Raw genomic sequence first — 57,671 nt, forward strand, 5'->3', positions numbered from 1 at the left:
ATAACTGTTGGCGATATTTTTGTTCCTCAGCAATAAATTGACTTAATTTATTACTACTAGGAGCTTCTTTTTGTAAGCGAGTTCTAATATTGTGACATGACTCTTCAATTAGACGAATACTTTTACGAAGTTTAAATGCTTGATTTTTATCTTCCTCAGTATTTGTATTATTAAAAAGCTGAAAGATATTTTTCCTAGGCTTTTTTTCCTTGTTCTCACTGAAATTATTTTGGATTAGGCAAAGTGTTTCAATAATATTTCTTTGCATATCCTCATCAATTTTATTCTTATTTTTTTCGAAATAGCTTAACGTTTCTCGAAATTGATTCGCTTCCGGAGTATCTTTAAAAGCCAAAGAATATGCTAGCTCTCGAGTGTTTTGATTTTGTAAGTTAAGCGATAACAAATAATTCATCGCTGTTAAGCTAGCGTTAAGCGTCTTTTCATCCTTTAAAGTAGATAATGTAAGATGAAAAGATTTTAAAAATTCGTCGCTTTCATTACAGAAAATTTCGTAAAATGAATCTAAACGATCCAATTGATGCAAATCAAGAGCAAGTTGATACAATAAATTTTTTCGACTGTCTTCTGTAACAGTTTGTTTAATTTGAACCAGTTGCCTCCCTAAAGGGGAATCTGCTAGCTTCATTGAATCAATATACTTGTCTGTAAATGAGAGCTGTGGATTAATAATGACTTCAAATAATGACCTATTTAGAAATTCCTTTTCCCCTTCTGATAAAAAATCTTTCTGATCGAGGTCTACCTTAGCGCTCCTCTCTACTATATTTTCTACATTTTTCAACCCTTGAACACGTTTATAAAATCCTGCTAATTCCAATTTAATACTATCCTCATCTAAACTTTCAAGGTATTGAAAAAGATTCTTCTCTGCACTTTCTTGCTCAGATGCAATTTTATTACCTAATTCATTAATTAATTCGGTATTTTCATGTTCATGACCAACTTTCTTCTGAGCCTGTTGAAGTATTTCTAATAATCTATTTAAGCGTGTATCAAGGTAGCGTTTAACAGAAATTTGCCTTTGTAATTGCACGCAAGCATCTGTATTTATAAAACCCTGCTCTTTAAAAAGGGGACTTAATAATTCTACCATCACAGCTGAATTTAATGCCGTTTTTAATTCTTCTTGAATTGGTCCCATTTTTTCGGAAGATTTAAATATATCTTCACTTACGTCCTGCTTTCCTAAATTTAGTAAAATAGTGACCTCGCGATTTTCCCTTAGGTCTGTAGTTTTTCTAATAATAGCAACTTCCCAATAATTAGGATTATTTGTTAATGTTTCTAGTGAGAATCCACAGTAATTACCCTCGTCATCACAATAGGCAAAAGAAACATTTACTAAAAATCCTCCCTTCTCTACAGAAGTTAGGCACCTATATGGCTCATCGCCTAAATTTGAAAGTCCCCATTTCTCTAATAAATTCTTATTAGCTAATTGTGATAAAAGCTGTCCAAAATGCATACTTATACTTCCGCCCGACATATCGCCTTGAACATAATTCACTTGATCTTTAGCTTTATCTCGCCATGCGCCTTCAAAATCTGTACGCTTTTTTTTAGCAGAAATAACAAAATTCGCCTGTGGTAGGTCTCTTCCAATGGCCGTTTTAGGATCATTATCCTCAGGTTTAAAAAGCTCTTCAGTCACCGTAGGTGATATAGCCTTCATAGCTTCTGGATACGTCCCATGAAATTTTTTACCACCCATATCAATTAGCCTGTCATTACTATTCTTATATTGTAGCGGTAAATATCAAATAAATATGAGCAGAGAGTATATTTTATGAACTTTTTTATCTTATAGAAGAAAAATGGATTAAAATAAAACGAGGTTGTATGATCTTTTTCTGATCAAATTATAGTAGCTACGATCCCTTTAACTCGCTAATTAATGCAAATCCAGACTGGGGCGCTCCTAAAGAAATAATCGGTAAAGATGTGCTTTTAAATTAAATAAAGGTAGTAACTGCCTTGAATTTTTAATTTAAAGCAGTTACTACGGACTGGCTAATTATACTCGTTACTACTAACTAGCTTATCAACTTGTGGAAGTGGTAGAGTTTTTCTTGTTTGTACTGTAGGCGCTCCATAAACTGGATGCTTATGTTGCCCAGGAGGTAAATTTGTTTCTCTTTTTGATTTTTTAGGGTTTGCATTTTCACTTAAAGCTTTTTGCATAGTTGTATTATTTGTTGGTTCACTATCTTTTTGTCCTTCTTCTACTGATGGAGCTGGGACTGTCGATGTGTTACTGCTCATTGATTTCTTTTTTTGATAGGCCTTATATTTATGAACTGCATTTGATATTGATGTAGCTAAATCAAACTCATTCCACCTAACACTCAATTTATATTTCATTTTTTGCACAGGGGGACCAGCAACAGAGCTTGCTGTACCTAAGAGGGCAGCAGCTCCAACACCAGCAGGCTCAATAACTAAACCACTTGCAGTAAATGCCTTTTGAAACATGGGTGCCATAAACTTACCTAAAGCTGAACCTACTTTAGTGGCAACTGGTCCAATGAAATGGCCCAGTGCATTCCAAGCATGACTAATAGCCAAAGGTAGTTTAGGAATAATTGTTGCACCAATGAATTTAATAGCTAATGGAAAGAAAAATGCATAAGCTGTTGCTGTAAGTGCTATACTCAAAAGGATCAAGCCAAGCTTCAAGGCCCCGACTTTTTTTGAAGTTGGGTCCGCTCCAAATGCCTTAGCCAACCTTTCACTTAATGATAGAGCATATCTTATATTCTTAGCAGGAGAGGTTATTGCCTGACCGACAAAAAATACAGTTTCACTGAGAACCTGGCCAGCACCAAAAAGGATAGCTAAAGCAAGATAACCTCCGCCTTTATCTGATTTATATTTTTGGTAAGCTCTCCCCCTAGCCTCGTTGAATACATCAGTGAACATACGCGGTAGAAATTCAGTGAAAATCTTAACGACATTAACGGCTGTAGTAAGCACAGCAGTCGCAACATTCCATACTAGAGTAATAGGTATAATAAGCTTAAGAATATTCAAAGCCAACCTGATCTTTTTTTCTAAATCATCACTGTTTTCACCAGAAATTTGCCAACCAATTAAATTTCTAAATATATTGGCCCAGGTTGAGAACTTTTTATAGCCACCTTCGTGGCGATCATAATTTGGTAAACCAAAAAAAGATGAAATATTATTAACTGCTTGATGGTCGTAATAATTAGACATTCCATTTCGAGCCTTAAGGTGGGCCGGACTAAATTTCCCCTCGCTCTTCTTGTTTATTTTAACACCATTGTATTCATGAGCTTGGATATCAAGGCCATCTGCAGGATATACTTTGAGCCAAGCATCCCTAATAACATGCCTCATGGGTTTAGGTTTATGCTCTTTAACTTTTTTTAACTGTTCTATTCCTAAATTTTCATCAGGCTCTTGGAATGGCTCTCGCATAATAATATTTCAACCTTTAAATAAGGATCTCATTAATAAAAATATAAACAAATAGTTTTAAAAATTAACTTTTATATCTAATTATATCATAAAGTACATTATATAAACATTAAGAAAAAATTTTATATAAATAAATTGCTATGAGTAGCGGCGTGCCGAGTATTATTATTCAAAAGTCAATTAGAGCTTTATTACATATTAAATTTTTTATCATCTTCGATTACAGGATCTGCAGATGATTCATTCCCTTTTCTTCCTACTTTTTCTTTTTCTGAATTAAGTTGGGCGATATTTGAAGGCACCTCTCCAATTTGAGTAATATTGAGACCCTTAACCATTATATTAGGCGAATGTCGGCCCATTGTGCCTAAATCCTCTTTTTCGTCCCCACTGCCAGAGCTAGACCTACTTTGCCGCCTGCTTGAAAAATCTTTATACTTTTCATAAGCTAATTTAACACCTGCTCCTATTAAGGGAATGGAAGCACCTATTAAGGCGCCAACCACGGCACCAATTTTGGTTCCTAGAACCGGAAAAACAAGCGTACCTAAAAGTGCGCCTAAACCCGCACCTATACCTGCGCTTCCTAAGGTAGTTAAACCAGTTCCTGTTTTAAAATTTTGTCTAATTAAGTTGCCTATACCAGTTACAGCAAAACCCAAAGATACGCCAACTCCAGCACCAATGAGTGTACCAACACCCGTTCCTATGCCTGGGAAGATAAAGGTTCCTATAATGGCACCTGCCGCAGCGCCTAAGCCAGCATTACCTAAAATGGTTACAGCAGCACTTGTTTTAGGGTTATTTTTCCACAATTCATAAAGTCCAACACCAGATAAACCAACAGCTCCACCTGCACAACCTCCTAGAGCAGCGCCAATCAACACACCAAGTTTAGTTCCTATAACTGGAAAAACGAGCGTGCCTAACAGTGCACCTATGCCAGCGCCTATGATTGCACCTATACCTATTGAGCCTAATGTAGCGCTTAATTCTTTTAACTTTGTTTTCCAAAAGGGGGTAATAGCTGCTTTTTCATTATTTACTAACTCACTTGGACTGCGGACTTGTTTTTGCAACAAATCTAATATCTGTAAGTCTAAAGCATTATTTGATCTAATTATATTACGAAGAAGATCAGCTAGTTTTTGACATTGTAACTCTTGCAATAATAAGGCATTAACATCCTCATTTAAGTCTTTTTGTAATTGAAGTGAACTATCTAACTCCGAATTTCTAACTAAAAAATCTTCAGGAATTTTATCTTTGCCTACGTTGATCCAAATACTTACTTCTCTATGCTCAGCGTCAGTAGTAGCATCCCTAATAATGGAGATTATCCAATAATCAGGGTCTGACTTAGAACTTATAAGGGAAAATCCACATGGCTTACCACTATCACTAAAATAGGCAAAAGAGACAGAAACCTGGTTCTCTCCTTTTAAATGACTGAAAAAATCTCCCTTCTCCTTTATACTTGTAGGTACAATTTGGCCAGTCATCACGCCTGTTTTATACATTAACTCACAAAAAACGCCAGCATTCATACGACCTTGAATATAATCTTCCGTAACAACATCGTCTTTTTTCCATGCTTCTGCTAAATCCTTATAAGTTCTTTGACCTGAGAAATCTAAAAAACCAGCGCGGGGAATATCGACTTCAATAGTTACTTTTCCTTTATCAGGATCTTCAGCAGCAAACATTTCTTGCGGAATTATATTTTGTACAGCCTCTACCGCCCTTTTATAGTAACCTCTAAATATCGTAAACATAGTTTTAACACAGATAATAATGTTTATATTTAATTCTATCAAATAAATATTAACACAATATGATTTATAATAAATCAAATTATTCAGTTAATAAAATACTGAGATATAGGGGATATCTAAACGATAATTAAAATTAAATTGTAAAAGCAGAAATGAGATTAAAAATTTTAAACTAAGCGCTTCAATATACCTGGAATTAAATAAGGACCTTGGTAAATCAGACCGGTATACACTTGTAATAAATTAGCTCCTGCAGCTAATTTTTCCTGAGCTGAGGCTGTATCAGAGATGCCGCCAGCCCCAATTAAAGTTACCTCGGAACCAACAACTTCTTTTAATAATTTAATACAAGCTGTTGAACGTTTTAATAAAGGCTTACCGCTTAAGCCACCCTGTTCTTGACTTAAAGAGGTGCTTTCTATGCCTGCTCGCGAGCAGGTAGTGTTCGTGGCAATAATGCCATCTATTTTATTTTCAATAACAGTGTTAGCAATTTGTTTTAATATTTCATCCTCTTCATCAGGAGATATTTTAATAACTAGTGGAACATAACGCTGATGCGTATCGGCAAGCTCTTTTTGCTTCTCAGCTAATTGTTTTAATAAGTCAGATAAATATTCATGTTGCTGTAATTGCCGTAAATCAGGCGTATTTGGTGATGAAATATTAATTGTTACGTAAGAAGCATATCGATATACCTTTTGTAGGCAAGTTAAATAATCATTAACAGCATCATTTAAAGAAGTATCTTTATTTTTACCAATATTAATCCCTAAAATGCCATGATATTGGCTTTGCTGGATATTTGTTATTAAAGCGTCCACCCCTTCATTATTAAAACCCATGCGATTAATAATGGCTTCATGAGTTGGCAATCTAAATAAGCGTGGTTTAGGATTACCTACTTGTGGCCTAGGTGTGACTGTACCTACTTCAATAAATGAAAAACCTAATTTACTTAATGCATCTAGATGCGCCCCATTTTTATCTAAACCGGCCGCAAGCCCAATGGGATGGTTAAATGTTAAACCCATCGCTGTAATAGGTTTTGTACTTGGTATGTGTTGAAATAAGCCTGCCGGTAAATAATGAAGTGCTTTTAAAGTCAAAAGATGCGCTTTTTCAGCTTCGAGCTTAAAAAGAAATGGACGAATCAGCGAATACATAAAAAAGCTCGCTATTAAAGTTAGCCACAATTTAACTGAAATTATTAAAAAATCAAGAGTAGCAACTGCCTTGATTCCGCGAACAAGTCGCGGAACGTAGGTTCATAGAGGTGTTGAGCGTGGGCAAATAGAGAATAATAAACGTTTACTTAGCGCATGTTAGGCATAAAGAAGTAGAAATTATCTTTGCCTACGGCCCGCGGCTTGTCCGCGTGATCTACATGTAGCTGGCCTTGGATTTCGTGGGAAAGCGAAGAGCACTGGCTATAATCACTAAGTGGGCTTGAGCTAAGCAAAGCCTAACCATTGCATAAGGCATGTAGCCTATTTATTATTTGTTGGGCTGCACATCGTTTAACCAGCCTACTGTCTTGGCGCCTTAATTGAGAAGTAGTATCAAAATGCTAATTCAATTCGCATTGTTGAGCCCAAACACGGAGCATTGCATTACCTTTTGGTTGTAAATTATAATCAACACTCCGTACTTCAAGACCATAATTTTCCTGTTGTAATTGTAGCATGACAGGCCCTAACTGAGGTGATGTTTCATTAAAGCGGTTAACCAAAGGAAAGATTCGTACTTCTTTGGCGACCCGAGCAAGCTCCTTGATTACCGCAATATGGAAGTCCACATCCTGCTCTTCGATGTTAGCAAATAAGTAATGAGAGCTTAATGCTAGGTCAAATGAGAAATCAGAAAAAGGAAGGATAATATCCTTTAAAGGTAAGTAACGCTTTTCTTTTTTACCTTGCACATAGTCATTAAAAAAGGCTTGCATGCCCAAACGTCTTTTTTGTATGAATCCTTGCAAACTCCCATAAGCAATAAAATTAAATTTATCTTGATTATGAGTAAGTTTTTCCAGCATATCAGAAAAAACAAGTGTTGTTTTGGTGATTAAAGTTGCTTTGTCTAAAACAAATAAAGGATCACAACTAATGCAGTGTTTCTTATCTTCTGAAATTTCTGTATTAAAGGCACTAGGGCCACTACCATATTCAAGTATTTTACCCGCTAAATCCTTGTCTGATAAAGCAAACATTTCCTGATATTCATCAACATGATGGCCCCATAAAACTAAATTGCTCATGTATTATTCTCCATCACTTATCCGAAGGCTGTTAGCTCTAAACCCTACGTGGCGCGGCTGGTCCGCACCCTTCAAAAGTTCATAGATTCCGCAAACAAGTCGCAGAATGTAATAACTAAATTTTAAATATTTTTATGGCAACATATATTAATTAAAGCATGTTTATTTAAATATGGATCTGTATAAATAATTTGCCTTTATAGGTTAGCGCTCATTAACGGCATAAATCAGAGCAAACCCTTTACTTTAAAAAGGTTTAAACTTAAGGCTAGGCAACTTAAATCTAATTGAGTATAGTCTAGCCTTTATTTGCATAAATAGCGTGGGTTCGGTATACATAGTAATCGTTCTTATCACCAAATATACGCTATCTTATTAAGATAAGGTGTAAACTAATTAGAATAAATTTTATAGCTCTGTTTACTAAGTTTTAGATAAGGTGCTAGTGATTAAGGCGAAGGCGTACATTAAAATAAATGAATGAAGTCGACTGAACTAGCAATGCATTATAAAAATTAGTGTACGAAGCTATAGCAAATTCAGTATAACACTAACTCTATTTTTATACGCACTTTCATACTAAGTAACAGGAAGATACCATGCATATTGGTTTAAATTATCAGTTAGGTGAGACACTTGATCTTTTAAGAGAAAGCGTTTATCAATTTGCTAGCCAAGAGATTGCTCCCTTAGCCGCTAAAATTGATGCTGATAATGCCTTTCCTAATCATTTATGGCGCAAGTTTGGTGAGATGGGATTATTAGGGGTTACCGTAAGCGAAGAATACGGTGGTGCTAATATGGGTTATTTAGCCCATGTTATAGCTATGGAAGAAATTTCGCGTGCGTCTGCCTCCGTTGGATTAAGCTATGGCGCGCATTCAAATTTATGTGTTAACCAAATTTATCTTAATGGTAATAATGAGCAAAAAAACCGATATTTGCCTAAACTTATTAGTGGAGAGTATGTAGGCGCTTTAGCTATGAGTGAATCAAACTCAGGCTCTGATGTTGTTAGTATGCAATTACACGCCGAAACTGCTGATAATAAATTTATCCTAAATGGCACTAAAATGTGGATCACAAATGGTCCAGATGCTGATGTGTTAGTAGTTTATGCAAAAACAGATAAACAAGCTGCGAGTAAAGGTATTACCGCATTTATTATTGAAAAAGGTTTTAAAGGCTTTAGTACCGCACAAAAGCTAGATAAATTAGGGATGCGAGGGTCAAATACTTGTGAGCTAGTTTTTGAGGATTGCGAAGTACCTGCTGAAAACGTATTAGGTGAGGTTAATCAAGGCGTACAAGTATTAATGAGTGGGCTAGATTATGAGCGAACAATTCTTGCAGCCGGCCCCATAGGTATTATGCAAGCTTGTTTAGATAATGTTCTTCCCTACATTCATGAACGTAAGCAATTTAATCAACCTATAGGTGAGTTTCAATTTATTCAAGGAAAACTTGCTGATATGTATACTGAGTTAAATGCTTCAAGAGCTTATTTATATGCAGTAGCTCGGGCTTGTGATTCTGGACTAGTCAGTAGAAAGGATGCAGCAAGTGTCATTTTATATACTGCTGAGAAAGCAACCCAAATGGCACTCCAAGCTATTCAGATATTAGGTGGAAATGGCTATATTAATGAGTACCCTACTGGACGTTTACTACGCGATGCTAAACTTTATGAAATTGGTGCAGGCACCTCAGAAATTAGACGCATGCTAATTGGGCGTGAACTTTTTAAAGAAACACTATAAGGAATACCACAATGGAACAGAACGATGTAGTTATTGTTGCAGCAAAACGCACCCCGATGGGGAATATGTTAGGTGCCTTATCGAATTTATCAGCGCCAGATTTAGGCGCTGAGGCTCACCGTGCTGCGATTGATTTTGCACAGATTTCACCTAATGATATTGATGAAGTCATTTCAGGTTGTGTACTACAAGCCGGCATTGGACAAGCACCGGCAAGACAAGCAGCAATCAAAGCAGGCGTACCTGAAGCAATTGGTGCAACCACTATTAATAAAATGTGTGGTTCAGGAATGAAAGCTGTCATGTTAGCACATGATTTAATTAAATGTGGTTCTGCAAACACTATCCTTGCTGGCGGTATGGAAAGTATGAGTAACGCCCCTTACCTATTAAGTAAGGCGCGCGCTGGTTACCGTTTAGGTCACGGCGAGATTAAAGATCATATGTTCCTTGATGGCTTAGAAGACGCTTATGATCGAGGCAGATTAATGGGTTATTTTGCTGAAGCTACCGCTAAGCATTATCAATTTAGCCGCAACGCGCAAGATGATTTCGCTATACGCTCAATGGAACGTGCCATACAGTCTAATAACGATCGTAGTTTCGCTGAAGAAATCGTGCCCATTACGATTACTAGCAAAAAAGGCGATATAACGATTGAAAAAGATGAAAGCCCTGATCCTAATAAGCTTGCTAAAATTGCGCAGCTAAAACCTGCTTTTCAAGCCGATGGAACAGTGACAGCGGCTAATTCAAGCTCCATTTCAGATGGCGCAGCAAGTTTAATTGTTATGTCTTATGCGCAAGCGAATAAATTAGGTTTAAAACCACTTGCGCGGATTGTTGCGCATGCAAGTCATGCTCAAGCCCCACAATGGTTTACAACAGCGCCTGTTGAAGCCATTCGTAAGGTTATGAATCGAGCAGGCTGGAAACAAAACGATGTGGATTTGTATGAAATCAATGAAGCCTTTGCAGTGGTTGCCATGGCAGCTATGCAAGAATTAGAGCTTAGTGCGGATATGGTTAATATTCATGGCGGCGCTTGTGCATTAGGTCACCCTATTGGCGCTTCAGGCGCGCGTATATTAGTTACTTTAATTCATGCGCTAAAACAAAAAGCTAAAAAGCGTGGGGTAGCTGCATTGTGTATAGGTGGTGGTGAAGCGACTGCAATGGCTATAGAAGTAATTGATTAATTAACTGATTCCGCGTAAGCGGAATCTTAAGTCTAACTAGTCCCTATTCATAAATTAAATAGGTGGGTATTTAAACTAAGTTTGGATAAATAGATTCTGCGTTCTTTAGGATCTGCTGAAAATTACTATATAAGCCCTACGTGGCGCGGGGTTTGTCCGCGCCATTCTAGAGTCCTAGATTTCGGGGACAACCCACAATGTAGATTTTTAAGCATTTTATGATGAATTGTAGACTCTAATCTCTTTCAATTAAATAATAATAATTATGAGAATGTAATGGTTAGACAAAGTTTAATTTATTTAGTATTAAGTATCCTCGGTATCTTCTTTACTAGCTATATTCATGCATTTATTGTTTACACTGATATTATGTATACTCATTTATATGGCAAATTCTCTCTATTTTTTCAGCCAAGCCCTTTAAATATTATTATTAGTAAAGTTATTTTTTTAGTATTAATTCCTGTTGTTATTGTAGGAATAATTGCTTTGCTCTATAAATTAATAACAGGAAAAAAAATGCCTTATTTTATTGAGCTAACTTGGTTATTTTGGTTAGTCCTTATGCTTTGTAATATTTTTATTCATTGAGAACATTTATGCCTAAGCTTATCAGTCAAATTAATCCTGCAAGCAATGAATTTAAACAAAATGCAGCTGTCATGGATGATTTAGTAACGACAATGCAGACTATTATTAACGACATTGCCCAAGGTGGTGATGAAAAAGCCAGACAACGTCACTTAAAGCATGGAAAACTTTTACCTCGAGAACGTCTACAGCGTTTATTAGATCCAGGCAGTCCCTTTCTTGAATTATCGCAATTGGCTGCTTATCAAGTCTATGAAGATAATATTCCAGCTGCTGGCTTAATTACCGGTATTGGTCAAGTCATGAATACAGAGTGCATGATAGTCATTAATGATGCAACGGTTAAAGGCGGCACTTACTACCCGCTGACTGTAAAAAAACACCTACGCGCTCAAGAAATTGCCAGAGCCAACCATCTACCCTGTATTTATTTAGTCGATTCAGGTGGCGCTTATTTACCTATGCAAGATGAAGTTTTCCCAGACAAAGATCATTTTGGCCGGATTTTCTTTAATCAAGCTAATTTATCAGCAAATAATATTCCACAAATAGCTGTTGTCATGGGCTCCTGTACAGCGGGCGGTGCTTACGTACCTGCTATGGCTGATGAGTCAATTATGGTTCGCGAGCAGGCAACAATATTCTTAGGTGGCCCACCGCTGGTTAAAGCAGCGACAGGTGAGGTAATCAGTGCAGAAGAATTAGGTGGCGCTGACATTCATTGTCGTCAATCCGGTGTTGCTGATCATTATGCCCAAGATGAAGCACATGCGCTGCATTTAGCACGTACTACTATTAAGCATTTAAATCGTCAGAAACCCAATTGGTTAACCCGTATAGCAAGTCGTGAACCCCTTTATGATGTAAAAGAACTAAATGGTATTATTCCAGCTGACCCACGCAAACCCTTTGACATACGCGAGGTTATTGCTCGCCTGGTAGATGGTTCAGAATTTGATGAGTTTAAAGCTTTGTTTGGAACCACTTTAGTTTGTGGTTTTGCTCATTTATTTGGTTATCCAATTGGTATTATTGCTAATAATGGTATTCTTTTTGGAGAAAGCGCTTTAAAGGGAGCTCACTTTATTGAATTATGCGTACAACGTCAAATTCCGCTTCTTTTTCTCCAAAATATAACCGGGTTTATGGTTGGCAGTAAGTATGAGGCCTCAGGTATTGCTAAACATGGTGCTAAAATGGTAACTGCTGTTGCTAACGCTAATGTACCAAAATTTACTGTTATTATAGGTGGAAGCTATGGTGCAGGAAATTATGCCATGTGCGGACGTGCTTATGATCCACGTTTCTTATGGTCTTGGCCTAATGCACGTATTTCTGTTATGGGCGGCGAACAAGCTGCTAATGTTTTAGCACAAATTAACCGAGATAAATATAAGAAAGCAGATACTCTTTGGCCTGCCGAAGAGGAAGAGGCTTTTAAAGAAAAATTACGTAATCAATATGAAAAGCAAGGGAACCCCTACCATGCGAGTGCAAGGTTGTGGGATGATGGAGTAATTACACCAGAAGATACGCGTAGAATTTTGGGTTTAAGTTTATCAGCTACTTTAAATGCACCTATTAAACCTACACGCTTTGGTGTTTTTAGAATGTAAGGAACTAAACATGAGTGAATTACTAACAGAACTACAAGATAAGGTTTTTATTCTTACTTTAAATCGCATCAATAAGCATAATGCTTTTGACGATAAACTCTTAAGTCAATTCCAAGAAAAATTAAATGAAGCCATAGCAAATCCGCAAGTGAGAGTTATTCTTTTAAAAGCAAATGGACCTCACTTTTCAGCTGGCGCTGATTTAAGCTGGATGCAACGTATGGCGCAATTTAATGAAGAGGAAAATTTAGTTGATGCGCTTATTCTAGCGCAAGTCATGAAAACTCTTTATCAGTGTCCAAAACCAACTATTGCTGCTGTTCAAGGCGGCGCTTTTGGCGGTGGTGCAGGTTTGGTTGCAGCCTGTGATATTGCAATTGCCTCTACGGAAGCTAAATTTTGTTTCCCTGAAGTTAAACTAGGTTTGATTCCAGCTGTTATAAGCCCTTATGTTGTTAAAGCAATCGGCGAGCGTGCTGCCAAGTGGTTATTTATGAGTGCACAACCGTTTGACGCTGAGCAAGCAAAACAACTTAATTTGATTCAATTTTGTGTTAAAAGTAGTGCACTTGCTAATTTTGCTCTGACCTATGCAAGACAGATTGCTGAACTTGCTCCACAAGCAGTAGCAGATTGTAAAACATTAATTAACAAAGTATGCGATAAACCCGTCACTGATGAACTTGTACATGAAACAGCTGTCTTAATTGCTAAAAAAAGAGTCTCAACCGAAGGCCAAAAAGGCTTACAGGCTTTTCTTAAAAAAGAGCAGCCACAATGGAGCTAATTAGTAATTAATATATACAGGTAGCAACAGGGAAATTTATTTAATTTAATTAAAATACTTAGGATTTTCATGTTTAAAAAAATTCTAATAGCAAATCGCGGTGAGATTGCTTGCCGTATTATTAAAACAGCAAAACAAATGGGAATTAAAACGGTTGCTGTTTATTCAACAATCGATCGAAATAGTCCTCATGTTGCGCAAGCTGACGAAGCTTACTGTATCGGTGCAGCTATTGCTAAAGATAGTTATTTAAATATTGATGCTATTATTAAAGCGTGCCTTGCAAGTAAAGCTGAAGCAATTCATCCAGGCTATGGTTTTTTATCTGAAAATTCTTCATTTGCTAAAGCCTGTGCAAATGCCAATATTGTGTTTATTGGCCCTAGCATTGAAGCCATAGATGCAATGGGTTCTAAACAACTGGCAAAACAATTACTTGAAAAAACAGATGTCCCTCTTACACCAGGTTATCATGGTCATGAACAAAATGATGAAATCTTGTTAAGTGAGGCAAAAAAAATTGGTTTTCCGGTTTTACTTAAAGCAGCAAACGGTGGTGGTGGGAAAGGGATGCGCGCTGTATACGAAGAAAATGAATTTGCGCATGCATTAGCCGGAGCCAGACGCGAATCACAAGCAAGCTTTGCCGATGATACAATTATTATTGAAAAATTAATTGTTAATCCTCGCCATATTGAAATCCAAATCATAGCTGATAATCATGGACAAGTTATTCATCTTTTTGAAAGAGACTGCTCCATTCAACGTCGCCATCAAAAAATTATTGAAGAAGCGCCAGCTTTAAATTTAAATCAAGAGCTGCGTCAAAAATTAGCTTTTGCAGCCTGTCAAGTTGCAAAGTCGATCCGGTATCGTGGCGCTGGTACTGTTGAATTTCTCGTTGACAGCGATGAGCACTTCTATTTTATGGAAATGAATACGAGACTTCAGGTTGAACATCCAGTAACTGAAATGATTACTGGTATTGATTTAGTTGCCTGGCAACTTAAAGTTGCTGCTAACGAGCCTCTACCCTGCCAGCAAGAAGATATTATGGCAAAAGGTCATGCTATTGAATGTCGTATCTATGCAGAAGATCCTTATGAGAATTTTATTCCATCTATTGGACAATTGCATTTTTTAAAAGAGCCTGCGGGTGAAGGCATACGTATTGATAGCGGTGTTAATAGCCAATCAACTATTAGTCAATTCTATGACCCTATGATTGCTAAATTAATTGTTTGGGGTGAGGATCGCAATCAAGCATTATTACGTACTCAATACGCCTTAGACCATTTTGCAATTGGTGGTGTTAAGTCTAATATGCCATTTTTGCAGGCTATTTGCCAACATCCTAAATTTATTGCTGGCGATATCAATACCAATTTTTTAACTAAAGAGGCAATTAACCTTAATAAGCCGGATCATTATTTAGCAATCTTAATAGCGGCCTGCTTTGATTATGCAATGCTAGTTAATCAGAAACAAGATGCATTATGGCAGCAAACTTTTGCTTGGCAAATGTATTTAACTAGCTATTGGCTTTGGCATTATTTATTAGCAGGACAGCAAATTGAGTTACTTATAAGGCCAATTAACCAAGAATCATTTTTAATTGAATTAAGTAATGAAAAACCTATTAAGCTTGTCTTTAAATTAATTGATAACCAACTTTATATGGAATATGACGAAAAGAGACAATGGGCTTGGGTAGAAAGCGCTGATAACGATTTAATTGTATATTTAAAAGAGGGGCCTGTTTCTTTCACACGTTTTAGTTGGCAACAAACAAGTAATCAAAGTGAACAAGCAAATCACTTAACAGCACCGATGCCAGCAACAGTAGTTGCTATTTTAAAGAAACAAGGCGATATAATTAAGAAAGGCGAGCAATTAATAGTACTTGAAGCAATGAAAATGGAACATACCATCCAAGCACCCAAAGACGGGATTGTCTCTGAGTTATTTTATGAAGTGGGTTCACAAGTTAGTGAAGGAGCGGAATTACTGACTATTGGCGATAGTAATTAGGGAATAAATATGAACTACCCTCAACAAGTCACAATCGTTGAAGTAGGTCCACGCGATGGATTACAAAATGAACCATCGTTTGTTACAACAGAAACTAAAATTGCTTTGATAAATCAATTAAGTCAAACTGGCCTAAAGTATATTGAAGCTACTAGTTTTGTCTCAGCAAAGGCTATTCCACAATTTGTTGATAGTGATGTTGTTTTTAACTCAATTAATAAACCTAATGGGGTTCAATTTTCGGTACTTGTTCCTAATGAACGGGGAATGCTCAAAGCGCTTAGTTTAGGTGTGAAAGAAATAGCTGTTTTTACAGCTGCTAGTGAAACCTTTAATCTGCGTAATATTAATTGCACAATTACTGAGAGTATTGAGCGCTTTAAGCCAGTATTTGAACTCGCTAAAGCAAACGATATATATGTTCGAGCCTATATTTCTTGTGCCTTAGGTTGCCCTTATGAAGGAGAAATTAAACCAGCTCAAGTTGCTGAGGTAGCGTTACAATTACTTAAACTTGGTGCCAATGAAATCTGCCTTGGTGACACAATTGGTGTTGGTACACCTAAACAGACGAAAGCCGTCATTGCAACGTTGCTTGATTTTTTACCCAGCAGTCAATTAGCCATGCATTTTCATGATACTTATGGACAAGCTATCGCTAATATTACTGCTTCTTTAGAGCGTGGTATTTATCACTTTGATTGCTCTGTAGCTGGCCTAGGTGGATGTCCTTATGCGCGTGGTGCCACAGGTAATGTGGCCACAGAAGATGTACTTTACTTAATGCATGGCCTAGGAATTGAAACGGGTATAGATATTTATAAAGTTGTTGCTGCTGGTGATATGATTTGTAAAGCACTAAATCGAAAAAATCAGTCTAAGGTAGCTAATGCACTTTTAGCAAATCAATTTTAAAATAGACTCTTTTCACGACGTCCACATTCTGACTTGCCTATGGAAACCAACAGAATTCGGTTGAAAAATGGTCTTCTGTCTATGCGGGAAGGCCTAAAGAGATGGAATGAGTAGAGAAGAGCGTTTGTTATTCGCGCAGCTTTATTACATGGATAATGATGTCTTTCCCGTGTAGGCGGGAATCCATGGAGAAATTAGCTTCCGTGCTAATTGAGGAATAGATCCCCGCCTACGCGGGGATGACAAAGAATTTGGGATGACAAAGAAAGAGATGGGATGGCTAGGAAAGAGTGTTTGTCATTCCCACGGTTTTATTACATGGATAATGATGTCTTTCCCGCGTAGGCGGGAATCCATGGGGAAATTAGCTTCCATGCTAATTGAGGAATAGATCCCCGCCTACACGGGGATGACAAAACATTTGGGATGACAAAGAATTTAGGATGGCGAAGAATTTATAGAGATGACACAGACATACTTTAGTTATAATTAGATCTCGAACTTATTTACGTGACAACACGTGCCATACAAGCGGAACCTATTTTACAAGATACAGTGAAGGGTTAAAAAGTGATTTTTATTCGGCACCAAAGAATGAATAATTTCCCAAAAACAGTTTTTAAAATTAACTTACATGAGAAGTAAACGCCCATGAGTAATCAATTAACTATCGGTTTAGTACAAGAGCGCTGGTACCCTAACCCCGACACTCATCGAGAAAAATTAGCGGCAGGGATTAAGGCTGCTGCAAAACAAGGGGCACAAGTTATTTGTTTACAAGAATTAACGCTTTCCCCCTATTTTTGTACTCAACCTAATATTGACTGTGAACCCTTTATGGAAGATATTTACACAGGACCAACAGCTCAATTTGTTAGCAATATGGCAAAATCAACAAATGTAGCGATTACCGCCTCACTTTTTGAAAAAGGTGGATTTAATACGGCCATCGCTTTTAATCAACAAGGGCAAATTACTGCCATTACACGTAAGCAGCATATTCCTTCTGGCGAAAAATATCATGAAGATTATTATTTTAAGCCAGGCGATTCCAATTATCCTGTTCATCAACTCGCAGGGCATAACTTTGGGTTACCTACTTGTTATGATCAGTGGTTTCCTGAGTTATCTCGTATTTATGGTTTAAAAAATACGGAAATTTTAGTTTACCCTACAGCGATTGGTGCTGAACCCACAGCACCTGGATTTGACAGTCAACCTATGTGGCAAAAAGTTATAGTAGCACAAGGTATTATGGCCAATTGTTTTATGGTAGCTGTTAATCGAATAGGCGAAGAAGATGGGCTAGAATTTTACGGTAGTAGCTTTATTAGCAATCCTTTAGGCGAAATTTTAGTGAAAGCACCAAGACATGAGCCAGCTGTATTAGTTGCTGAATTAGATTTTAATGTACGAGCACTCTGGAATCGGTTATTTCCTTTTGCAAGTCAGCGCCAACCTCAAACCTATCAAGAATTATTAAAAGTCAAGGATAGCTAATGACGACTTCAATTGAATCTAATGCTTATAACATTGCTCATTGGGGGGATGGTTATTTTTCAGTTAACTCACAAGGTAATATTGAAATTCATAAAAATCCAAACATTCCTGGCATTGAATTACAAACTATTGTTAAAGCAGCTAATTATGCCGGCTTGCAATTACCGCTTCTTATTCGTTTTACCGATATTCTTCATGATCGAGTTTTTAAAATTTATGATGCCTTTAAGCAAGTGATAACAGATAATAAATATCAAGGCAGTTATCAATTAGTTTATCCAATCAAAGTTAATCAAGAACAATGTGTTGTCAGAGAGTTATTAAAAGCGCCTGCTCATACCATTGGTCTTGAAGCCGGTAGCAAACCAGAGCTTATGGCAGTTATTGGTATGTTAGGTAAACAGATCTCTACAATTATTTGTAATGGTTACAAAGATAGCTCTTATGTACGTACCGCTTTGATTGCACAACAGATGGGTCATCAAGTATTTATTGTTATTGAGAAGCGCTCAGAATTAGATACTATTCTTAAGGAGTCAGCGCGTTTAAATGTAAGACCTAATTTAGGTGTACGTATTCGCTTAGTTACTAAAAGCGCTGGCAAATGGGAAAACACAGGTGGAGCCAAGTCAAAATTTGGCTTGAACGCAGAACAAATATTGGATTTAGTCTTAAGCCTTAAAGAAGGAAACGCTCTTGATTGTTTAAAATTAATGCATTGTCATTTGGGTTCACAAGTAGCCAACATTCATGACATCCGTTTTTGTATGCAAGAAGTAGCTCGCTACTATGTCGAACTAAGGCGTCTGCAAGCACCAATTCAAACGATCGATGTTGGAGGCGGACTTGGAATTGATTATGAAGGAACACGAACCAGTACTGATTGCTCAATGAATTATAGCTTAAATGAATATGCAACGAATATTATTCTAGCAATTCGGCATGTTTGTGAAGAAGCAAACATACCTGAGCCTAACCTAATTTCCGAATCAGGCCGGGCTTTGACAGCACATCATGCTGTATTAGTCACTAACATTACAGATTCAGAAGTAATTAAGAACACACATAAGATACCTAAGATTGACTCAGACGATTCACATGTTATTCGTGATATTTGGGATACTTATCAATCTATTTATGATCATACACCAAGAGAAATCTATCATTATGCTCTTCACTCCTTAGAAGAAGCGCATTCTATGTTTAAGCATGGCGTTATTACACTAGAAGAGAAAGCGAAAGTTGAGCAACTTTTTACAGCGATTTGTTGTGAAGTGCAACGCAAACTTGATGATAAAACACCGGGCGATTCTGAATTAATGGATATCATTAATGAACGATTAGCTGCCAAAATTTTCTGTAATCTCTCTTTTTTCCAATCTTTACCAGATGCTTGGGCCATTGATCAAATTTTTCCCGTTACCCCTATTTCGCAATTAAATATTGAGGAAAAAATACCAAGTATCCTACAAGATTTAACCTGTGACTCTGATGGCACTATTAAACATTATCCAGGCCAATCAAGAGTTGAAACAACGCTTATGCTTCCTCCTTTTAATCCAGATAAGCCCTATGCAATTGCATTTTTTCTAGTAGGTGCCTATCAAGAGATCCTGGGTAATTTACATAATTTATTCGGGGATACAAACTCGCTTGACGTTCATTTAAAGGATGATGGCCAATTTGAAATTAATGATTTAGTCAGTGGAGATACCGTTACTAATGTTTTAAATTATGCTCATTATGATACTAAAAAATTATTACTCTCTTATGAGCAACAACTAATTAGCTCTGAGCTATCGCAAGAAATTATTCAAGGGTATTTAGATGAGCTTCGCAGCATCTTTTCTCAATTTACTTACCTCAATGGTAATAAACTCCGGCGTCTAGATTAATTGCTAATAAATTCCTAAATTAAGCTTTATAAAGGATAACTATGCTCACCCCCAAACAATTAGGTTTCACCATGCCACCTGAGTGGCATCCACATACAGCTTGCTGGATGGCTTGGCCCTGTCATTTAGATACATGGGCTAGCATTGGCCTTGATAAAGCAAGGCTTGCGTATAGTCAGATCGCAAAAGCGATTGCGGAATTTGAGCCTGTTATTATGTTGGTTGATCCTAATGATGAAAAAAGTGCAAAAGACTATTTAAGTGGCAATAATATTACCATCCACAAGCTTCCTATTAATGATTCCTGGACTCGTGATACGGGCCCTACCTTCCTCTTAAATAAAGAAGGTGAATTAGCAGGCGTTGATTGGATTCATAATGCCTGGGGAGGTAACTACAATGATTATGCACTAGACAATCAAATTGCTACTGCCATCATTCAAGCCACTCATGCTAAGCATTTTAAAGCCTCAATTATTATGGAAGGTGGATCGTTTCATGTTGATGGCGCTGGCACTATACTTACAACAAGAGAATGCCTATTAAATCCTAATCGGAACCCAACGTTATCCCAAATAGAAATCGAAGAGAATCTACACAATTTTTTAGGAACAAATAAAGTTATTTGGCTAAATAGAGGGATTATTGGTGATGGTACAGATGGACATATTGATGAAATCGCTTGTTTTATTGCACCATCTAAAGTGCTTTGTTTAATTACTTCTGATAAACAAGACGAAAATTACGAACGTTTCCAAGAAAATTATGAAATCTTAACATCCACAACTGATGCAACAGGACGCTCTTTAGAAGTTATCACGATTGAGCAGCCCCCCGCCACTTATTTAGCTGGCGAGCGCTTAACGCTATCTTATGTTAACTTTTATTTAGCTAATCAAGGTATCGTGATGCCAGCCTTTGGTCACAAGGAATATGATAAAGCCGCCCATGATATTATTCAAAATTGTTTTCCTAATTATAAAATTAAGCAACTTAAAGCCTTAGATATATTTGCTGGTGGTGGTGGCATTCACTGCATTACTCAGCAACAGCCATTAAGTAAAAAACGAGATTAGTCGACTAAGGTAATATCATTTTTAGTTTTAATGGCAATATTAAAATTCATATAATCACCTACATTTAAGTAGGCTAGGTAAAGTGATTATAAACGTCCGATAGTTTAAATTTTTAAAACAGCAGAGATTAACTATGAGCATTGTTTGGCGGCCTAAATATCCTGAGAAATCACAAATGTGGCAATTTATGCAATTTGTTGCCCAAAAAGAACAAACTTCTTTTACTGATTATCAAGCGCTTTATCAATGGTCTATTGATAATAGTGCTCGCTTTTGGGAACTCTTATGTAACTTTTTTGCGATTGATTTTAACACCAAGCCACACAAAATTTTAAATCACCAAGGTCATATGCTTGATGCTACTTGGTTTGATGGAGCAACATTTAATTTTGCCGAAAAATTACTAAAAAGACGTGATGCTCATCCAGCAATTATCAGTATTAAAGAAAACGGTGAACGTCATGTATTAACTTATGAAGAGCTTTATCAACAAGTCGCGATGTGTGCAGAAGGTTTAAAACAAGCAGGTATTAAAGTAGGCGATCGTGTTGCAGCCTTGATGCCAAATATTGCTCAAACAATCATTGCTATGCTAGCTACAACCTCACTTGGTGCAATTTGGTCTTCTTGTTCACCTGACTTTGGTGCGCAAGCCGCCATTGATCGCTTTAGTCAAATTGAACCTACGCTATTATTTACTTGTAATGGTCACCAATACGGAGGTAAAGAACATCTTGATTTTGAAAAAATTAAAGAAATAGGTGCAGCTATACCTTCTATACAAACAATCGTTATTTGTCCAAACTTAAATCTAAATACGGACTTTGATATTCCCAACGCATGTTTGTGGGAAGCATTTGTTAAACCGGCAAAAGATTGTGATTTTCACTATCTACCTTTTGCTCATCCTCTTTATATTTTATTTTCTTCAGGCACAACTGGAAAACCAAAATGTATTGTTCATGGTGCAGGTGGCACTCTCTTACAGCATATCAAGGAACTAGGTTTACATACTGATCTTACAGAACACGACAATTTATTTTTTTATACTACCTGTGGTTGGATGATGTGGAATTGGATGGTTTCTGTTTTAGCATTAGGAGCGACTTTAACACTTTATGATGGCTCGCCTACCTACCCCGATGCTTATCGACTTTTTCAATTAATTGAAAAAGAAAAAGTGACTGTTTTTGGTACCAGCGCTAAATTTATTTTAGCTGTTGATAAAGCCTCAGCAAAACCTAATAGCCAGTATGAGCTAAAATCTCTACGTGCGATTCTTTCAACAGGTTCGCCATTATTACCTAAAAATTACGATTTTGTTTATCAAGATATAAAACCTAATGTGCAATTAAGCTCAATTTCCGGTGGAACAGATATTGTCTCATGCTTTGCACTTGGCAATCCCATTCTCCCTATTTATAAAGGTGAATTACAATGTTTTGGTTTAGGTATGGCGGTTAATGTTTTTGATGAACAAGGTAACCCTATTTGCGAAAAGCAAGGTGAATTAGTTTGTACTAAACCTTTCCCATCTATGCCAATTTACTTTTGGAACGATAAAGATAAAAAAGCTTATCATCATGCTTATTTTGAACGTTATGAAAATGTTTGGGCACACGGTGATTTTGCAGAGATTACTAAACATAATGGCTTAATTATCTATGGCCGTTCTGATGCTATTTTAAATCCTGGCGGCGTTAGAATAGGTACTGCAGAAATTTATCGGCAAGTTGAGAAAATTTCCCAAGTTGTTGATAGTATTGTTATTGGCCAAAATTGGCAAGATGATATTCGAATTATTCTCTTTATCAAACTACAAGAAGGCTTAAAGTTGGATAAAGATTTAGAGGATTTAATTAGACTAACAATAAGAAAAAATGCTTCTCCCCGCCATGTACCAGCAAAAATATTACAAGTGCCAGATATTCCTCGCACCATGAGCGGAAAAATTGTGGAAGTTGCTGTACGGCAAGTTATTCATGGTCAAGAGATTAATAATGTTCAATCTCTAGCAAATCCCGAAGCACTTAATTATTTTAAAAATAGGCCTGAGTTACAAGAATGATTTTTAAAACCAAAGACAGTTTAGAATTATAATTTAAATGCATCTGATTAAGATTGCTGGATACCGCGAACAAGTCGCGGTATCCAGCAATGAAACCTGGGTTGTTAAGCACTAGGATTATCAAATACTGTTAAACCTTGTCCTAGTTCACATTGCAAACTATATTCCATGATAGCGCTATAATCTGCGGCTTTCATAATTGTGATTTTAATATTAGCTTTACCGTCTGCAGAAATATCATATTTAGCATTCGTAAAAGTGGGCAAGCCAACAGCACCAGGTTGGTTTAAAGAAAAATGTTGAAAAGCTGCAGTAATACGTTGCTTATTAATAACCATGAACGCATTAGGTTTAACGGAAGTAATAATATCTTGAGCTGGTAAATTAGATTGGCATTCATTAAGATTTAAGACATAAGTTAAATCCTTACCGCCATTCACAGCCTTACTTACTTGATCAAAACTTTTTAGTTCAGCTGCATGACTAGTTGCCAATACTAAACCCATTGTAGTAGCAAGTACAAATTTCTTCATTTCCATATCTCCTTACGAAAAGAAATGAGCCTGCCAAAATAAAATAGTTTTGTCAATGAATTAACAAGTATTTTACAAATTATCAATAAGTTACAAATCAAATATAAAATTCATTTACTACATTAACCTTTAAACAAAAAGAGAAAAAACAATGCTTATCAACGTGCATACTAAGAAATATTATTCGCATTGGTTTTTTTTAATGCATAATTATTGTATGATATAAAATGCGCTGATTTGAATACATAGCTTGCGGGCGCTCAAGATTACTGTTCTTGTAAATACGGCTAAAGCAGGTTTTTCCTTCCTTAGCTTCCGCGCTATTATTCACCTATTAATTTAGAACTCTATTAGTTAGACTAATGACCGATTAGGTATATTAAAATGATTGAACTAAGTGATTTAAATAAATCCTTTAACCATGTTATTGCCTTAAAAGATATCAATTTATTTATTCAAGAGGGCGAAATTTTTGGTATTATCGGTAAAAGTGGAGCTGGAAAATCTACTTTATTACGTACAATTAATTTATTAGAAAAGCCAGATTCAGGTGAAGTAACTGTAAATAATCAAGTCATTTCTAATTTAAATCAAAAAGAATTGCGCCTTGCTCGCCATAAAATGGCCATGATTTTTCAACAATTTAATTTATTAAATTCAAAAACTGTTTATGAAAATATTGCCCTACCAATGCGTATTCAAGGTTACGACGAAGATACCATTAAAGAAAAGATAGAAGAGCTCTTACCTTTAGTTGAATTGCATGAAAAAAAGGATGCCTATCCTGCTCAGCTCAGTGGCGGTCAAAAACAGCGAGTAGCAATAGCACGCGCACTTAGTTTCTCACCCGCTATTTTATTATGCGATGAAGCAACCTCAGCACTTGATCCGAAAACAACTGAATCAATCCTACAATTATTAAAAAAAATTAATCAATTGTATGGTATTACTATCGTTCTAATTACTCATGAAATGGAAGTAGTAAAGCAGATTTGTCATCGTTTAGCAGTCATGGAACGTGGTGAAATTATTGAAGTGGTTGGGCTAAGTAATATTTTTAATGAAGTTGACAGTCAAGCTCGAGACATGCTTTATGCTCAACTAAGTCCAAAGTTGCCCGCCTCACTTATAGATCATTTACTCACTGAGCCAACTGACAAACCTATATTGCGTTTATTTTTTCAAGGTGAAACAGCAACGGTTCCCTTTATTAGCCAAACAAGTCGAGATCTAAATATCGATATTAATATCCTACTTGCTAATATAGACCGTATTGATACTATCACGTGTGGCGTTCTAGTTGTTGAGTTAAATGCAAATATGTCTTTATTAAATAATTTTATTGAACGCTGTAAACAGGCGAATTTAACTGTGGAGATTTTAGGGTATGTCGCTGACGTTATTTTATGATTTAATCTTTGCCAGCGGGCAAACACTTTATATGGTCTTCTTAAGTACCTTATTTGCTACCATTTTAGGATTACCTTTAGGTACGTTGCTCTTTAGTAGCCATAAAATCAAACCACATCCTCTATTAAATCGCTTTATTTCAGGGTTTATAAATTTTAGTCGTTCAATACCCTTTATTATTTTATTAGTTGCTTTAATTCCTATAACGCGTGTTTTAGTAGGAACTTCCATTGGTATTAATGCAGCTATTGTTCCTTTAACACTAGGTGCAACACCTTTTTTTGCTCGTTTAGTTGACAATGTTTATCATAATTTACCTCCTGGTTTAATTGAGACAGGTTTCTCAATGGGAGCGAATACTTGGCAGATGATTCGTTTTATCTTGCTACCAGAAGCCTTACCAGCACTTATACAATCAGTTACAGTTACAGCGATTACGTTAGTTAATTACTCTGCTATGGCAGGAACTGTCGGCGGCGGTGGTTTAGGTGATTTAGCAATTCGCTATGGGTATCAGCGATTTAATGTATTTATTATGATTGCTACCGTACTCATATTAGTTCTCATCGTGCAATTAATCCAAGTCGGCGGTGATCGCCTTGCTAAACGATACTTACATACATAATTTATTTAAACGTTTTATATAAGAGGAGAATTTCGTGCGTATTGTTGCTTTATTATTGCTTATAGTTAGCCTGGTTGCTTGTAACAAGCCATCTCCTAATACTTTGGTTATTGGTACCATTGCAGGGCCTGAAACTGATTTAGTGGAAGCCGCTCGTGATGTTGCTTTAAAAAATTATGGCTTAACTATTAAGATAGTTGAATTTAATGATTACAATTTACCTAATGAAGCCTTACAAGATGGCAGTTTAGATGCTAATGTATATCAACACCTGCCTTATCTACAAGCAGCTATGAAAGCGCATGGTTATAAATTTGAAGTCATCGGTAAGACTTTCATTTATCCAACAGGTATTTATTCTAAGAAGTACAAATCTCTTAATGATCTACCAAATAAAGCCATTATTGCTATTCCTAATGATCCTAGCAATGAAGCCCGCGCCCTTTTACTTCTACAAAATGCAAAATTAATTACATTAAAGAAAACAACAACAGCCTCTTTAGATGACATAGCAACCAATCCTAAACAGTTACAAATTAAAGAGTTGGATGCCGCTCAACTACCACGTGTGCTATCAGATGTAGATGCTGCTGTAATTAATACAACTTTTGCAATTCCTGCTGGTTTAAGTCCTCTGCGCGATGCTTTATTTACTGAAAATAAAGAGTCACCTTATGCTAATTTAATTGTTATTCGAAGCGATAGTAAGAAGAGAGCACAATTAGAGGAATTTGTAAAAGCACTAAATTCACCGGAAGTTCAGGAGAAAGCAAAAACCCTATTTGGGGATGCAGCTATTCCGGCTTGGTAAGTTAAGTTCCTACACGAAGCTAAATATTTAATGAGGTTATTATAATTTCTATTATTCTTGTTTCTATCTCTGTCTTTTCTGCATGTGCGGAAGGCATTGTTGCGTAGATGAATTTACAAAAAGAATAGGTAGCCTGGGTGTAGGCCCAAAGGGCCGAAACCCGGGTTTCACTTCGTGTCACCCAGGCTACTACTGCAAGATGAATTCCCGCTTACGCGGGAGTAACAAGGAAGAATTCTGAGTAGAGATTTATCTTCTTTAATGAATGATTTCTAAAGACAATTTGCTTTAACTAGACTTAAATCAAAGCATATCAAATTCACTTAACTCTTCCCTTAATCGCTTTTCCTCAAATAAGTCCTCAATACGACGACGACGCTCTAATTTTTTACTTAAACTAACTTCCGTATTATCTTGAACCTCATTTAGTTCATCAACCCCTGTTTCAAAATCATTAAAACGTCGATTATTCATCGCACCTCTCCTTTGCTGGGTTAATTTGATTCCATGCGTTGGGTTGGGCCCAATACCAAAAAATAACAGAATTTTAAAGCAAATTACAGCTTTATTTATTAAATGCAATATAGGTAAATTAAATTTAAGGTAAAAATTAGATTATTAATTGATGAGATTAAAAGAGTAGTAAAGTTAGACCCTATCTGGCACCTGCCTAAAAAGTAAAACAAATATAGTTATTGCTATTATCGACGTTGCTGCTTAGTTGGCCTATTTTCTTCCTGGTTGTCTGGCCCCGTTTTTTCTTTTTTAGTTTCTCCTAACTCTCTTTTCATATCTCTTTGCTTCTCTGCAGGATTAAGGGAGTGATCCACCTTCTTATTATCGGCTGCTTTTTGCTCGATTAATTGTCTTCGACTAGGACATTTTTCAAATAGCTTATCTACCTCAACCAGCTTTCCATTTACTTTAATAGCAACATTTTTTCCTTTCGCTGTATTAGGATTAAAACCTGCTAACAAGGCGCCTTCATATGCTTTTCGACCTAACTCCATAGCATCTTCTTCCTTATCATGTGTAACACTTAAAGTAATTTTGTCTGCACCGGATGCTCTTACCATGATAGCGATACTAGTTAAGTCGACAAGAGCCTTGTTTCTAAAATAAAGAAGACCTATTTTGGGGAAGTTCATAGAAAACTCATTTTCCCCATTAAGTGTTACATCGCGGCCTGTAGCAGTTTGCAGATGTGCAATATCCTTAAAATTAATACCCTTAAATTTAGTTAAACCAGTTTTACCATCAATACTTACCTGTCCCTCATGACCTGGTTTATAATTTTTCTTAGCCAACTCATCTATATCAGCTCGCATTTTATTAGCATCGGCGCTATGGTAAAAAAGAGCTAAAGCACCAATGCGGGCTTGTTCAAGAGCCAATTCATTCATCAACCTTTGAACCTGTTTGTCTAAAGCATTATCAACTGCAGCCAACTCCTTTTCTTGCGCTTCTTTAAGCTCAGTTTGCATTTTACTTTTAAGCTGATCAATTTGAGCCGGATCAACGCCCAATTTACTTGCTAAAGTATTGATAAAACCACTATTATTTAATAAACCATTAAGGTTGTCTTTTTCTTGTTTGTGCTGCTTTCCAATTTCTTGTCCCAGGGTAGTGCGAAAAGCTTGAATTTTACTAGCAACTTCCATTAGAGCATGGGGTTTACTATTAAACTCAGCAACCTGTTTTTCAAAATCTGTTAAGGCATTATTGGTGGTATCAGTTAATTTTAATGCATTTTCTATCTGTTGCCTCAATAGTTGAGCATCAGAGTCAGAAGCAAGTAATTTTTCACTCATTGGCTTGTCATCTAAGCCTTTAAAGCTATGAGCACCTGTTAATCGCTCTTTTCTGTAATTAGCTACTAAATCTGCACTTTGTACCGAGCTATCTATATCCTTAATACTGCCACTATATTTACGTTGGTAGCTAGCTTTTAATTCCGGGTCAGTAATGGCTTTTAACCCTTTTTCTAATTTAGGCTGCATAATTTACTTACCACATTTGTGCAATTAATAAAAATAAGTATAACATCTTATTATTAAATAAGAATTAATAATTAAGCAATTTGATTATTTTTTTTCGATAATTTGTCGATTTGTTTAGCCATGGCGCGGATTCGTTGACATAATGCATCAATAATACTTATGGTTAAATTTAAATCCATATATTCAAATAGATGATAGCGCTTCAGCTTTAATAATACGCAATTTTCCGCGGCTGTCACTGATTCCGTACGTGGTTGAGGTGATAAAACAGCTAGCTCACCAAAAATTTCTTTATCTCCGAGTGTTGTCAGTACCCTATGATCGTTTTGGACATTCACTCTACCAGAAACAATAATATAAAGCACATCCCCTAACTCACCTTTTTTAACAATAGTTGTACCTGCTCTCGCATATTCTTCAGTGACACGGCCAGCTATCTCAATTAAAAGTTCATCGCTTAAATTTTTAAAAATATCTACTTTACGAAGTAGAGTCATCTTTTCTAATAAAATCATAATTTATGTTCTCCCAGCTTAAGGAAGAAAAAAACTTTTCTTCTATTTTGAGAAAAACAATAAACAATCTGCTTTAAAAAAAACAATAATAGTTAATTGTAGATTATTTTAAGTAAGACGTCTTTTATTGCTAGCTTCTTATTAATTTGTCAAATTTTTCAATTTCTTACTATTGAGGGAAGGTAAATATCAAATCGAACAGTATTTTCATTAATACTAGAAGAAGGTTCTAATAAAGGAGATACCCGTTTAGGCCATTTAACAACGACCTTTTGCAAACATCGTGCTCTAGCTAGGCGCAACAGATCTAGTGCATCTATGTCAGGTTTAATTAATTGCTGTAAGACTTGTAATTCTTTCTTAACTAACGCGGCTTTTTGACGTGATGGATGCATCGGATCAATATAAATTAAATCTGGATAATTTAAAGGCTCTAAGTTATTTAAAAAATCTATTGCATCCTGCCTGATTAAATGAAGTTTAAGTGGATTTGGGTCATCTTTTTGCCGTTTTAAAGCATCATTGAGTAAAATGCCCATAATAGGATTTCGTTCTAACAAAATAACATCAGCGCCAAAGCTTGCTAAAATAGCTGCATCTTTCCCCCATCCTGCTGTTGTATCAATAATCCGCATACCTGGTCTAGGCTTACATGCCCGAAATAATCCTTGATTTTTACCCTCTCGGTGCCTTTTTTGCCAGAAATTACGTGCGAAGTTACAAGATATTGGTAAAAAAGGCTCAAGATGAAGTACTAATTTTTCAGCAGTAACTATAATTTTTTTGTTCGCTTCATTACTAAGTGGTAAATTTAACTCACTAGCTAATAAAATAGCTTCGTTTTTTTGCTCATCACTTTCATATCCTATCGCTAATTCACTAAACATGACAGGCTTTTGCCATTATCGAATCTACCCACTCAGTGAGTGAGTTAAATACTGGAACATCCACATAATTTAATAAGGCTACTTTATCAGTCATTGAAGATAAAATCATAATTGGTTGCGCACCGACTGCTCGGGCTGCTTGAATATCTGATATTCTATCACCTACAAAAGGAATATTTTTTAAATCCGCACAACCTAATTTTTTTGCTAGTGCATACAACATACCTGGCATAGGTTTACGACATTCGCATCCTGATTCAGGTAAATGTGGGCAATATTCAACTGCTGAAATTTTTCCACCTGCTCGTTCAATTGTTGCAAGCATTTTGGTATGAATTTTGACTAAATCATTTTCAGTATAAAGTCCACGCGCAATGCCTGATTGATTAGTAGCGATACCAATTCTATAACCAGCAGCGGTTAACCGAGCAACCGCTACAATATTTTCTGTTATGGGAATAAATTCATCAGGTGATTTGATATATTGTAATGAATCATAGTTGATGATGCCATCGCGATCTAATAACACAATTTTATTGCTTACCGACATCTTAACCTTCTTTCTAAGTATTCCTAGATAAATTGTAACTGCGATATATCAGCAACTCCTTGTAACATAGCTTGTAAATTTGCTAACAAGGCTAAACGATTCTTCCTCGTATTCATATTATCGACCATGACCATTACATTTTCAAAAAAAGTATCAACAACAGGCCGCAATGAAGCCAATAAAGTTAGAATAGCTATATATTCTCTTTTTTTGTATAGCGGATCAATCTCTTGTTTTACATCCTTAAGTTTTAAAAAAAGCGCTTTTTCTGCTTCTTCTTGTAATAAGCTTTCATCAACTAAGCAGAGTTCATAATTAACGGCTTCTTCTTGCTGTAGCAAATTATTAACCCGCTTACAGGCTGCTGATAAGCTAGAAGCCTCTGGTAGGCGTGCAAAAAATGCCAGTGCCTTAATCCGTTTATCAAAATCATCTAAATAATCATCTTGTTTAGCCCGAACGGCTTGTACAAAATCGCTAGCAATGCCCTGGCTTAAATAATAAGATTGCTGACGCTCAAGGATGAAAGGTTTTAATTCAGCAAGAAAATCATGAACTTTATCAAATTGCTTACCATAATTAACAATTGCCTTATCAATTAGCTCTGCTAGGCTTAATGAATTAGAGCTGGCAATTAATAATCTTACTACTGCTAGGGCATGACGGCGTAATTTAAAAGGATCTTTTACTCCTGTTGGACGCTGGCCAATAGCGAAAATACCTACTAAAGTATCTAGTCGATCAGCAAGAGATAAACTAAGTCCTAATCTAGATTCGGGTAAGGTATCATTGGCAAAACGGGGTAAATATTGCTCATACAAGGCTAAAGCAACCTCCTTATCTTCACCATCATTTAGTGCATAATAATAACCCATTAAGCCTTGCAATTCAGGAAACTCACCAACCATACCTGTTAAAAGATCACATTTACTTAATTCAGCAGCACGTAATGCATTTTGCTTATTTAAATTTAACTGCTGCGCTAAGTCATTCATCATGATTTGAATCCGAGTTGATTTATCCAGTAAAGTCCCTAACTTTGCTTGAAATATCACTTTAGCAGTTGCAGCAAGGTGGTGGCTTAACGGCTGCTTTTTATCCTGTTCAAAAAAGAATGCTGCATCACTTAAGCGTGCGCGCATGACTTTTTCATTACCTGCAATAACTTGAGTCGGATCAGTACTGCGAATATTGGCTACAGTTAAAAAACTAGATAACAGTTGGCCTTTTTTATCCTTAAGCGCAAAACATTTTTGATGAGTTTGCATAGCAGCAATTAATGTTTCAGCAGGAACAGTTAAAAATTCTTTATCAAAATGAGCAACTAAAACCTCTGGCCATTCAACAATAGATGTCACCTCATTAATTAAATCCTCAGTAATTACCGCTTCCGCTTGATATTCAGCAGCTTTCTCTTCAATTTGTTTGAGAATACTTTCTCGCCGTTTAGCAAAATCAGCCATGACATAAGCATCTTGTAAGAGCGATTCGTAATGGCGCGGATTATCTATAGGAATTGCTTGTGGGGCATGAAAACGATGTCCATAGGTATGACGTCCAGTTTGCACACCTAAAATTTGACAAGGCAAGATATCTTTACCTAATAGCATAACCGCCCAATGCACAGGGCGAGCAAACTCTTCATCACCCTCACCCCAGCGCATAGGTTTTACAATAGGAAGTTTAGTTAATGCTTCTTTAATAAGGTTAGGCAATAATGTACTGACTTTAGCACCTGCAACATCCGATTCATAAATAACCCACTCCCCTTTATCTGTCTTACTTATACTTAATGCTTCAACATTAACCCCACAAGATTTGGCAAACCCTAAAAGGGCGGGAGTTGGCTCATTTTGAGCATTATATGCTGCGACTTTAGCTGGCCCTCTTTTTATGATCCGTTGTGTTGGCTGCTCATTAATTAAGTCTGTAATCAGAATAGCTAAACGACGCGGTGCTGCGAAAGCCGTGATTGTATTAAAACCAAGCTGAAGTTTATTTAAAGCTGCTGTTATATTGCTAATTAAGGCTTCGCTAAGTGCTGAAACAGCACCAGAGGGAAGCTCTTCACAACCTAATTCAAATAGAAAATCATTGACCATCGTTCACCTTTAACATAGGAAAATTTAACGCTTCACGCGCATTATAATAAATTTGGGCTACAGCCCGTGAAAGCTGCCTTACTCTTAAGATATAGCGCTGTCTTTCTGTCACTGAAATAGCACGCCTGGCGTCTAAAAGGTTAAATACATGTGAGGCTTTAATTACCATTTCGTACGCTGGTAAGGGTAATTTTAGATCAATTAGTTTTTCTGCCTCTTTTTCATAGTAATCAAAATGCTGAAAAAGAATATCAATATTTGCATGTTCAAAGTTATAAGCTGACATCTCAACTTCATTTTGATGAAAAACATCACCATAAGTAATAATACCTTCTTTAGTAATACTCCAAGGTAATTCAAATAAATTATCAACCCCTAAGATAAACATTGCTAAACGTTCTAAACCATACGTTAATTCACCTGTTATAGGCTTACAAGGCAGACCACCTATTTGCTGAAAATAAGTAAACTGCGATACTTCCATGCCATTTTGCCAGACTTCCCAACCAAGGCCCCAAGCACCTAATGTTGGTGACTCCCAGTTATCTTCTACAAAACGAATATCATCGACTAGGGGGTCAACGCCAAGAGCCCGTAACGAATCTAAATACTTTTCTTGAATATCCAAGGGTGAGGGCTTCAAAATAACTTGAAATTGATAATAATGTTGAACCCGATTAGGATTTTCACCATAACGACCATCTGTTGGCCTACGAGATGGTTGTACATACGCAGCCGCCCAGGGCTCAGGGCCAATGGCACGTAAAAATGTTGCTGGATGGAAAGTACCAGCGCCTACTTCCATATCGAGTGGTTGTAAAATAACACAACCTTGTTTAGCCCAGTAAGTTTGTAAGGTCAAAATAATATCTTGAAAAGTCTTAATCTGCGTCATTTAATCTTAATACCTCGTCTAAAAGAGGATGGCTTAATTTTGCCATGTTTTTTAAAAATAGGAGCAATAGATTCAATAAACTTCATTACTAGTTAATTAACGTGAATTTAATCTGGATCCCATACAAATGCTTCACATTTTACGAGATAACGTTCATTTAGCGACATAAAAGAGCCTTGGTCTCTTTCATGTCGAACTCACGTTAATTACTACTTCATTCCACGAGTCTTCTTCAAACAGCCAAAAACGAAGCAGTGTAAATCAGTATTGAAAGCATCAGAGTGTACACGAATTATATAAGTATTTTAACTAGGCATGAGGCTTAGAATTTAAATCTTATGTAAATTAATACAGGCTCCAGCTGAAAAAATGCACTGTAGCCTGTGAGAGAAAGGAATTTTGTTAGCTTAATAGTCTATTAAATTACTGTTGAGAACCGTTATTACCACTAGCAGCTTTACTAATTAAATCTTGTAATGTTTCAGGACTTGCTGCGCCTGGAATAAAGGTTGGCTGTGTGCCTTGCTTAAATTGTCCTGCCGGTGTGGAGGCAATTACAAAAGCAGGTGTACCCATTAACCGTAATTTTTCCGCAAGCTGACGATTAGCATCAAGTGCATCAGTTACAGTTTTGCTATTCATATCAGTTTTAAATTTATTCATATCCAAGCCAATTGACTTAGCAGCATTTTCAATGAGTTGATCATTTAACCGCTGATCTTGTTTGAATAAGGCTTCATGCATTTGCAAGTATTTACCCTGCATTGCAGCAGCTAATGCAGCACGAGAGGCATTATCTGAACTTTTACCAAATATAGGAAACTCTTTATAAATAACACGTAGATTACTATTCTTTTTAATTAAATCAGCGATAACAGGCGACATTTTTTTGCAATGAATACATTGATAGTCAAAAAACTCAACGAGCGTTACGTCCCCTTTAGGATTACCTACTACAGTTAATGGATCATTGAATAACTGCTGCGTATTTGCTGAAATCGCTTGCTGAGCTTCTTGCTGCATGGATTGTTGCTGCTTTTGCTGTAGAGCTTGCGAAGCTTCAATAAGGACTTCTGGATTTTTAACTAGATAATCATGTACAACTTTTTGAATATCTTGCTTTTGTGCGTCCGTGAAGCTACTGGTTGTTGAATTAGTATTACTACTATCAGCAGCCATCAATGTTGGTGAAACAATTGTTGCCATCAGCGCACTTGCTGTTACTAATGTTTTTAATTTCACAACTTTCCCCTTTTTTTATTTTGCGATGCGAAACGTAGCATCGGCTACGTTTAAATTCAAGCTAAGTTTAACTGAAAGGATTGTTGAGGCAAGTCCTTTTATTTTAAAAGATTACAATGCATACCCAAAATTTATTTTCTGCGTAGATTGGGCTAAATGAAGTGCAGCTCAATAAATATGAATAGACTACATGCCTTATGACTCAAAATGTTGTTGGACTGCGCTAAGCTTAGCCCAACCTACCTTGGTAGGCAATTTTCTAATAAACTGTTGCACTTCAAACGTGAACGCAGCTTCCCACCTGCGCGGGAATGACATACCGGTAGCATTATAGGTACAATAATTATAAAAAATTTGCTTATTTTTTACTTTTGTCTTTCCCGCGTAGGCGGGAATCCATTGTGCAAACTACAGCAGAGTTCATTATAAAAGGCTATCATCTAGCCCTATTTAAGAACAACCCTCTAAAAAGGTTAAATTAGCATATGCTAGAACCAACCATTTTATACCATGAAGTTTAAATCTAACCTGTACACGAGTATGAGCCCCACTCCCTTCCACTGATAAAACTTTACCTTGACCAAATTTTGCATGTGATACATTCTGGCCTATTTTTACGCCTGCTTCTTTAGCCGTCATTAAACTGGGCCTCTGATCAGATGTTTTAATAACAGGCGTTTGAAAGCGAGCTCCAACCCGTATTTCTTCTAACAGCTCTACTGGAATTTCTCTTAAGAAGCGGGAAGGCTTATGATACTCTTCCCGACCATATTGTCTGCGAATCTCTGCATAAGTTATGATAAGCCTTTTCATTGCACGCGTCATACCCACATAGCATAAACGTCGCTCTTCTTCTAAACGGCCGGGCTCCTCAACAGATTGCTTGCTGGGAAATAACCCTTCTTCTAAACCAACTAAAAATACTAATGGAAATTCTAAACCTTTGGCAGCATGTAAAGTCATTAAATGCACATATTGTTCATGTGCCGCTGCTTGCATCTCTCCTGCTTCTAAAGATGCATGCGATAAAAATGCAGTCAATAGTGACATAGGCTCATTCATGTCTTGTTCATAACGAAATTGCTTAGCAGCATTAATTAATTCTTGTAAGTTATCTAAGCGAGACTCCGCCTTATCATTTTTCACTTTAGCAAAGTGATCATATAAGCCACTTTCTTGAATAACAGTACTAATTTGCTCATCTAATTCATGCGTTTTTGTTTTTTCACGTAAGTTAACAATCAACGTAACGAATTTCATTAAGGCAAGTGCTGCGCGCGAGGGCAACATTTTTTCTTGTAACATCTTATTGGTTGCTTGCCATAATGATGATTGCTGCGATTTTGCTCGTTCACGTATTTCATCAAGGGTCTTTTCACCAATGCCCCGTGCTGGAAAATTAATAACACGTTCAAAAGCAGGATCATCATGAAAATTAACAAGCAATCTTAAATAAGCCAATGTATCTTTAATTTCTGCACGTTCAAAGAAGCGAACCCCGCCATGTATTCGATAAGCAATTCCAGCCCGCAATAACGCCTCTTCTATTACACGCGATTGGGCATTAGAGCGATATAATACAGCAATTTCATTAGGATTGACGCCATTTTGAATAGCCATATTAATACGTTCACTAACAAAACGTGCCTCATCTAATTCGTTAAAAGCACTATAGACAACAATTTTTTCACCTGCTGTCCCTTGCGTCCATAATTCCTTACCCATACGCGCATTATTATTTTCAATTAGTGCATTAGCAGCATTAAGAATAGTAGAAGTTGAACGATAATTTTGTTCTAATCGAATGACTTCTGTTTGTTTAAAATCTTGAGAAAACTGCTGAATATTTTCTACTTTAGCACCACGCCAGCTATAAATTGATTGATCATCATCACCTACTGCCATTACTGATGCATGCTCGCCAGCAAGAAGACGAATCCAAGCATACTGAATAGCATTCGTATCTTGAAATTCATCTACCAAAATTGCTTGAAAACGGTGTTGGTAATGAGACAAAATATCTGGATTATTGCGTAATAATTCATGCGTACGTAATAATAATTCTGCGAAGTCAATTACCCCTGCCTGAGCACAAGCCTCTTCATAGTGTTTATAAATTTGAATAAGTGTACGTGTTGGACCATAAGATAAAGGCTGGATATGATGTGGACGTAAGCCTTCATCTTTTTTACTGTTTATAAAAGCTTGGGCCTGCTTAAATGGCCACTGATCAGGATCTAATCTTAACGCAGCGATAACTCGTTTGATTATTCTTATTTGGTCTTCACTATCTAAGATATGGAAATGCTCAGGTAAATTAGCCGCTTGGTAATGACGTCGTAATAAGCGGTGACAAAGACTATGAAATGTTCCTACCCATAAGCCCATTACAGGAACATTTAATAAATGATTAAGGCGAGCTTTCATTTCACCTGCAGCTTTATTGGTAAAAGTTACAGCTAAAATAGCATGAGGAGACATCAAATAATGTTCTATTAGCCAAGCAATACGACTGATTAGAACACGTGTTTTACCACTACCTGCACCAGCTAAAACCAAAATATTTCCTAAGGGTGCAGTTACTGCCTGACGTTGTTGTTGATTTAATCCATCAAGTAAAGCTGCCATGGGTTGACTCATTGTTAATACTAAAGGCGCATTATCTTTAATTTACATGATAAAAACAAAGCTTTAAGCCGATTATTTTAAAATGTTATGAAGCACTATTAGTTAGTTAATTGTAAATTAATCTAATATTAGTTTATATGTTTATTTATTAAACATAGACTATAGATATTCAAGGAGCTTAAAAATTTAATTTAAAATGACAATTTTTGAGTAAAAATTGAAGAATTATTAGGTAGGCGCTTTTTAACCTTTACTTGGCCAGGGAAACAGTGAGATAGATGACTGGATCCCTGGATAAATCATGGAAGCTGATGAACTATTAGAGAATTTAGTGGCGTATTAAGAACGTTGGTGGACTTAGGAATATGGGTGGAGCCTTAATAGCTTTTAAATTTTTGGTCAAATAAAAGAAATTTTTTACCTTTATTCAATATAAGAGAATATTATGCAAAATCTTTATCCTGTTATTAAGCCCTATGCTTGCCACGAATTACCCGTGGGTGCGCCACATATACTCTATGTTGAGGAAGTAGGTAATCCCAATGGAATTCCGGTAATAATCTTGCATCCCGGCCCGGGAGCAGGAGGTGATTCTACTCTACGTCGCTTTTTTGACCCCGAACTTTATCGAATTATAATTTTTGATCAGCGAGGCTGCGGCCGGTCTGTGCCTCATGCTACTATTGAAAATAATACTACTGAGCAATTAATTTCAGATATTGAAACGATACGTAATTTTTTGCAATTAGATCGCATTATACTTTTTGGTATTGGCTGGGGCAGCTTACTTGCCCTTTTATATACTCAGCAATATGCCTCTCAAGTTAGTAGTTTAATATTACAATGTGTTTTTTTAGGAAGTCAGCAAGAAATTAGCTGGTTTTATAGCAATGGCGCTAATAATGTTTATCCTGATTATTGGAAAGGCTTTTGTGAGTTAGCCTCATCCAATAAGGGCGAAAAAATTATTCAATATTATGCTAATTGCCTACAAGGAGATAATGAGGTAGCACGCATGGCTGCCGCTAAAAGTTGGGCTCTCTGGCAGGCTCGTTGCAGTTGTTTACAGGTCCACCCCAGTCTTATTGAAGAACAAACAGAACCTCACTTTGCACTTGCGTTAGCAACCCTACAAACTTATTACTTAAATAATGATTATTTTCTTAACAACAATCAAATTTTAAACCATATTGATAAAATAAAGTATATTGCAGCTTACCTAATTCATGGACGTTATGATATGGTATGCCCTTTAACTAACGCTTGCGTGTTACATCAAGCTATGCCTTTATCTGAATTAAGTATCGTTAGGGAAGCAGGCCACTCTTATCATGAAATGGGTATCATTGATGCTATTATTACAGCCACCAAGCACATTGCTTATAAGAATAAAGACTTATGTTAATTGTTATCCAACGTGTTAAACATGCCCAAGTTGATGTTAATCAAACAACTATTGCTAAAATAAACCATGGTTTATTAATTTTGTGTGGCTTTGCCCCTTTAGATTCAGAAAAAACACTTCATGCAATGCTAACTAAATGCTTAAAGTATCGTATATTTGATGACTCTGAAGGGAAAATGAATTTAAATATCTCCCAAGTGCAAGGCGGTTTATTACTTGTACCACAGTTTACTTTGCTCGCGGAAACTAGTTCAGGCTTGCGTCCAAGTTTCTCTAAAGCAGCTTCACCATTACAAGGCAAGCAACTATTTGAGCGATTAACTGTATTAGCAACAGAAATGTATAATCCAGTCGCTTTTGGTGAATTTGGTGCCGATATGCAAGTTCATTTATGTAATGATGGCCCTGTTACATTCGTTATGGAATTTTGATATAGTTTCGCCTGCTAATCTTTAATTAATCACGCCTTATCTAAAGCTGAGTAACAAAGGCTATAACAGCTTCATTTGATATGATTAATTGCTACAGTTTGCAAGTCTATTAAAGTGGTGTAACATCAAATTAATTCTTAAAAAAAAGAAAAATTATCATGCGCTTAAATGTAAAGCTAACCGCTGTACTAAGCTCCCTATTTTTGTCTAGTTGCATTCATACCGGAACTAATCCAGATGATCCTTATGAACCACTTAATCGAAAAGTTCATAATTTTAATATGGCTTTTGATGCAACTATGCTAAAACCACCAGCTAAGCTTTATACAGCCGTTGTTCCTGCCCCAGTTCGAGCAAGCGTTAATAATTTTTATAACAATATTAATATGATACCTACAGTTGCCAATGATCTTTTACAGGCTGATTTTAATTATGCACTTAAAGATACATGGCGCTTCTTTATTAATTCTACTTTTGGTATTGGCGGCTTATTTGATGTTGCTAACGATTTTGGCTTACCTTCTCACAGTAATGATTTAGGCCTTACTTTAGCGAAATGGGGACATAAAAAATCAGCTTATTTAGTTATTCCCTTCTTAGGTCCGAGTACTATTCGTGATGGTGCAGGTATGCTAGGAGACTATTTTTTAACGCCATACTCTTATATAAGCTTTGATAACTATATCATCCTTTATAGCTTATTAGGCTTACGCTATATCGATTTACGAGCACAATATTTAGATAAGGAGCGTGTGCTTGAAGAAGCACTTGATAAATATACCTTCTTAAGAGATGCATATTTACAAAATCGCAATTACCGCATTACAGGCGAGCTCGCTACAAATGATTCTGATACCGATGAATTGTATGTCGATGGTGATGATGAAGATGAAGGAGAGGCAGGCGCAGATTATGTTGACGATGAAGATCAAGAAGCAGGCAGTGATTATATTGATGACGAAAGCTCAGAAAAAGTCATAAAAGATAAAAAAATTGATGAGATATCGGGTAATTTAGCTAATCAGGCAGCAGCTAAATCGGCTAGAAATACTATTGATATTCCTGCTACACAGTCGGTTGAGCAAGCAATTAATTCCAAGGATAAAGTAATTACTATTCCTAAAAAGTCAGCAAGCTAATAAAGACTTAACTATATTAGGCTTCTTTTCACACCGTCAGTGATGAGGCAAGGTCAGTCAAAAAAAGGACTAAAAAAACGCAGTGTATATTAAGTACATGAGCATCCCCATCTACATAGAAATAAGCTTTTTTGAAGACCTTTTTTGGCCGAGATGAGCCCTCAATGGCAGTTTGGAAAGAAGTCTATTTTAGAAAGTTAATAAAGGGAGCATTCTTATAAGCACTCTGGCCTATTTTTTTATAGTGATTTTACGCTAAAATAAGTCACTTTGAGCCTTTTAAGTAGGTCATGTAATTATTTGACCTGCTAATTTTAAAGAAGTAATTTAATGCTACATATTGCTTTATATCAACCAGAGATTCCTCCTAATACTGGTAATATTATTCGCCTATGTGCCAACAGTGGCGCTAAGCTTCATTTAATTCATCCGCTAGGTTTTACACTTGATGATAAACGTATGCGGCGAGCGGGCCTAGATTATCACGAGTGGGCAAATATAATTCATTATGATAGTGAAGAAATTTTTATCGAGCAAAATAAAGAGCGGCGGATTTTGGCTTGCTCTACCAAAGGTAGCCAAAATTATCATACGATAACATATCAAGATGAAGATCTTTTACTATTTGGGCCAGAAACACGCGGCTTACCAAAGACCATGCTTGAGCGCTACCTAGCAATCCGTATTCCTATGCATGAAAATAGCCGTAGTTTAAATTTATCTAATGCTGTAGCAATTATCTTGTTTGAAGCATGGCGGCAATTAGGCTTTACTTAAAACGCGAGTTCTATTTAGAATTCGCGTTTAAAACCTGTGTTTCTAAAAATTTTAAATAATTGCCCGTAATATCAATACCTGTTTCAGCCATTATCTCTTTCGCGCATGTAGGGCTGGTAACATTAATTTCGGTAAGATAATCACCAATAACGTCAATACCAACAAAATAGAGTCCCATTTTTTTTAATGTTGGTGCAAGTTGTTGGCATATGAAACGATCACGCTCACTAATAGGCACAACCTTCCCCTGTCCCCCAGCTGCCAAATTACCACGTAGCTCACCTTTAACTGGTATACGTGCTAAAGCATAAGGAACTGGCTCACCATTGATAACAATAATTCTCTTATCACCTGATGTTTTTATCTCAGAGATATACTGCTGTGCCATAATACTTAATGTCTGCTGGCGAGTTAATACTTCTAAAATAACAGATAAATTATCACCCTTCTCATCAACATGAAAAATAGCTTGCCCACCCATTCCTTCTAGCGGTTTATAAATAACATTTTGATGCTCTTGCCAAAATTTACGTAGATTGCTTATATTTTTAGATACTAATGTAGGTGGGCAACATGCTTGAAAGTTAAGTGTAAAAAATTTCTCATTGGCATCACGCAAACTTTGAGGTTTATTCGCAACCAAAACGCCTGCACGTTCAGCCAGTTCTAATGCGTAAGTATTATAAATATATTCTAAATCAAATGGGGGGTCTTTACGCATTAGAATAATATCAAAATCGCTTAAAGGAAGCTCACCTATGGCTTTTGTCTCAGCCCATGGTGTTTTATTCTCATCAATAATGAAAATAGTATTCATCTGTGCATAGGCTTGTCCTGCACGACAACTAATATCTATGGGAGTAAAATAAGCGCAAGTCCAACCCAAGTGTTGGGCACTCTTTAACATAGCGATAGTTGTATCCTTATAAGGCTTAATTAAATGCAGTGGATCCATTAACACTGCTAATTTCATTATTCACCTCCAATAGCAGCAATTTCTCGCGCCGCTGCAAGTGCCGCTAATCGAGCAATGACGCCATAGGCATAAAAACGATTGGGGCAATCAAGAGGATCCCTGTCATAACGAGGCATATTACAAGGTTGTTTAAATGCTAGGGGTTCAAAATGCATGCCTGGTGCATTTAAGTTTTCATTGGTCCCACGACCTTGATGCACACGATAAAATCCTCCGACGACAAATTGACCTATCATATAAACTACAGGCTCAGCAACAGAGCCATTTGCCATTGTTTCAAAAGAATAAATCCCTTCTTGAACGATCACTCTACTGACTTTCTGACTGCCTTTACTTGCCGCCATACGCGTTCGTTGTTTACGGTTTAATTGTCGCAATTCCTCTGCATCATGAATCATCATTACACTCATGCCATAGGTACCATTATCTGCTTTAATAGCCAAGAAAGGTTCTTCCTTAATACCATAATATTCATATTTTTCTTTAACTAACAAGAATAATTTACTAGCCTCTTCAGCTAATTCATTAAGCCCTTCTTGTGCCATGAAATCAACATTATTAACGGCCTTAAAATAAGGATTAATTAGCCATTGATCTAGATTAACTAATTCAGCAAACTCGCTAGCAACTTGATCAAAAAAACTAAAATGAGTTGACTTTAAACGATTAAACCATCCTAACTGCGCGGTTGGGCGAATTCGTTGTTGTATCCCTTGTAAAATAGGTGGTATTCCAGTTGATAAATCATTATTAAGCACAATAATACAAGGTTCAAAATCCTCTAATTTTACTTTATTACCCTCTCGAATTAGTGGCTCAACTAATAACAATTCTCCATCTTCAGTAGTCATTTCTTGTGGCATTATTATTTCAGGATTAAGACTACCAATACGAACAATAAAACCTGCTTTAACTAAAATATCTCTTAATACATTTAGACTTTTTAAATAAAATTGATTACGCGTGTGACTTTCTGGTAGTAAAAGAATGCGTTTACAGTTAGGCAAATAATCAAATAAAACAGATTGCATTGCTTGTACACAAAGTGGCAGAAAATCTGGGTTAAGATTATTAAAACCTGCGGGAAATAAATTAGTATCTACTGGTGCTAATTTAAACCCAGCATGGCGTAAATCAACTGAAGAGGTAAGTGGCGGCGGTGTTTCTTGCCATCTTTGTCTAAACCAAGATTCTATGGTTGCTACCTGGCTCAAAATAACTTTTTCTATATGATAAAGAGGCCCAAAATTTACTGTCGTTAAATGTGGAACTGGAATAGTATCAGAAAGCATGATTCTCTCACTTGTCATTGAGATAGAACAATTGGTTAACAAGAGCTCGTTTGATTAAAAGAATATAGGATAACGATGAAAAAGGTATTAGAAAAGGGTTAGAATATTAAATAACTGTGAATAAACAATTTTTCTAAGAGTCCCTCTTTGCTATTTCCATCTCATTTCCATCAATTTTTCAATAACTTTACTTAGTAAATAATTTACCTATTTGTTTAAATATAGCAACATATGATTTAACGTAATACTTAATTCGTGTTTTAGTTTTAAATATCCAACTAGATTAATAGCTAAAGCATATAAATATGAGATTTATCTCAGGGTGTTAGCATGGTTGATTTTAATGCATTATATACGCCAGGAAGTACAGAGCTAAATTTATCTGGAAAAGATGTCAGCGCGGATGATATAACAGATCTTATTACTTTTCTTAAAAGCCATCCCAACATTACCAGTTTAGATTTAAGCCGTAACAATTTAGGCCCCATAGGCGCAAAGAACTTAGTTAGAGCATTAAGAGAAGAGAAAATTAAAGTAACAACTTTGAATTTAAGTAATAATTATCTTGGTAAAGCTGGTATAGAAAACTTTGCTATACATAATGATTCGATCACTGATGTGGATCTTAGCTTTAACCAGGGTGGGCCAGAATCTCTAAAACTCTTTGCTAAGTACAATAATAAAGTAACCACTCTTAATTTTAATTTAAACGATGTTGGCGATGCAGGCTTAATAGCTTTCAGTCAACTTAATAGTACGGTGCGTCACTTAACGATAAATTACAATAATATTAGCCCTGTTGGGGTATTAGAATTTTGCAGACATAACACAAAAATTAATACAATAACCCTGCAAGGCAATAAACTTGATGATAATAGTGCTAAAGCCTTAGCTTGCAATACCTATATACAATTTGCCGATTTAAATAGTAACCGAAATGTAACACAACTTGGCAAACGGGCTCTTCATGAAACCAGATCAGAGGTTAAAGCAAATTACGGTAAAGAGCTAGGTATAATAGAAAAACAACCTAAAACTATTTCCTTGCTTAAGTTATCTGCCAATAGTACTGATAAGTTTTTCAGAAGAAATAGTGTCGATCCGAATACTTTAGTAGAGGATTTTGATTTACCAAATGACGTTAGCAGTGAGTTTAATATTGAAAACTAACAGACTCACTTTTAGTTTAATTTAAGTTAACCAATCATATGCCATTCTATAGCTTTATCAGTTTAAAACTGAATTTTGCTTAATTAGTCACAACTACTTATACTCCAAGTTTATTGTTCATCTAGAAGTAAGTTAAATGAGAAAACAACTAAATGTACTACAAGCAGGGAAAGCTTTATTACTTCTTCTTCTTTTAGGCTTTATTTGGGGGTCAGGTTATAGCTTAGCTCGCTATGCTATGTTAAATCAGGTCTCACCTCTTGGTTATGCTTTCTGGCAATCCGCAGGACCTGCCTTTTTACTGACTTTATTATGTCTTTTTAAAAAAAGAAAAGCACTTTTTCAATTTTCTTATTGGCCTTATTATTATGCATGCGGTCTATTAGGTATCGCTGTTCCTAATACTAATATGTATTTTATTGCTCCTCATATTCCAGCAGGTTTATTAGCTGTGCTAGTTAATATTGTGCCGCTCCTCGTTTATCCCTTAGCTTTAATTTTTAGACAGGAGCGATTCGATTTAGGACGCATTACCGCGGTATTTTTGGGCGTATTCGGTATTTTACTTATCTTATCACCAGCCAATGCAGGCCTTACAACACATTGGGCAGTCATTGCTTTGATAAGCCCTCTAGCCTTTGCTATTTGTTCTATTTTTATAAGTATTTACCAACCAAAATCTGTTGATGCACTTTCTGCAGCCTGCGGTATGTTAATTACCGCCACTTTCATGCTTATACCTGTCATTTGTAAACAACATGCCTTTTATTCTCTTATGCCGCCCATGACGCTACCTAAACAAGCTATTTTATTAGAGATTATATTATCTACGTTAGGATATATTCTTTTCTTTAAGCTCATAAATTTTGCAGGTCCGGTATTTTATAGTTTAACGGGTGGCGCAGTTGCTTTAACGGGTCTATTTTGGGGGTTTATTATTTTTCATGAAATTCCTACCCAATCTCAAATGATTGCAATTGCCTGCATAATTATTGCTATTGTTTTGTTATCATGGCGTCAATCACAACAAACAAACTATTTAATTAAGGAAGCTTGTTACCCTTCATGAATCTAAATTGGATAAAAAGAAAATGTTAAATGAATTAGCGCAGCAGTTTAGTAACCAAATTATAAATTTCAACTACCTTTTATTGCTTATTAATGCTCTATTACATGTCATATTTGCCGGTGCAGTAGCTAGAGATGCAGGTAGTTTAACCAAAACTGGCCAAAGGTTAGCTTTAGTTTCAGCTCCCAGTTGGGCTTTTGCTACTTTAATTGGTGGAATTGTTACTGCTGCTATTTATTGGTTTATTCATCATTCGACATTAACTCGGCCTTCACTAAGAGAATTTTTATGACTAATCAACCGATACAAACTATTGATGTTCATGAATTAAAACGTCTACTTGATCATAATGTAAAGCTTTGCCTTATTGATGTTAGAACATCTGAGGAATGGCAGGAAGTGCATATTCCAAATGCCATTCATCTGCCTAAAGATGAACTTATTAATAGCATTGCAACTCATGTACCTGATTTAGAACAGCCTATTTATTTACATTGCAAAGCAGGTATACGTTCATTCGATGCTGCCCAAAAATTGCAAGAAATGGGTTATAAACATGTATATTCTGTCAATGGTGGTATTATTGATTGGATACAACATAATTATCCTATTATTCAGCAATAAATAAGATAGGCTAATTCAATTAAACACTACCCGAAGGTAGTGTTTATTAATTACATCGTTGAAGTTACCTTAGTCTCTACTACTTCATCCTTTTCACCCTTTTTTGATGACGGGTTAGTAGTAGGAGTGGTGGTAGATGGATTTTCAGGTACAGACCCACTAAACATTCTAAAAATACTCTTTGAGTGCTGTTCTACCTTAGCTTTTTCTTTAGCGTGTTGAACTTTCTGCTCAGCTCTTACTTCAGTATTTTCTTTTGCACTTTTGTGAGCCTCTAATGAAGTGTTATGATTAAGATCAATCACTGTGTTAAACAATTCATGCAAATCCAATTTCTTAATACTTGAGAATGGCGTTTCTTCACGTACATATTCTAAAGAAGCATTTTCATAAATATAAGGCATTAGATACTTATGCGCATAGCCAACCAGGGATAGTTTACTTGCATTATCCAACTTCACTTCAGTATCTTTTTCACTTTCGAGAATGAGACCAACTGCACGTCGCAACCCATTATATAAATTACTGGCACTTGGATCACGGAAGGTATACGTTTTAGAAATTTGATCGAGAATAGCAAGCGCTATACCAGTGAAACATCTCGCTCTTTTGTTATCAGTTAAAGTGTCTTTAGAAAATCCTAGTGTTGTAGACGTATCAAGATCATCAAGTAATTTCCATAAAAATTCAACTTGGGTATTACGAGGTTTATCTAGCTTACTAATTGCTTTAAATAAAGTTGCGTCTGGTTTGTCTGATGAGTGGGTATAATCTGCGTCAATAAGTTGATGGTATTTTAATAAATTCACCGTCTCATTAAGCAGTATCCTTTTTATATCCGAAAGAGGTTTTACATCGAAACTCATTTCCTTTCTCCTTAAACTCCATAAAAATATCACGTGAGATTCAGCTCACTTACCCAGTGTAAACCAATTAAAAGATTTCGTCATGCATTTTGTTTATACTATCTTACCAAATTGTAACCTACTGATTTTATGTTAAATATTTATTACAATCATCAAAATTTGTTTTTTAAATAACTATTTTGTATATTAAAAATAACTTATTTAAATCTTTACTATTTACCTTAGAGATAATCTTCCTTAGCATGTTAAGCCATCACTTAATTTTGTATAATATAGCGGTCTTTGAAACAAACTACTTATAGAGTGAACACAGGTTAATAATAGGAATTATCCATTAGACTTCTTTGGAAGCTCGCTACAGAGAATGCAGCGCGAGAAGACACGGAGCGCCGAACTAGAATGTAAACATGAGTACATGAGAATTTGAGCACCGTATCAACGAAGCAATGCGCGTTTGTAGTAGAGTTTTGGAATAAGTCTATTTTTTTAACCATAAAATTTGAGGTAATAATGAAGAGACTAGTTTTTTTCTTTTTAACTGTCTGCTTTAATACAGTTTTTGCACAAACGTCTCCTCCCAAACTTATTGTTCAAATTGTAATTGATCAATTACGTGGTGATTTACTTCATCAATATCAAACTCAATTTGAGTCCCTTGGATTTAATTATCTTTTAAAGAGTAGTATTGATTTTAGTAATGCTCATCATCCACATGCTAATACAGTTACCTGCGTTGGCCATGCCACCATTGCAACGGGTAGCTATCCTTCCTTACATGGGATTGTTGCAAATGATTGGTTTGATCGACAAACAAAAGCCTACACCTATTGTGTGGAAGATTTAACAACTTTTATTCTCCCTACAGCCAGAACAAAAGTAGCGTTAGCTGGACGCTCGCCTCGTAATTTACAAATGTCTACTATTAGTGATGAAATTGTCCTTGCCCAAAAAGGGCGGGCTTTCGCCGTGTCTTTAAAAGATAGAGCCTCTATTACGCTTGCAGGACATGTCGGCAAAGCGTTTTGGTTTGACAAAGAACATGGAGGTTTTATTACAAGTAATTATTATTATACTCAATACCCTACTTGGGTAGAAGATTGGAATCGAAATTATAGAAATAATTTTGAAGACTGGGACTTAAGTAAACAACGCCAATATTATCGCTTTGCAAGTACGCCGCTTTTTAAAAATCGTTTTACTGGTTTTGGTCAAACTTTTCCTCATCACTTAGGCTCAGATAATCATAAGCTGTATTATAAATATTTGTCCATGACGCCTTATGCAGATGAATTAACAGCTGATTTCGCTTTAAAACTTATTCAGCAAGAAAAATTAGGATCATCAAATAATCAAACCGATTACATTGGTATTAGCTTTTCAGCCACTGATGCTATTGGTCATCAATTTGGCCCCAATAGTTTAGAGTCAGAAGATAATCTACTTCGTCTTGATCATACATTAGCTAAATTTCTAAAAGCCATTGATAAACAAGTTGGTTTACGTAATACGCTCATTATTCTTTCAGCTGATCATGGTGTTTCAGATTCACCAATTTATCTAGCATCTCGTCATTTTGATCAAGTCTTACCGTTAAAGAAAAATGAGGTACGCAACGTCATTGAAACAGTTTTAAAAGAGCGCTTCAATTTACCAGCAACGACGCTGGAATCCTTTGCACCACCCTACCTGTATTTAAATCATGAAATTATTAACGAAAATAAATTATCTATACAGCAAATAAGTACGACGCTTGCTGATGTTTTAAGACAACAACCTGGAATCTTTCAAGCTTACCCTTTACCCATCGCTGGTATTGAAAAAAATTGGTTGAGTAAAAAAGTGGATAAAATGGCATCGCCCAAGCGCTCTGGTGATGTATATATTGTACCACCACCTTATCAATCTCTAGCAAGTCGTGCTGTACGTGTTAATCATGGAACGCCCTGGCAATATGATACCTATGTACCTTTATTATTTGCTAATCCACTTTTTAAAAAACAGCAAGTAACAAGGCCTGTGTTCACAACAGATATTGCACCAACTTTAGCCGCTATTCTAAAAATAAAATTCCCATCAGGAACAGTAGGTAAGCCTTTATCTGAGATTACTCATATTTATGAGGACTAAGCTTGAAATTTATTAATAAGACCTATACTTAATTACTAAGTTAACAACTAAAGTACAACTATGAATAATGTTAGAACATTTATATTATTAGCAAGCTTAACAGCATTATTATTAGTAATTGGTAATTTATTAGGAGGTAAAGGTGGTCTTATGATTGCCTTTATTTTTGCTCTTATTATGAATTTTAGTGCCTATTGGTATTCAGACAAAATTGTTTTGCGCATGTTTAATGCAGAACCCTTAAACGAGAGCCATCCAATTTATAAAATTGTTGCTGATTTAGCGCAAAGAGCTAATACTCCTATGCCTAAAGTTTATTATATTGATAATCCCACACCGAATGCCTTTGCAACAGGACGCAATCCTGAACATGCCAGTATTGCTGTTACTTCAGGACTATTAAGTAGAATGACAACTGAGGAGCTAACCGGTGTTTTAGCTCATGAACTATCACATGTCCTAAACCGCGATACTCTAATTAATGTCATTTCTGCAACCTTAGCGGGGGCTATCGGTAGTATTGCAAATATGTTTATGTGGACGTCCATGCTAAGCCATTCAAGTAATGAAGAACGTCCTAATCCCATTGCAGCCCTTGCTATGATGATACTTGCACCGCTGGCAGCAGGCTTAATTCAGATGGCTGTCTCTCGCTCACGAGAATATGAGGCAGATGCTGCTGGCGCAAAACTATGTGGCCAACCACTATGGTTAGCTAGTGCATTAGGGAAATTAGAGCTTGCTAAACAGCAAGGTCAATTTACTGAAGCTGAGCAACATCCTAATACTGCCCATATGTTTATTGTAAATCCTTTAAGTGGTGAACGGATTGCTGAATTATTTTCAACCCATCCTGTAACTGCTGAACGAATACGTCGCTTACAAGAAATGGCGCGCAGTGGTACTTCTAATTATTAAGATTAATGAGCAGGCTATAATGTTAAGTAGAATAAATTTATTTATATTTAATTTGGATTTTTTACAAAACGCTTCGCATTTTACGGGATAACGTTCGTTTAGCGACATGAAAGAGCCTTCGTCTCTTTCATGTCGTACTCACGTTAATTAGCTAGTGTTACAAACTTTAATTATAATCCATTACATTTGAAGCTTGCGTTGCAGTTCTATTCTTAGCATAATCTGCGACTATCTTTATTGTATTGAGTTTAATATGGCACAGTTAGGTCATTTTATTATTAATCATTGGTTATTATGGGTGCTTTTGTTAATAGTCCTTATTGCTATTTTTATTAATGAATTACTAGAACAAAAAAGGCAAGGGCAAGGAGTTAGTCCACAAATGGCAGTTAAACATATCAATGAAAATGATGCTGTAGTCATTGACTTACGGGACGAAGAAAATTACCGTAAAGGCCATATTGTTAATGCAGTTCGTGCAGCGCCAGAAAGTTTCAATAGTAAGCAAATGGATAAATATAAGACGAAACCGATTATTTTAGTTTGTGCCCAGGGCTTAGAATCAAAAGCGCTAGCTGCTAAATTACGTCAGCAAGGTTTTACACAACCTATGATACTTTCTGGTGGCATTAACGCCTGGCAAAATGCAGATTTACCGCTAGTAAAAGGAAAATAAAATGGCAAATGTAATCATGTATAGCACTTCATACTGTCCTTACTGCATGCGTGCTAAACAACTTCTTGATAGTAAGGGCGTTTCTTATCAAGAAATTCGCGTTGATGAAGAGCCTGAAAAAAGGGAAGAAATGATGGCTAAGAGCGGAAGACGAACCGTTCCTCAAATTTTCATTAACGATCAATCCATAGGTGGCTGTGATGATTTATATGCTCTTGAGAGCAAAGGCCAATTAGATCAACTTTTAAAAGATTAGGAAATATCACTATGAATGACCAAGTAGCTTCACCTGAACAAAATGCAGAAGCACAATTTATGATTCAGCGAGTGTATGTTAAAGATTCCTCTTTTGAAGCGCCAGGTACCCCCGGTGTTTTTCAACAAAAATGGGAACCAGAGCTTACTCTTGATATAAACACTGCGCATAATGTCTTAGAAAAAGATGTTTATGAAGTGGTATTAACTTTAACAGCAACTGTTAAAAATCAAGGTGCCACTGCCTTTTTAGCAGAAGTTAAACAAGCAGGTATCTTTACTATTCAAGGCGCTGTCGGCCCTCAATTGGATCATTTATTAGGTAGCTTCTGTCCTAATATTCTTTTTCCTTATGCACGTGAAGCAATTACTTCGGAAGTGATTCGTGGTAGTTTCCCACAGTTAGTTTTAGCGCCAATTAATTTTGATGCTCTTTATGCGCAACAACTAGAACAGAAGCGCGATCAAGAGACAACATCGGCTCACTAAGCCTAAATTTAAAATGAAAAAGAATACGATTGCCATTTTGGGAGCTGGCTCATGGGGAACTGCGATAGCAATTCACTTAGCTCATTATGGCAATCCAGTTATGTTATGGGCACATTCCCCAGAGCATATAGCAGAAATGCAACGACTAAGGCAGAATAAACGTTACCTGCCTGGCGTTTCTTTTTCTGACTTAATTTCACCTACAGCTGATTTAGCTATCTGTTTAAAGAAAGCATCGTTCATTATTGCTGCGGTACCTTCTCACGCTTTTTGTGAGCTACTAAATAAACTAGATAAACCTATTCATGGCCTTGCTTGGTTAACAAAAGGCTTAGATCCTACTACTAATTATTTACTTAGTGATTTAGTGGCTAAACGATGGGGCCAAGACTACCCTATTGCCGTTATTTCAGGTCCTTCTTTTGCAAAGGAGGTTGCTCATTTCCTTCCTACAGCTGTTACCTTGGCAGGTAACAATTTAGATTTTCAACAGAAATTACAAAGCTTACTGCATCAACAAAATCTACGAGTTTATCTTAGTACAGATATTATTGGCGTTCAGCTTTGCGGTGCTGTTAAAAATATTTTAGCTATTGCGTGTGGTATCAGTGACGGTTTAGGATTTGGAGCCAATACAAAAGCCGCGCTTATTACACGTGGGCTTGCAGAAATGAGCCGGTTAGGGAAGCATTTAGGGGCTCGTGAAGAAACTTTTCAGGGTTTGGCTGGCGTTGGCGATTTAGTTTTAACGTGTACTGATAACCAATCACGCAATCGCCGTTTTGGTCTACAGCTCGGTCAAGGTATAAGTGTTGACGCAGCAGAGAAAGCAATAGGTCAAGTTGTTGAAGGAAAATATAACGCGACACAAGTATGTACCTTGGCACGCCAGTTACAAGTTGAAATGCCAATTTGTTTTCAAGTTGAATCTTTACTTAAAAATGATATTACTCCCGCACAAGCCGTAAGTAATTTAATGAGTCGCTCTGCACGTAACGAGTAATTAGTTTCAGGCCAACTAATAAAATTATATTATTCAAATTAGCTTATTTCTTGTAAATTAACTTTTCATTGAAAATGCTACCATGATGGTCATTGCAGACTGCGGCAGTGCCTAACCACCTTGCTCTGTAAATTGATAATTATTATTTTCCTGCTCTATTGGAAAGTGCTCTTTCAAGTTATCTAACCAAGTTAAACCTGGAATTGGTAATAATTCCCTTAAGAGAAAAGCTGCTAAGCTATTTAATTTAAACGTTGTCTCTGGATCATTTAAGTATTCATTAATTATAATACGCGGATCAAGTATAGAATTCATACTTCTATCCAAATAAGCTTCTAATAATTTTGCTCTTTCAATTTTCGTATTTTCTTGAAATAACGTAAAAATTTTACTGGTCTTGTTTTTTTGATACTCACAAAAAGCTTGAATGCCCTTTTTAGCAGCTGCAATAATAAGCTTCTTCTGCTCATTATTTATTGCTTCTTCAGGTAATAATATTTTTAAATTATTTTTTTGAAATTCAGAATCCGCTATTTCAAGCTTTTTGTGCTTACTCAAATGCGCTAAAACACTTAAAAGCCCAATTAACTCTCTGCGTGAGCTTACCTTAAGTAAATTATTATATCTTATATCAACAAACTGAACAGTCTCTGGTATAACTTCAAGGAGTTCCATTAATTTTTTAGGTTGTGAGCCAACCATTTTTCTCAAATGATTGTAACTTAAGTCTAGCGAAGTCACGTGAGATGGAATATTACGTAATATTTCAATGGCCTGTGGCCCACTTAATTCATATCTAAAAAATAGATGACTTAAGTCTAAAACAGTCACATGTGAAGGAATACTTTGTAGTAATTTAATAACTTGATCTGTTGTAATATCTCTGTATTTGGATTCAGAGAGAAGATGGGCTAAATCTAAAGGAGGAGTTTCATCATCTGGCATATTTTTAATAAGCTGCTCTAGTTTATCAAATTTAGGGACACTCCTATAGTTAGTTATCATATTAAATTTAAGGTCACTTTTATAGTCAGCCATCTTAACGGTCCTCTTTAGGGAAATTACTCTATGACGTCAATCGAGTTAATTTTTAACAGTATTTCATAAAACTCCAAATATCCCTTATTTTAAGAGTAGGCTTTAACTTGGCAAAAAGTAACTAAAAAGCGCTAAATTTTTACAATTTTTTGCTCAAAATTATAATAAGCCCTCACAAACAACAAAAATAACGCCGATTGTATTAATATTTAACACTTAATCGGAGAAATTTCAATTTTTAGTTATAATGACACGTTAATCAATACTGGGCCTTAAGTACTATTAAGCGCCTAAGAGGGTAACATTAGGAATACATAGTATTATAATTTCGCTCGAATATACTATACGTGGCCTGATTTAGAGACATTGAGCATTTATATATTACTTATCAAAATATAATATTTTATTAACTTTATAATAAATAAAGCTGCTCTTTAAGAACGTTATGAAAAGCCAATAAATTGGTGCCCAGGGCCGGAGTCGAACCGGCACGGAGTTTAACCTCCGAGGGATTTTAAGTCCCTTGCGTCTACCTGTTTCGCCACCTGGGCAGGTTTGAAGGCTGAGGCCGGAATCGAACCGGCGTACACGGCTTTGCAGGCCGCTGCATAACCACTCTGCCACACAGCCAAATATCAAGGCCGATTAAAAAAAAAGCGACCGTAGCTGTCGCTTAAATTTGGAGCGGGAAACGAGACTCGAACTCGCGACCCCAACCTTGGCAAGGTTGTGCTCTACCAACTGAGCTATTCCCGCGTCACTACGGGTTGCATTCTACCGAAATCTCTAACACTGTCAATAAGTAACTTCACTTTTTTTTGTTAATTCCGGCCAGGCAATTGTCAAGTAAATTACCATTGACCAAATTGTTAAAATTGCGGCTACATAAAGTGAAACAAAACCTAAAACGCCCCACCAAGATAGAGCCGGATCAAACGCAACTAACAATACTAAAGCAACCATCTGAACGGTCGTTTTTACTTTACCTATATAGCTAACTGTTACACTAGCCCGCCTACCTATCTCAGCCATCCATTCTCGTAGAGCCGAAATAACAATTTCGCGACCAACAATAATAATTGCAGGAAGCGTAATATAATTAATATCTTTAGCGCCTACTAGCAATAAGAGTGTACAAGCAATTAGTAATTTATCTGCAACTGGATCAAGAAAGGCGCCGAATGGCGAAATCATCTTTAATTTACGGGCGAAATAACCATCAAGCCAATCTGTAAAGCTCGCAAAAGCAAATATAATAGCCGCTAAACCATGGGCCCAAGGAAAAGGTAGGTAAAAAACTATAATAAAAATAGGAATTAAAATAATACGTATCAACGTTAAAATATTTGGTAAGCTGGTTAGCGGATTCACGGCACCTCTCCTTTCTTAAAGATCGCTTAGATCTTTAGCATTAACTATTGCAAATAAGCTGACTACTGTTAAAGCGTAAAATAACTTTAATCATTAAACTTCTTCGGAAACTCTATTACAGAGGCGCATTGCTTCGTCGATACAGTGCTTAAATCGTCATGTACTAATGTGTACACGCCGGTTTTGTATTCCGTGCCTTCTCGCACTGCACTCTGTAGCGAGTTTCCAAAGAAATCTCTATTAAACTTTAAGTTACACTGTTTTACTCTAAACAACTATTCAGTAAATAGGATGATGACAGCGTAGGTGTAAGGGCATTAAGCCATATAATTTCTTGTTCCTAATAATAGCGAATATTAATCACTTGTTATATTTAAATATTGAGCTAATTGTGAATAACTACTAAAAACAGCTAAAGCCCCTTTTGCAAGAAGCAAATTAGAATGTTGTTGGTTATAAAAATTTACTCCAATTGCATCCATACCTATTGTTTTAGCCATTTCTATATCGCAAACTGAATCTCCTATCATCACTGCTTCATTAACATCTATATTAAATTCTAATAAAATTTCTTCAAGCATTTGTGGGCAAGGCTTAGGCGGTAACTGTCCTGCACAACGAATCACCTTAAAAAATGAATCTAAACCTGAATTTTGTAAGGCTCGATTAAGACTATTTTGACCTTTGTTACTGGCAATTGCCAAGTAAATGCCTTTTTGATAGAGGTACTCTATAAACTCTTTGGAGCCCGGCATTAAATAAACAGCATAAGGGTGATTAATTAAAGCATGTTGTACAGCTTTTAATAAGTACTCCTGCTCTGTCGAATTTAATTGAGGGAATAACTTCCTTATTGCGTTTACTAGTCCTAATTCAGCAAATTGCCGGGCTAGTTTTTGATCTAGTTCACCGTAATTTAGGTACTTAGCTTCACTAGCAATACAATCAAGTACTTGACCTAAGGTATCACTTAATGTGCCTTCCCAGTCAAATACTACTAAGCGATATTGCTTACTCATAACTTATTAAACTCCGACACGCAATTGTTCTATAGTTTGCGTAAAACGATCATCTAATTTTGCCTCAAAGCGATGCAACTTGCCATTTAGAGTAAATTGAATTGCTCTAGCATGCAAATAAAGCCTTAATTTACCTTTAATCATACTTTGATTTATTAGGGGTTTACCATATTTATCATCACCAATAATTGGATGACCTAAAAAAGCACTATGAACCCTTATTTGATGAGTACGACCCGTTTTAGGAGTCACCTCTACCCAACAGGCATGCTCAAAATTTTCCATTAACTTAAATGAGGTTTGTGAAGGTTTGCCCTGCTCATCAACCGTAACAATACGCTCCCCAGATTTTAGCGTATTCTTGCAAAGATTAGCCCTTACTATTTGTTGATCATTGCCTTCCCATTGATGAGTAAGTAAAGCCCAATAGATTTTAGTTACTTCATGCTTTACTAAAGCCTCTTGAATTGCTCGTAAAACGCTTCTTTTTTTAGCAATTAATAAACAACCAGATGTATCACGATCGAGACGATGCACAAGCTCAAGATAGCTTAAATCGCTGCGTAGCTTTCTTAATGCTTCAATTACACCAAGGCTCAAACCACTTCCTCCATGAACCGCAATACCAGCTGGCTTATTAAGTACTAAAAGCCCATTATCTTCAAAGACAATAGCTTCTTTTAGCTGCTGCTCAAGTTGATTACCTACAAATATAGTCCCTTGATTTGTAACACGAATTGGTGGAATACGAATTGAATCACCTTGCACTAATTTTAATGAAGGCTGGGCTCGTTTTTTGTTAACTCGCACTTCTCCACCTCGGATAATACGATAAATGTGACTTTTAGGAACACCTTTTAAGGTTTTTATTAAATAATTATCAAGCCGTTGCCCTTCATCGTCGGCTTTAATAATCTGATATTGTACATCATTCATTCTTGCTAAACCTATTTGCTGTTGCTTTTTTTTTTGATAATATAAAGAGTCACAAGAATAATTCTTGTGACCGAATTATAACGCATAAATGATTAAAAATGTTTAGTTACTGATAATTAATCGGTAAAACTACTATAGAAAACGCGCTTCTCTTTGGTAAATGATATAAGGAAGCAACCAGTATTTAGAGCCCATTAAATGATAACCATGGCTCTCAGATACCTACGCATGTTAGACATATTTAATACGGAGCTTTGTAAAGAAAATTAAGGAATAACTTAATTTCGAACAAAATACGCTTAAAGCTTCAATTATGCACCATACTAGTTGTGGTGACATGGGTATGGTCTGTCTTTTAATAATAATATTGGACTGCTTAAAGATTATTTTTTGTATGCTTATAAACATGTTAAATGGTAACAGGCTGACTTAATTAAGTGAAAAAATGAATAGCTTTGTACTGACATCTACATTTACGCTTTTTTACTCCAGTAAATCTAATTTATCTTACTACCTTGTTAATACAAGGGATTCAAAATTAAATTTCTGTAAGAAGTATTAAAGCAAGATGGAGAATAACAGGCTATAATAACTATTTATCTAGCCTTACCATTTAAACTTGATTAGTTGTGCTATAGACAGCAAATGAATCGAGTTGAAAGACTGCTAGAGCATTATTAGGGTTTAAAATACTAGATAAAATGATTGAGTTTAAATATTAAGATAATCAAAACGAAAAATCATATTTAGCCAAATCTTAAGTAATGTAAACATCAGAAATTAACAGGTCTAGCATACAGTAATAGATAGCCTTCCACTGTCTTACTTAAGAGTTGTGCCCTTATTGGGGTTTGTAATGGAAAAAATGTTAATAAATGCAACTCAATCGGAGGAAATTAGAGTTGCTTTAGTTAAAGACAATCACTTATATGATTTAGATATTGACTGTCCTTCTGA

The 57,671-nt window shown here is 36.1% G+C and carries 49 protein-coding genes, 3 tRNA genes and 2 pseudogenes (2 of these 54 only partly in view); 29 read left to right on the forward strand and 25 right to left on the reverse strand.

Annotated features, from left to right (window positions below; all coding sequences use genetic code 11):
- From DYH30_RS11500 to DYH30_RS11520, 5 genes are all read right to left on the reverse strand, one after another.
- Positions 1-1,735, reverse strand: the 5' portion of a protein-coding gene (locus tag DYH30_RS11500) for a hypothetical protein (RefSeq protein WP_115331793.1). Its footprint begins 314 nt before the window's first position; the window shows 1,735 of its 2,049 coding nt (coding positions 1-1,735); the start codon lies at positions 1,733-1,735; its stop codon lies beyond the left edge, outside the window.
- A gap of 299 nt (positions 1,736-2,034) precedes the next feature.
- Positions 2,035-3,465: a hypothetical protein gene (locus DYH30_RS11505; protein WP_115331794.1), complete on the reverse strand. Its 1,431-nt coding sequence runs from the start codon at positions 3,463-3,465 to the stop codon at positions 2,035-2,037.
- A gap of 191 nt (positions 3,466-3,656) precedes the next feature.
- A complete protein-coding gene (locus DYH30_RS11510; RefSeq protein WP_115331795.1) occupies positions 3,657-5,240 on the reverse strand; it encodes a glycine zipper family protein in 1,584 nt (527 codons plus the stop codon).
- A gap of 167 nt (positions 5,241-5,407) precedes the next feature.
- On the reverse strand, positions 5,408-6,406 hold the full coding sequence (locus DYH30_RS11515) for a quinone-dependent dihydroorotate dehydrogenase (protein ID WP_115331796.1): 999 nt from the start codon (positions 6,404-6,406) through the stop codon (positions 5,408-5,410).
- 404 nt (positions 6,407-6,810) lie between these two features.
- Entirely contained in the window at positions 6,811-7,497 is a 687-nt protein-coding gene (locus DYH30_RS11520) for a class I SAM-dependent methyltransferase (protein WP_115331797.1), read from the reverse strand.
- Positions 7,498-8,096: 599 nt separating this feature from the next.
- Between DYH30_RS11520 and DYH30_RS11525 the strand changes: the two genes are divergently transcribed.
- The 11 genes from DYH30_RS11525 to DYH30_RS11575 all read left to right on the forward strand — a co-directional run bounded on the left by DYH30_RS11525 (position 8,097) and on the right by DYH30_RS11575 (position 22,935).
- Entirely contained in the window at positions 8,097-9,257 is a 1,161-nt protein-coding gene (locus tag DYH30_RS11525; RefSeq protein WP_115331798.1) for an isovaleryl-CoA dehydrogenase, read from the forward strand.
- An 11-nt stretch (positions 9,258-9,268) separates the two neighbouring features.
- Positions 9,269-10,456 (forward strand): acetyl-CoA C-acyltransferase, encoded by a 1,188-nt coding sequence (locus DYH30_RS11530; protein WP_115331799.1) that lies wholly within the window; start codon positions 9,269-9,271, stop codon positions 10,454-10,456.
- A 276-nt stretch (positions 10,457-10,732) separates the two neighbouring features.
- Positions 10,733-11,047 carry a hypothetical protein gene (locus DYH30_RS11535; protein ID WP_115331800.1) on the forward strand — a complete coding sequence of 105 codons (315 nt, stop codon included), beginning with the start codon at positions 10,733-10,735 and terminating at the stop codon, positions 11,045-11,047.
- An 8-nt stretch (positions 11,048-11,055) separates the two neighbouring features.
- Complete coding sequence (locus DYH30_RS11540) at positions 11,056-12,663, forward strand: carboxyl transferase domain-containing protein (protein ID WP_115331801.1); 1,608 nt, start codon at positions 11,056-11,058, stop codon at positions 12,661-12,663.
- A gap of 10 nt (positions 12,664-12,673) precedes the next feature.
- On the forward strand, positions 12,674-13,450 hold the full coding sequence (locus DYH30_RS11545) for an enoyl-CoA hydratase-related protein (RefSeq protein WP_115331802.1): 777 nt from the start codon (positions 12,674-12,676) through the stop codon (positions 13,448-13,450).
- Between the two features lie 69 nt (positions 13,451-13,519).
- Positions 13,520-15,481, forward strand: coding sequence for an acetyl/propionyl/methylcrotonyl-CoA carboxylase subunit alpha (locus DYH30_RS11550; protein ID WP_115331803.1), 1,962 nt, complete (start codon positions 13,520-13,522; stop codon positions 15,479-15,481).
- A 9-nt stretch (positions 15,482-15,490) separates the two neighbouring features.
- On the forward strand, positions 15,491-16,396 hold the full coding sequence (locus tag DYH30_RS11555) for a hydroxymethylglutaryl-CoA lyase (protein ID WP_115331804.1): 906 nt from the start codon (positions 15,491-15,493) through the stop codon (positions 16,394-16,396).
- Positions 16,397-17,047: 651 nt separating this feature from the next.
- Positions 17,048-17,896, forward strand: a complete 849-nt coding sequence (locus tag DYH30_RS11560; RefSeq protein ID WP_115331805.1) for a nitrilase-related carbon-nitrogen hydrolase — start codon at positions 17,048-17,050, stop codon at positions 17,894-17,896.
- Positions 17,896-19,791, forward strand: coding sequence for a biosynthetic arginine decarboxylase (gene speA, locus DYH30_RS11565; protein ID WP_115331806.1), 1,896 nt, complete (start codon positions 17,896-17,898; stop codon positions 19,789-19,791). Before DYH30_RS11560 ends, speA begins: the two co-directional genes overlap by 1 nt.
- A gap of 41 nt (positions 19,792-19,832) precedes the next feature.
- Positions 19,833-20,867: an agmatine deiminase family protein gene (locus DYH30_RS11570; protein WP_115331807.1), complete on the forward strand. Its 1,035-nt coding sequence runs from the start codon at positions 19,833-19,835 to the stop codon at positions 20,865-20,867.
- A gap of 133 nt (positions 20,868-21,000) precedes the next feature.
- Positions 21,001-22,935, forward strand: coding sequence for an acetoacetate--CoA ligase (locus DYH30_RS11575; protein ID WP_115331808.1), 1,935 nt, complete (start codon positions 21,001-21,003; stop codon positions 22,933-22,935).
- 104 nt (positions 22,936-23,039) lie between these two features.
- On the opposite strand, the gene DYH30_RS11580 is transcribed toward DYH30_RS11575, so the two are convergent.
- A complete protein-coding gene (locus tag DYH30_RS11580) occupies positions 23,040-23,468 on the reverse strand; it encodes a VirK family protein (RefSeq protein ID WP_160116204.1) in 429 nt (142 codons plus the stop codon).
- Between the two features lie 384 nt (positions 23,469-23,852).
- On the opposite strand from DYH30_RS11580, the gene DYH30_RS11585 reads away from it, so the two are divergent.
- The 3 genes from DYH30_RS11585 to DYH30_RS11595 are packed head-to-tail and all read left to right on the forward strand — an operon-like array spanning position 23,853 to position 26,314.
- Positions 23,853-24,878, forward strand: coding sequence for a methionine ABC transporter ATP-binding protein (locus DYH30_RS11585; RefSeq protein ID WP_115331810.1), 1,026 nt, complete (start codon positions 23,853-23,855; stop codon positions 24,876-24,878).
- Positions 24,856-25,503: a methionine ABC transporter permease gene (locus DYH30_RS11590; RefSeq protein WP_115331811.1), complete on the forward strand. Its 648-nt coding sequence runs from the start codon at positions 24,856-24,858 to the stop codon at positions 25,501-25,503. The genes DYH30_RS11585 and DYH30_RS11590 overlap by 23 nt, the downstream gene beginning before the upstream one ends.
- A 34-nt stretch (positions 25,504-25,537) precedes the next feature.
- Positions 25,538-26,314 carry a MetQ/NlpA family ABC transporter substrate-binding protein gene (locus tag DYH30_RS11595; RefSeq protein WP_115331812.1) on the forward strand — a complete coding sequence of 259 codons (777 nt, stop codon included), beginning with the start codon at positions 25,538-25,540 and terminating at the stop codon, positions 26,312-26,314.
- A gap of 303 nt (positions 26,315-26,617) precedes the next feature.
- Here DYH30_RS11595 and DYH30_RS18140 read toward each other — a convergent pair whose 3' ends face one another.
- The 9 genes from DYH30_RS18140 to uvrD form a co-directional block, all read right to left on the reverse strand.
- The gene (locus DYH30_RS18140) at positions 26,618-26,788 is read right to left on the reverse strand and encodes a PA3496 family putative envelope integrity protein (protein WP_165482149.1); all 171 of its coding nucleotides are present in this window, start codon (positions 26,786-26,788) and stop codon (positions 26,618-26,620) included.
- Between the two features lie 227 nt (positions 26,789-27,015).
- Positions 27,016-28,314: a hypothetical protein gene (locus DYH30_RS11600; RefSeq protein WP_115331813.1), complete on the reverse strand. Its 1,299-nt coding sequence runs from the start codon at positions 28,312-28,314 to the stop codon at positions 27,016-27,018.
- Between the two features lie 71 nt (positions 28,315-28,385).
- The gene (locus tag DYH30_RS11605; RefSeq protein ID WP_160116205.1) at positions 28,386-28,811 is read right to left on the reverse strand and encodes a cyclic nucleotide-binding domain-containing protein; all 426 of its coding nucleotides are present in this window, start codon (positions 28,809-28,811) and stop codon (positions 28,386-28,388) included.
- Positions 28,812-28,987: 176 nt separating this feature from the next.
- On the reverse strand, positions 28,988-29,716 hold the full coding sequence (locus DYH30_RS11610; RefSeq protein WP_115331815.1) for a class I SAM-dependent methyltransferase: 729 nt from the start codon (positions 29,714-29,716) through the stop codon (positions 28,988-28,990).
- On the reverse strand, positions 29,709-30,266 hold the full coding sequence (gene gmhB, locus DYH30_RS11615) for a D-glycero-beta-D-manno-heptose 1,7-bisphosphate 7-phosphatase (RefSeq protein ID WP_115331816.1): 558 nt from the start codon (positions 30,264-30,266) through the stop codon (positions 29,709-29,711). Before gmhB ends, DYH30_RS11610 begins: the two co-directional genes overlap by 8 nt.
- A 23-nt stretch (positions 30,267-30,289) precedes the next feature.
- Positions 30,290-32,368, reverse strand: a complete 2,079-nt coding sequence (glyS, locus tag DYH30_RS11620; protein ID WP_115331817.1) for a glycine--tRNA ligase subunit beta — start codon at positions 32,366-32,368, stop codon at positions 30,290-30,292.
- Positions 32,358-33,263: a glycine--tRNA ligase subunit alpha gene (gene glyQ, locus DYH30_RS11625; protein ID WP_115331818.1), complete on the reverse strand. Its 906-nt coding sequence runs from the start codon at positions 33,261-33,263 to the stop codon at positions 32,358-32,360. The genes glyS and glyQ overlap by 11 nt, the downstream gene beginning before the upstream one ends.
- A 423-nt stretch (positions 33,264-33,686) precedes the next feature.
- Positions 33,687-34,505, reverse strand: coding sequence for a DsbA family protein (locus tag DYH30_RS11630; protein WP_115331819.1), 819 nt, complete (start codon positions 34,503-34,505; stop codon positions 33,687-33,689).
- Positions 34,506-34,955: 450 nt separating this feature from the next.
- Entirely contained in the window at positions 34,956-37,133 is a 2,178-nt protein-coding gene (gene uvrD / locus DYH30_RS11635) for a DNA helicase II (RefSeq protein WP_207385783.1), read from the reverse strand.
- A gap of 445 nt (positions 37,134-37,578) precedes the next feature.
- Between uvrD and pip the strand changes: the two genes are divergently transcribed.
- The 4 genes and pseudogenes from pip (at position 37,579) to trmL (ending at position 40,885) form a co-directional block, all read left to right on the forward strand.
- Positions 37,579-38,538: a prolyl aminopeptidase gene (gene pip / locus DYH30_RS11640; RefSeq protein WP_115331821.1), complete on the forward strand. Its 960-nt coding sequence runs from the start codon at positions 37,579-37,581 to the stop codon at positions 38,536-38,538.
- Positions 38,532-38,969 (forward strand): D-aminoacyl-tRNA deacylase, encoded by a 438-nt coding sequence (dtd, locus tag DYH30_RS11645; protein WP_115331822.1) that lies wholly within the window; start codon positions 38,532-38,534, stop codon positions 38,967-38,969. The genes pip and dtd overlap by 7 nt, the downstream gene beginning before the upstream one ends.
- A 158-nt stretch (positions 38,970-39,127) precedes the next feature.
- Positions 39,128-39,928, forward strand: a pseudogene (locus DYH30_RS11650) (MlaA family lipoprotein); the annotation flags it as partial.
- A 510-nt stretch (positions 39,929-40,438) separates the two neighbouring features.
- Positions 40,439-40,885, forward strand: coding sequence for a tRNA (uridine(34)/cytosine(34)/5-carboxymethylaminomethyluridine(34)-2'-O)-methyltransferase TrmL (trmL, locus tag DYH30_RS11655; RefSeq protein ID WP_115331824.1), 447 nt, complete (start codon positions 40,439-40,441; stop codon positions 40,883-40,885).
- Positions 40,886-40,895: 10 nt separating this feature from the next.
- Here the strand turns inward: trmL and gshB are convergent, their stop codons facing one another.
- Together gshB and gshA are read right to left on the reverse strand one after the other, a co-directional pair.
- On the reverse strand, positions 40,896-41,858 hold the full coding sequence (gene gshB / locus DYH30_RS11660; protein ID WP_115331825.1) for a glutathione synthase: 963 nt from the start codon (positions 41,856-41,858) through the stop codon (positions 40,896-40,898).
- The gene (gene gshA, locus DYH30_RS11665) at positions 41,858-43,153 is read right to left on the reverse strand and encodes a glutamate--cysteine ligase (protein WP_115331826.1); all 1,296 of its coding nucleotides are present in this window, start codon (positions 43,151-43,153) and stop codon (positions 41,858-41,860) included. Before gshA ends, gshB begins: the two co-directional genes overlap by 1 nt.
- 330 nt (positions 43,154-43,483) lie before the next feature.
- Here gshA and DYH30_RS11670 point away from each other — a divergent pair, with 330 nt between their 5' ends.
- The 4 genes from DYH30_RS11670 (at position 43,484) to DYH30_RS11685 (ending at position 46,016) form a co-directional block, all read left to right on the forward strand.
- Positions 43,484-44,323 carry a leucine-rich repeat domain-containing protein gene (locus DYH30_RS11670; RefSeq protein WP_115331827.1) on the forward strand — a complete coding sequence of 280 codons (840 nt, stop codon included), beginning with the start codon at positions 43,484-43,486 and terminating at the stop codon, positions 44,321-44,323.
- Positions 44,324-44,459: 136 nt separating this feature from the next.
- Complete coding sequence (locus DYH30_RS11675) at positions 44,460-45,392, forward strand: DMT family transporter (protein WP_115331828.1); 933 nt, start codon at positions 44,460-44,462, stop codon at positions 45,390-45,392.
- A gap of 22 nt (positions 45,393-45,414) precedes the next feature.
- Positions 45,415-45,684 (forward strand): hypothetical protein, encoded by a 270-nt coding sequence (locus DYH30_RS11680; RefSeq protein ID WP_115331829.1) that lies wholly within the window; start codon positions 45,415-45,417, stop codon positions 45,682-45,684.
- On the forward strand, positions 45,681-46,016 hold the full coding sequence (locus tag DYH30_RS11685) for a rhodanese-like domain-containing protein (protein ID WP_115331830.1): 336 nt from the start codon (positions 45,681-45,683) through the stop codon (positions 46,014-46,016). Before DYH30_RS11680 ends, DYH30_RS11685 begins: the two co-directional genes overlap by 4 nt.
- Positions 46,017-46,066: 50 nt before the next feature.
- Here the strand turns inward: DYH30_RS11685 and DYH30_RS11690 are convergent, their stop codons facing one another.
- Positions 46,067-46,882, reverse strand: a complete 816-nt coding sequence (locus DYH30_RS11690) for a GIY-YIG nuclease family protein (RefSeq protein WP_115331831.1) — start codon at positions 46,880-46,882, stop codon at positions 46,067-46,069.
- Positions 46,883-47,392: 510 nt separating this feature from the next.
- Here DYH30_RS11690 and DYH30_RS11695 point away from each other — a divergent pair.
- From DYH30_RS11695 to DYH30_RS11720, 6 genes are all read left to right on the forward strand, one after another.
- Positions 47,393-49,009, forward strand: a complete 1,617-nt coding sequence (locus DYH30_RS11695; RefSeq protein ID WP_115331832.1) for an alkaline phosphatase family protein — start codon at positions 47,393-47,395, stop codon at positions 49,007-49,009.
- A 60-nt stretch (positions 49,010-49,069) separates the two neighbouring features.
- Complete coding sequence (htpX, locus tag DYH30_RS11700; RefSeq protein ID WP_115331833.1) at positions 49,070-49,927, forward strand: zinc metalloprotease HtpX; 858 nt, start codon at positions 49,070-49,072, stop codon at positions 49,925-49,927.
- Positions 49,928-50,180: 253 nt separating this feature from the next.
- On the forward strand, positions 50,181-50,603 hold the full coding sequence (locus DYH30_RS11705) for a rhodanese-like domain-containing protein (RefSeq protein ID WP_115331834.1): 423 nt from the start codon (positions 50,181-50,183) through the stop codon (positions 50,601-50,603).
- Position 50,604: 1 nt separating this feature from the next.
- The gene (grxC, locus tag DYH30_RS11710; protein ID WP_115331835.1) at positions 50,605-50,859 is read left to right on the forward strand and encodes a glutaredoxin 3; all 255 of its coding nucleotides are present in this window, start codon (positions 50,605-50,607) and stop codon (positions 50,857-50,859) included.
- 11 nt (positions 50,860-50,870) lie between these two features.
- Positions 50,871-51,347, forward strand: a complete 477-nt coding sequence (secB, locus tag DYH30_RS11715; RefSeq protein ID WP_115331836.1) for a protein-export chaperone SecB — start codon at positions 50,871-50,873, stop codon at positions 51,345-51,347.
- 13 nt (positions 51,348-51,360) lie between these two features.
- Positions 51,361-52,350 (forward strand): NAD(P)H-dependent glycerol-3-phosphate dehydrogenase, encoded by a 990-nt coding sequence (locus DYH30_RS11720; RefSeq protein ID WP_115331837.1) that lies wholly within the window; start codon positions 51,361-51,363, stop codon positions 52,348-52,350.
- Positions 52,351-52,461: 111 nt separating this feature from the next.
- On the opposite strand, the gene DYH30_RS11725 is transcribed toward DYH30_RS11720, so the two are convergent.
- From DYH30_RS11725 to DYH30_RS11755, 7 genes and pseudogenes are all read right to left on the reverse strand, one after another.
- Positions 52,462-53,388 (reverse strand): hypothetical protein, encoded by a 927-nt coding sequence (locus DYH30_RS11725; RefSeq protein ID WP_115331838.1) that lies wholly within the window; start codon positions 53,386-53,388, stop codon positions 52,462-52,464.
- 462 nt (positions 53,389-53,850) lie between these two features.
- Positions 53,851-53,939 (reverse strand) — tRNA-Leu (locus tag DYH30_RS11730).
- Between the two features lie 8 nt (positions 53,940-53,947).
- Positions 53,948-54,018: transfer RNA gene (locus DYH30_RS11735), tRNA-Cys, on the reverse strand.
- A gap of 50 nt (positions 54,019-54,068) precedes the next feature.
- Positions 54,069-54,144, reverse strand: a tRNA-Gly gene (locus tag DYH30_RS11740).
- 39 nt (positions 54,145-54,183) lie between these two features.
- Complete coding sequence (gene pgsA, locus DYH30_RS11745; protein ID WP_115331839.1) at positions 54,184-54,759, reverse strand: CDP-diacylglycerol--glycerol-3-phosphate 3-phosphatidyltransferase; 576 nt, start codon at positions 54,757-54,759, stop codon at positions 54,184-54,186.
- A 356-nt stretch (positions 54,760-55,115) separates the two neighbouring features.
- Entirely contained in the window at positions 55,116-55,778 is a 663-nt protein-coding gene (locus DYH30_RS11750) for an HAD family hydrolase (RefSeq protein WP_115331840.1), read from the reverse strand.
- A pseudogene (locus DYH30_RS11755) lies at positions 55,771-56,714 on the reverse strand (RluA family pseudouridine synthase). The gene DYH30_RS11750 and the pseudogene DYH30_RS11755 overlap by 8 nt, the downstream one beginning before the upstream one ends.
- An 856-nt stretch (positions 56,715-57,570) precedes the next feature.
- Here DYH30_RS11755 and DYH30_RS11760 point away from each other — a divergent pair.
- On the forward strand, positions 57,571-57,671 hold the beginning of the coding sequence (locus DYH30_RS11760; RefSeq protein ID WP_165482152.1) for an Rne/Rng family ribonuclease. It continues 1,870 nt past the right edge of the window; 101 of the gene's 1,971 nt are visible here — the first part of the coding sequence; its start codon is at positions 57,571-57,573; the stop codon falls past the right edge of the window.

Origin of the sequence: Legionella busanensis, from assembly GCF_900461525.1 — a bacterium.
Classification (GTDB): domain Bacteria; phylum Pseudomonadota; class Gammaproteobacteria; order Legionellales; family Legionellaceae; genus Legionella_C; species Legionella_C busanensis.

Coding starts and splice junctions, on each gene's coding strand:
- DYH30_RS11560 (WP_115331805.1), top strand. CDS start 17,048: ATGAGTAATCAATTAACTATCGGTTTAGTACAAGAGCGCTGGTACCCT.
- DYH30_RS11675 (WP_115331828.1), top strand. CDS start 44,460: ATGAGAAAACAACTAAATGTACTACAAGCAGGGAAAGCTTTATTACTT.
- DYH30_RS11575 (WP_115331808.1), top strand. CDS start 21,001: ATGAGCATTGTTTGGCGGCCTAAATATCCTGAGAAATCACAAATGTGG.
- DYH30_RS11535 (WP_115331800.1), top strand. CDS start 10,733: ATGGTTAGACAAAGTTTAATTTATTTAGTATTAAGTATCCTCGGTATC.
- DYH30_RS11705 (WP_115331834.1), top strand. CDS start 50,181: ATGGCACAGTTAGGTCATTTTATTATTAATCATTGGTTATTATGGGTG.
- DYH30_RS11600 (WP_115331813.1), bottom strand. CDS start 28,314: ATGCAGCCTAAATTAGAAAAAGGGTTAAAAGCCATTACTGACCCGGAA.
- secB (WP_115331836.1), top strand. CDS start 50,871: ATGAATGACCAAGTAGCTTCACCTGAACAAAATGCAGAAGCACAATTT.
- DYH30_RS11540 (WP_115331801.1), top strand. CDS start 11,056: ATGCCTAAGCTTATCAGTCAAATTAATCCTGCAAGCAATGAATTTAAA.
- DYH30_RS11690 (WP_115331831.1), bottom strand. CDS start 46,882: ATGAGTTTCGATGTAAAACCTCTTTCGGATATAAAAAGGATACTGCTT.
- DYH30_RS11505 (WP_115331794.1), bottom strand. CDS start 3,465: ATGCGAGAGCCATTCCAAGAGCCTGATGAAAATTTAGGAATAGAACAG.
- htpX (WP_115331833.1), top strand. CDS start 49,070: ATGAATAATGTTAGAACATTTATATTATTAGCAAGCTTAACAGCATTA.
- DYH30_RS11605 (WP_160116205.1), bottom strand. CDS start 28,811: ATGACTCTACTTCGTAAAGTAGATATTTTTAAAAATTTAAGCGATGAA.
- DYH30_RS11550 (WP_115331803.1), top strand. CDS start 13,520: ATGTTTAAAAAAATTCTAATAGCAAATCGCGGTGAGATTGCTTGCCGT.
- gmhB (WP_115331816.1), bottom strand. CDS start 30,266: ATGTCGGTAAGCAATAAAATTGTGTTATTAGATCGCGATGGCATCATC.
- DYH30_RS11720 (WP_115331837.1), top strand. CDS start 51,361: ATGAAAAAGAATACGATTGCCATTTTGGGAGCTGGCTCATGGGGAACT.
- DYH30_RS11525 (WP_115331798.1), top strand. CDS start 8,097: ATGCATATTGGTTTAAATTATCAGTTAGGTGAGACACTTGATCTTTTA.
- DYH30_RS11570 (WP_115331807.1), top strand. CDS start 19,833: ATGCTCACCCCCAAACAATTAGGTTTCACCATGCCACCTGAGTGGCAT.
- DYH30_RS11530 (WP_115331799.1), top strand. CDS start 9,269: ATGGAACAGAACGATGTAGTTATTGTTGCAGCAAAACGCACCCCGATG.
- glyS (WP_115331817.1), bottom strand. CDS start 32,368: ATGGTCAATGATTTTCTATTTGAATTAGGTTGTGAAGAGCTTCCCTCT.
- DYH30_RS11685 (WP_115331830.1), top strand. CDS start 45,681: ATGACTAATCAACCGATACAAACTATTGATGTTCATGAATTAAAACGT.
- DYH30_RS11510 (WP_115331795.1), bottom strand. CDS start 5,240: ATGTTTACGATATTTAGAGGTTACTATAAAAGGGCGGTAGAGGCTGTA.
- speA (WP_115331806.1), top strand. CDS start 17,896: ATGACGACTTCAATTGAATCTAATGCTTATAACATTGCTCATTGGGGG.
- gshA (WP_115331826.1), bottom strand. CDS start 43,153: ATGCTTTCTGATACTATTCCAGTTCCACATTTAACGACAGTAAATTTT.
- DYH30_RS11670 (WP_115331827.1), top strand. CDS start 43,484: ATGGTTGATTTTAATGCATTATATACGCCAGGAAGTACAGAGCTAAAT.
- DYH30_RS11725 (WP_115331838.1), bottom strand. CDS start 53,388: ATGGCTGACTATAAAAGTGACCTTAAATTTAATATGATAACTAACTAT.
- DYH30_RS11680 (WP_115331829.1), top strand. CDS start 45,415: ATGTTAAATGAATTAGCGCAGCAGTTTAGTAACCAAATTATAAATTTC.
- glyQ (WP_115331818.1), bottom strand. CDS start 33,263: ATGACGCAGATTAAGACTTTTCAAGATATTATTTTGACCTTACAAACT.
- gshB (WP_115331825.1), bottom strand. CDS start 41,858: ATGAAATTAGCAGTGTTAATGGATCCACTGCATTTAATTAAGCCTTAT.
- DYH30_RS11610 (WP_115331815.1), bottom strand. CDS start 29,716: ATGTTTAGTGAATTAGCGATAGGATATGAAAGTGATGAGCAAAAAAAC.
- pip (WP_115331821.1), top strand. CDS start 37,579: ATGCAAAATCTTTATCCTGTTATTAAGCCCTATGCTTGCCACGAATTA.
- dtd (WP_115331822.1), top strand. CDS start 38,532: ATGTTAATTGTTATCCAACGTGTTAAACATGCCCAAGTTGATGTTAAT.
- uvrD (WP_207385783.1), bottom strand. CDS start 37,133: ATGGCAGCTTTACTTGATGGATTAAATCAACAACAACGTCAGGCAGTA.
- DYH30_RS18140 (WP_165482149.1), bottom strand. CDS start 26,788: ATGAATAATCGACGTTTTAATGATTTTGAAACAGGGGTTGATGAACTA.
- grxC (WP_115331835.1), top strand. CDS start 50,605: ATGGCAAATGTAATCATGTATAGCACTTCATACTGTCCTTACTGCATG.
- DYH30_RS11555 (WP_115331804.1), top strand. CDS start 15,491: ATGAACTACCCTCAACAAGTCACAATCGTTGAAGTAGGTCCACGCGAT.
- DYH30_RS11580 (WP_160116204.1), bottom strand. CDS start 23,468: ATGAAGAAATTTGTACTTGCTACTACAATGGGTTTAGTATTGGCAACT.
- DYH30_RS11545 (WP_115331802.1), top strand. CDS start 12,674: ATGAGTGAATTACTAACAGAACTACAAGATAAGGTTTTTATTCTTACT.
- DYH30_RS11515 (WP_115331796.1), bottom strand. CDS start 6,406: ATGTATTCGCTGATTCGTCCATTTCTTTTTAAGCTCGAAGCTGAAAAA.
- DYH30_RS11585 (WP_115331810.1), top strand. CDS start 23,853: ATGATTGAACTAAGTGATTTAAATAAATCCTTTAACCATGTTATTGCC.
- DYH30_RS11520 (WP_115331797.1), bottom strand. CDS start 7,497: ATGAGCAATTTAGTTTTATGGGGCCATCATGTTGATGAATATCAGGAA.
- DYH30_RS11750 (WP_115331840.1), bottom strand. CDS start 55,778: ATGAGTAAGCAATATCGCTTAGTAGTATTTGACTGGGAAGGCACATTA.
- DYH30_RS11590 (WP_115331811.1), top strand. CDS start 24,856: ATGTCGCTGACGTTATTTTATGATTTAATCTTTGCCAGCGGGCAAACA.
- trmL (WP_115331824.1), top strand. CDS start 40,439: ATGCTACATATTGCTTTATATCAACCAGAGATTCCTCCTAATACTGGT.
- DYH30_RS11695 (WP_115331832.1), top strand. CDS start 47,393: ATGAAGAGACTAGTTTTTTTCTTTTTAACTGTCTGCTTTAATACAGTT.